This window comes from Haloferula sp. A504 (assembly GCF_044385805.1).
Taxonomy (GTDB): Bacteria; Verrucomicrobiota; Verrucomicrobiia; order Verrucomicrobiales; family Akkermansiaceae; genus Haloferula.
In genome coordinates, this window is the sequence record NZ_JBISBU010000013.1 from 57672 (window position 1) to 115342 (window position 57671).

The 57671-nt window shown below is 61.2% G+C and carries 33 protein-coding genes (2 of these 33 cut by a window edge); 21 read left to right on the plus strand and 12 right to left on the minus strand.

What is annotated here, in order from left to right:
• The 10 genes from ACG2LG_RS08765 to ACG2LG_RS08810 all read right to left on the minus strand — a co-directional run.
• Positions 1–497, minus strand: partial view of a GH116 family glycosyl hydrolase gene (locus tag ACG2LG_RS08765; protein WP_396258196.1) — the start only. Its footprint begins 2140 nt before the window's first position; the window shows 497 of its 2637 coding nt (coding positions 1–497); it begins with the start codon at positions 495–497; its stop codon lies off the left edge, out of view.
• A gap of 160 nt (positions 498–657) precedes the next feature.
• A complete protein-coding gene (locus tag ACG2LG_RS08770; protein ID WP_396258198.1) occupies positions 658–4431 on the minus strand; it encodes a sulfatase-like hydrolase/transferase in 3774 nt (1257 codons plus the stop codon).
• A gap of 331 nt (positions 4432–4762) precedes the next feature.
• Entirely contained in the window at positions 4763–5473 is a 711-nt protein-coding gene (locus ACG2LG_RS08775) for a PEP-CTERM sorting domain-containing protein (RefSeq protein ID WP_396258200.1), read from the minus strand.
• A 65-nt stretch (positions 5474–5538) separates the two neighbouring features.
• Positions 5539–6576, minus strand: coding sequence for a hypothetical protein (locus tag ACG2LG_RS08780; protein WP_396258202.1), 1038 nt, complete (start codon positions 6574–6576; stop codon positions 5539–5541).
• A gap of 89 nt (positions 6577–6665) precedes the next feature.
• Complete coding sequence (locus ACG2LG_RS08785) at positions 6666–8252, minus strand: FecR domain-containing protein (protein WP_396258204.1); 1587 nt, start codon at positions 8250–8252, stop codon at positions 6666–6668.
• On the minus strand, positions 8249–8800 hold the full coding sequence (locus tag ACG2LG_RS08790; protein WP_396258206.1) for a sigma-70 family RNA polymerase sigma factor: 552 nt from the start codon (positions 8798–8800) through the stop codon (positions 8249–8251). Before ACG2LG_RS08790 ends, ACG2LG_RS08785 begins: the two co-directional genes overlap by 4 nt.
• Positions 8801–9093: 293 nt before the next feature.
• Positions 9094–10248 (minus strand): ATP-binding protein, encoded by a 1155-nt coding sequence (locus tag ACG2LG_RS08795; protein WP_396258208.1) that lies wholly within the window; start codon positions 10246–10248, stop codon positions 9094–9096.
• A 194-nt stretch (positions 10249–10442) separates the two neighbouring features.
• Positions 10443–11900 (minus strand): sulfatase, encoded by a 1458-nt coding sequence (locus ACG2LG_RS08800; protein ID WP_396258210.1) that lies wholly within the window; start codon positions 11898–11900, stop codon positions 10443–10445.
• Positions 11901–11928: 28 nt separating this feature from the next.
• On the minus strand, positions 11929–14184 hold the full coding sequence (locus ACG2LG_RS08805; RefSeq protein ID WP_396258212.1) for a right-handed parallel beta-helix repeat-containing protein: 2256 nt from the start codon (positions 14182–14184) through the stop codon (positions 11929–11931).
• 104 nt (positions 14185–14288) lie between these two features.
• Positions 14289–15755 carry a sulfatase gene (locus tag ACG2LG_RS08810; RefSeq protein ID WP_396258257.1) on the minus strand — a complete coding sequence of 489 codons (1467 nt, stop codon included), beginning with the start codon at positions 15753–15755 and terminating at the stop codon, positions 14289–14291.
• A 522-nt stretch (positions 15756–16277) separates the two neighbouring features.
• Here ACG2LG_RS08810 and ACG2LG_RS08815 point away from each other — a divergent pair.
• Together ACG2LG_RS08815 and ACG2LG_RS08820 are read left to right on the plus strand one after the other, a co-directional pair.
• Entirely contained in the window at positions 16278–18965 is a 2688-nt protein-coding gene (locus ACG2LG_RS08815) for a family 78 glycoside hydrolase catalytic domain (protein WP_396258214.1), read from the plus strand.
• Positions 18966–19490: 525 nt separating this feature from the next.
• On the plus strand, positions 19491–23018 hold the full coding sequence (locus ACG2LG_RS08820) for a hypothetical protein (RefSeq protein WP_396258216.1): 3528 nt from the start codon (positions 19491–19493) through the stop codon (positions 23016–23018).
• Positions 23019–23168: 150 nt separating this feature from the next.
• On the opposite strand, the gene ACG2LG_RS08825 is transcribed toward ACG2LG_RS08820, so the two are convergent.
• Entirely contained in the window at positions 23169–23954 is a 786-nt protein-coding gene (locus ACG2LG_RS08825; protein ID WP_396258218.1) for a sugar phosphate isomerase/epimerase family protein, read from the minus strand.
• 128 nt (positions 23955–24082) lie between these two features.
• Between ACG2LG_RS08825 and ACG2LG_RS08830 the strand changes: the two genes are divergently transcribed.
• On the plus strand, positions 24083–25393 hold the full coding sequence (locus ACG2LG_RS08830) for a Gfo/Idh/MocA family protein (protein ID WP_396258219.1): 1311 nt from the start codon (positions 24083–24085) through the stop codon (positions 25391–25393).
• Between the two features lie 85 nt (positions 25394–25478).
• Here the strand turns inward: ACG2LG_RS08830 and ACG2LG_RS08835 are convergent, their stop codons facing one another.
• Positions 25479–26699 (minus strand): sulfatase, encoded by a 1221-nt coding sequence (locus ACG2LG_RS08835; RefSeq protein ID WP_396258221.1) that lies wholly within the window; start codon positions 26697–26699, stop codon positions 25479–25481.
• A gap of 425 nt (positions 26700–27124) precedes the next feature.
• On the opposite strand from ACG2LG_RS08835, the gene ACG2LG_RS08840 reads away from it, so the two are divergent.
• From ACG2LG_RS08840 to ACG2LG_RS08925, 18 genes are all read left to right on the plus strand, one after another.
• On the plus strand, positions 27125–27706 hold the full coding sequence (locus ACG2LG_RS08840; protein ID WP_396258223.1) for a sigma-70 family RNA polymerase sigma factor: 582 nt from the start codon (positions 27125–27127) through the stop codon (positions 27704–27706).
• Positions 27703–29181: a hypothetical protein gene (locus tag ACG2LG_RS08845; protein ID WP_396258225.1), complete on the plus strand. Its 1479-nt coding sequence runs from the start codon at positions 27703–27705 to the stop codon at positions 29179–29181. The genes ACG2LG_RS08840 and ACG2LG_RS08845 overlap by 4 nt, the downstream gene beginning before the upstream one ends.
• Before the next feature lie 130 nt (positions 29182–29311).
• Positions 29312–30055, plus strand: coding sequence for a PEP-CTERM sorting domain-containing protein (locus ACG2LG_RS08850; RefSeq protein ID WP_396258227.1), 744 nt, complete (start codon positions 29312–29314; stop codon positions 30053–30055).
• A gap of 212 nt (positions 30056–30267) precedes the next feature.
• Positions 30268–33111, plus strand: a complete 2844-nt coding sequence (locus ACG2LG_RS08855; protein ID WP_396258229.1) for a sulfatase-like hydrolase/transferase — start codon at positions 30268–30270, stop codon at positions 33109–33111.
• 140 nt (positions 33112–33251) lie between these two features.
• Positions 33252–36128, plus strand: coding sequence for a sugar-binding domain-containing protein (locus ACG2LG_RS08860; protein ID WP_396258231.1), 2877 nt, complete (start codon positions 33252–33254; stop codon positions 36126–36128).
• Between the two features lie 94 nt (positions 36129–36222).
• The gene (locus ACG2LG_RS08865; protein ID WP_396258233.1) at positions 36223–37512 is read left to right on the plus strand and encodes a Gfo/Idh/MocA family protein; all 1290 of its coding nucleotides are present in this window, start codon (positions 36223–36225) and stop codon (positions 37510–37512) included.
• Positions 37509–38222, plus strand: a complete 714-nt coding sequence (locus ACG2LG_RS08870) for a sugar phosphate isomerase/epimerase family protein (RefSeq protein ID WP_396258235.1) — start codon at positions 37509–37511, stop codon at positions 38220–38222. Before ACG2LG_RS08865 ends, ACG2LG_RS08870 begins: the two co-directional genes overlap by 4 nt.
• 46 nt (positions 38223–38268) lie before the next feature.
• On the plus strand, positions 38269–39471 hold the full coding sequence (locus tag ACG2LG_RS08875) for an ISL3 family transposase (RefSeq protein ID WP_396258236.1): 1203 nt from the start codon (positions 38269–38271) through the stop codon (positions 39469–39471).
• A gap of 615 nt (positions 39472–40086) precedes the next feature.
• On the plus strand, positions 40087–41118 hold the full coding sequence (locus ACG2LG_RS08880; protein WP_396258238.1) for a hypothetical protein: 1032 nt from the start codon (positions 40087–40089) through the stop codon (positions 41116–41118).
• A gap of 441 nt (positions 41119–41559) precedes the next feature.
• The gene (locus ACG2LG_RS08885; RefSeq protein WP_396258240.1) at positions 41560–42327 is read left to right on the plus strand and encodes a PEP-CTERM sorting domain-containing protein; all 768 of its coding nucleotides are present in this window, start codon (positions 41560–41562) and stop codon (positions 42325–42327) included.
• Between the two features lie 231 nt (positions 42328–42558).
• Positions 42559–46548 carry a sulfatase-like hydrolase/transferase gene (locus tag ACG2LG_RS08890; RefSeq protein WP_396258242.1) on the plus strand — a complete coding sequence of 1330 codons (3990 nt, stop codon included), beginning with the start codon at positions 42559–42561 and terminating at the stop codon, positions 46546–46548.
• A 100-nt stretch (positions 46549–46648) separates the two neighbouring features.
• Positions 46649–46828 (plus strand): hypothetical protein, encoded by a 180-nt coding sequence (locus ACG2LG_RS08895; RefSeq protein WP_396258243.1) that lies wholly within the window; start codon positions 46649–46651, stop codon positions 46826–46828.
• Between the two features lie 145 nt (positions 46829–46973).
• On the plus strand, positions 46974–47738 hold the full coding sequence (locus ACG2LG_RS08900) for a DUF1080 domain-containing protein (protein ID WP_396258245.1): 765 nt from the start codon (positions 46974–46976) through the stop codon (positions 47736–47738).
• A gap of 24 nt (positions 47739–47762) precedes the next feature.
• The gene (locus ACG2LG_RS08905) at positions 47763–49172 is read left to right on the plus strand and encodes a Gfo/Idh/MocA family oxidoreductase (RefSeq protein WP_396258247.1); all 1410 of its coding nucleotides are present in this window, start codon (positions 47763–47765) and stop codon (positions 49170–49172) included.
• A gap of 273 nt (positions 49173–49445) precedes the next feature.
• Positions 49446–51827 carry a glycosyl hydrolase family 95 catalytic domain-containing protein gene (locus tag ACG2LG_RS08910; protein ID WP_396258248.1) on the plus strand — a complete coding sequence of 794 codons (2382 nt, stop codon included), beginning with the start codon at positions 49446–49448 and terminating at the stop codon, positions 51825–51827.
• A gap of 25 nt (positions 51828–51852) precedes the next feature.
• The gene (locus tag ACG2LG_RS08915; protein ID WP_396258250.1) at positions 51853–53313 is read left to right on the plus strand and encodes a sulfatase; all 1461 of its coding nucleotides are present in this window, start codon (positions 51853–51855) and stop codon (positions 53311–53313) included.
• An 88-nt stretch (positions 53314–53401) separates the two neighbouring features.
• Positions 53402–56329 (plus strand): family 78 glycoside hydrolase catalytic domain, encoded by a 2928-nt coding sequence (locus ACG2LG_RS08920; RefSeq protein WP_396258252.1) that lies wholly within the window; start codon positions 53402–53404, stop codon positions 56327–56329.
• Between the two features lie 47 nt (positions 56330–56376).
• Positions 56377–57671: the 5' portion of a sulfatase gene (locus tag ACG2LG_RS08925; RefSeq protein ID WP_396258254.1), read on the plus strand. Its footprint extends 145 nt past the window's final position; 1295 of the gene's 1440 nt are visible here — the first part of the coding sequence; its start codon is at positions 56377–56379; its stop codon lies off the right edge, out of view.

Below are 57671 nucleotides of genomic sequence, written 5' to 3' on the forward strand. Positions count from 1 at the left end.
TCGCGAAACTCCACAAAGCCGATCGGGTAGGCGCCACGGAAGCGCACCTTCGGGAAGCCCGTCCCATCGAGAGTCCGCACCGTCTCCTTTCCTCCGGCCTTGATCCGCATGCTGAACCCGAGGTCCACCGCCGAGGTGACCGGCATCGGCTTGGCGTAATGGGGACCCTGGGTCCGGTTTTTCGGGGCAACATCGCGATTGAAGATATCCCAGTGCCAGAGGCGCCCATCCCCGGAAAGATAGACCTGACCGCAGCAGATCCCGCCCACCGGCATCCCGATGTGCTTCAATTCCTCGCCGCTGAACCACTCAGGCTCGCCCCGCTCGGTCAACGAGCGAATCCACTCCGCGCTCAGCTTCTTGTCCTCGGGGACGAGCTTGATGAAATCGCCCCCCGTAAACGGGCCCGCCATCGCAGGCTGGAAGCGTCCGAGAAGGCTCCCGGTGGCGGAGAGGGTCCCGAGGCGAAGGATGCTGCGGCGAGTGATTTGGTTCATGAATGGAGCTTGGTCTCCGCTGTTCGCGGAGTCATTTTCGGGATGATTCGATTCTCGTGGAGTGAGGGTGGCTTGGGCCTGCTTGATTACCAATCGCACACAGACCTTTCGCCACGGGTAACTGACAAACCTGCGCTTGGCACGCTCTGACGAGAATGACTCAGGGGCTGGGATTCTCGACGCCCTGTAGGCGACCGAAGAGCTTTCCGTCGGAGGCCTCGTTCGAGCTGATGGTCGCCGTGACCTTGTTGAGCGGCGCAGCGGACACTGTGTCTACCACGAAGGTCACGCCGTTGTCGGAGGCGGGATCGTCGGTATCCGGCACCTGGTCCATTGTCGCCAACCATGGGTCCGAGATTCCGAGGTCGCTGCTGTGCTCGACCCTGAGTTGCGCGCCACCGCGATCGGAAACGGGCAGGCAGTTGAAGGTGATCGCCAAACCGCTGCCACTCGCGGTAGCGGTGGGCAGCAGACCGGTGGCGTCAGTATCCGGAGTCGCTGCGCCGAGCAGGAAGGCGATGCCGTCGGCCACGCCATCACCGTTGGCGTCCCCTGCGAAGGTCTGGCCTTCGGTCGCCCATGCTTCGAAGGCCGAGGCGGTAGCGGTCGACGTGGCGGTGATATGGATCGCATTGAGCGCCATGGCTTGAGCGTCGCTCAGGGTGATGGTCAGGTTGCCGCTTCCATCCGTGTTGAGGTTCTCGAATACGGAGGGAACCAGGATGGGCCTGGAATAGAACGGGCTGACCAATACAGCATCGCTGTTGGTGTAGGGCGGCGGATCGTTGTTGATGTAGGGCCGGAAGGACGCGTAGGTGCGCAGTTCGGAGAGCCCGCCCGCCGCGATGGTGAGATCCGTCAAGCCGGTGCCCACCGACGGCATGGCGATGACCTGCACGTCGTAGTCGTAGGCGTCGTTCAGACCGGACACCACGACTTGAATCGTGCCGGGGTTGCCCCAGACGCCGTCATTGGCTGAGAGATCGGAAAACGGGGTCTTCAGGTAGTTCCCGTAATCCGCCTCACCAAACCCGAGATCCGCATCCGTCATTTCACCCCCCGAAGCTCCGGTGGTCTGAATCGACACCCCCGGAAGCACGCTGCCGTTCCGGCTGTCGTAGACTGTGGCGGTGGTGCCATCGCCGTTAATGATCGTCCAATTCGTTTCCATGCCACTTCCAGCGGTGCTGCCTCCGTCGCTGAAATCGATACCGATCTCATGAATGGTCGCCCTGAGCTGCCCCGGGTCGATCATCGCGGGGATCGACCAGAAGGTTCCACCGGCATCGGTGAAGATGAAGCGGAAGACATACTCCTCGAAGGGATCGAGGCCCGTGATCCCGTGTTCGATGGGATCGCCGGAGGTCTTGGCACCCAGATTGGCGCTCCCGCCTCCCGCGGCGGCGGCCCAGACTCCGGCCGCTTGATGGCCCTGGTCCTCATAGGCCCAGACCACTTCGACCAAAGTGTAGTCGCCGGGTTCATCGTAGCTCACCATCGCAGAGTCGATTCCGGTCCGAACGTGGCCGGGCAGCCCGGTGAGCGGCTCATCCACGTAGGGCTGGGTGGTGGTGCTGTTGTTGTAGGCCGCAATGTCGGGGCGTGGACTGTTGCCATCAAAGAAACGGGCGCCGGAGCCGATCCTGTCCTTGTCTCCCAGTTCCGCACGGGCCACCTCGACCTGTTCCAGAAGCCGCTTCACGACCTCGGGGTGCCGGGGAGCCACGTTGGTGGTCTCCTCGGGGTCATCGTCGAGATCGTAGAGCTCCAGCTCATCCACCCGATCCTGCCACCTGTTCCAGAAGGACATCCAGTTGCTGTCAGGATTGTCCCTCCGCGGTAGGACCAGCTTCCAGCGGGTGTCGCGGATGGCCGCCAACTGGGTGTAGCAGTAATAGTAGTAGTATTCGTGCGGACTGACCGTGTCGGTGCCCTCGATCAGCGGGCGGATATTCCGACCGTCAATTTCAAGACCGGCAGGAATCTCCACGCCCGCATAGTCCATGAAGGTGGGGAACAAATCCATCAGCGTGACGATCTCATCGGAGACGACTCCGGAGGTGATCGTGCCGGGCCAGCGGACGATGTAAGGCACGCGGGGCCCTCCCTCCAGCGAGCGCATCTTGGAACCCCGGAGCGGGAAGGCGCTCCCGTAGTAGCCTTCGAGGTCATTGCCTGCAGTCGGTGGACTCTGTGTCCATGGCCCGTTGTCCGAGCTGAAGATGACAAAGGTGTTGTCGGCGATTCCCAGCTCATCGAGCTTGTCGAGCACCTCGCCCATGCTCCAGTCGAGCTCTTCGATCACTGCGGTATAGACGTCCAGGCCGCGGGCCGCGGCGCTGTCGCGGAAGCTTTGGCGGGCACCGAGCGACACATGCGGCATGTTGTGAGCCAGGGTGAGGAAGAAGGGCTGTCCCGCATTGTGCGCATCGGTGATGAAATCATTCGCCTCCTCGGTGTAGTTGAGAATCATCTGGTCCGCCTCGGCCTGATCCAGATCGTTATCGACGACGGTGGTTCCCGAGCTGTCGGCTCGAAGGAGTGAGGTGTTGACGTTGCCGGTATCCACAGCTCTCAGGCCGTTGTGTGAGGGCGTGCCATAAAAGTAGTCAAATCCCTGGTCGATCGGCCCCCTTCCCGCCCTGAAACTGGTCGCGGCGGTGCCCTCTCCCGAATTGTGCCATTTGCCGATCAGCGCCGAGGTATACCCCGCGGTCTTGAGGAGTTCGGGGATGAAGATTTCATTCGGATGCGGTTCAGTATGGTAATTCTTTCGGTTCGATGGCTCGGCAATCCGGATCGGATACGAACCGGTATACAAGCCCGCGCGGCAGGGTCCGCAGACCGGCGAGGGAACGTAGCCGCTGGTGAAGCGGATGCCCTCGGCCGCGAGTTGGTCGATCTCCGGCGTCAGGATGTGCGGCGAGCCATAGCAGCCCAGGTCGTTGTAGCCCTGGTCATCGGTCAGGAAGAGGATGAAATTCGGACCGATGTCCGCAACCTCGATCGAGACGGTGGCCGGATCACTCGTCGACTGGCCGTCGCTGACGGTGAAGGTGAAGCTGTCGGGACCGATGTAGCCGCCCGACGGGGTGTAGGTCAGGTCGGGAGCCGTGCCGCTCAGGCTGCCGTGGGATGGCTGCGATGCCACGTTGTAGGTCAGATTGCTGCCAATCCCCGTCAGCGTGATATCTACGGGGGTATCCGGCCGGGTGTTGACGGTTTGCGCGAGGGCAACAGGCGCAGACGGCGAGAGCGGATCGAAGGTCAAGGCTCCAAGGGTGGTGCTACGTACCCCGCCAGACGTGCCCCACACCTGCACCTCATCGCCGCCGCTCAGGCCGCTGATCTGAAAGGAGTGCCAATCCGGTTGGTTGTTGCTGCTCAATGAACTGACCGAGGCGAGGACGGACGTGCCATCCGATGCCCGGAGTTCGTAGCCGGCGACGGTAAAATCACCGTTCAGGTTGTCGTGCATCAGGGTCATGATCAAATCGGATGGCACGGTGGCACCGAAGGTGACCGTGGCAATCCTCGTTGGTCCCGCACCTTGCCCCGCCGTCGTCCCGCTGAGGATCGTCGTGGGAGTTCCATCCACCGGATTGTCGATGAAGGCATAGGCGTACTGGACCTCGGATGGGGCATTCCGTGTCACGGTGATGTAGCCCGGCAGCAAGGCCAGGGCGCCGTTGGCAGCGTCCGGCGGGGTGGTGTTTTCTCCGGCTGCGCCGAAGAGGTGATAGCCCACCGTGCCGAAAACATCATCACCACCGGGATCGAAGAGCTTGTCGACAGTCGAGGTCCGCCATCCGGTCATGTCGGCTTGCGTGCCGAGGTAGGTGGCGGTGGTTTGGGCGAAGCCGAGTGATGGCAGGAGTGCGAATGCGCAGAGCCCCAACAGGGTTCCGACCGCTTTTTGACTTGGGTTGTTCATTCGAGTTAGAGGGTGATGGCGAAGTGTGTTGATGATGGTTCCCGATGTTGTTCTGGGATGAAGAAAGGCCCCAAAGACGCCCGCCTCGGCTTGCGGGCTGTCGACGGGCATGGAATCGGGCTCAGTAACGTCAGCATTACGGCGCCGGCATTACTGTGGAGCCCTTGGGTCAGGTCCACAGGCAATGGAGAAACAAGAGTCATCGAAAAGGGGGGACGTTTCGCCAGACGCAAGGGAGGGACCAGACGAAGCAATGGCAAGGCCTGTTAAATGGGAGGGTCGCCCAGACAAGCTGAGCAACCCTCGCCAAGAGAAGTGCTGTTTGTGCGGATTAGCTGCGACGACGACGGAGGAGAGCCAGCACCCCAAACGCACCAAGTAGAGCCGCGGAAGGCTCGGGCACGGCGGTCAGTTGGAGGGCGGAGACGACTGCGAGGTCGGGTGTGTTGTTTGAAGGGCCGCCGTTGCCGTCGAGTGTGATCACCAGATTTCCTGATCCATCCGTGGACAGGCCGGTAAATGAGACATACGCGCCACTCCCGGAGTCGTGGGTGTTCGTCAAGGATTGGCCGTCGACTGTGTAAGTCGTGTCGGTGAAGGTGGTGGTATTGACAAAGCCATGACCGATAATCAAGTCATAGGTAAACGCATCATTCAGCCCGGTGAAGGTCAGCGCAAATACGTCAGTATTGTTCCTTCCGATCCAGTCAGTTAGGTTCGAGTCATTAAAGGCACTGTTCTGACCCGGCAGGTCGGTTAGATCCGCAGAGTCGGTATTTGACCAAGCAGCGTTCTCCCAAGTGAACCCGACAACGTCTATTGTGGTTCCCGAGGTGTCGATTAGAGTCCCTGCGGTAATGCTGCCATCGGTGCCAGGAGCGCCACCGAAGGCAGTAGTGGCCGTGCCATTAAAGTTGTTGGTCGGAGCCGTCGGCCCGAAGTCGATACCGATCTCGGTACCGACCGCCAGCGTGGCGGCCTGCGCGGGGACGGCGAGCGCACCGAGCGCCAGCAGCGTTTGTGTCAGTCTGTTCATTTTCATTTTGGTTGTTGGGTTCGTTGTGATGGATTGGGTGAGTCGTTTTGATTCCGTGGATGAGCCGTGGGTCACTCGGTGCCGTTGAGGCGCCCGAAGACCTTGCCTGCCGCAGACTCGGTGGCGTCAGTGATGGTCGCCACGATGTCGACCAGGGCGTCGCCTTCGCCATTCGTGCCTCCATCGGTCGCCACGAAACTGACGCTGCCGGAGACGGTGTTTTCTAGAATCGGGTTCGGATCCCCGGCTGCGCCGGGTACCGGCACACTGAGCCATGGGGCGGCCAGGTCGCCGTCATACTCCAAGTTGAGCACCGAGGCCCCGCGGGCGGCCGAGGCCAGACAGGAGAAGGCCATGACCAAGTCTCCGCCAGTCTCATCGGCCGTCGGAAGCAGGCCGGTCGCGTCGGTCGCCGGGGTGTCCGCACCGAGGAGGAAGGCCATCCCGTCCAACACCCCGTCGTCATTCGCGTCGTCATCAAACGTCACGCCGCTTGCGCCGCCCCTCGTCGCCCACTCCTCGAAAGCGGTCTGGCCGCCGCCGACCGTGGCGGTCAGTTGGAGAGCGGCGACGGCCGTGAGGTTGGAAAGGTCGGGAGCTGTCGTACTGGTGCCATTGCCGGTGGTTGTGATCACCAGAGTTCCAAACTCATCCGGGGACAGGCCGTTCAGCGTCACATACGCCGCACTTCCGGTGCCGTGGTCGTTCGTCGCGGACTGGCTGCCGACGGTGAAAGTCGTGTCGGTTTCGTTTTCTGTTAAGACAAAGCCATGACCGATCAGCAGGTCATACGTCAACCCGGTATTCAGCCCGGAGAATGTCAGAATCAGTTGGGTATTATTATTTTCCCCGATCCAGTCCGTCAGATTCGAGTCGTCAAAGGCACCGTTCTGGCCAGGCAAGTCGCTTGAGTCCGCAGCGTCGTTATTCGACCACTTGCCGTTTGCCCAAGAGAACTCGACGCCGTCGACCACGACATTCGAGGTGTCAATGATATTCCCTGCGGTGATGGTACCTGCCGTGTTGAAGGCAGCGCCGCCTCCTTCCGTGCTGGCCACCTGATTGAAGTTGTTGGTCGGAGCAGTTGGTCCGAAGTCGATGCCGATCACGGTTCCTTCGGCCAAGGGGGCGGCGTGGGCGGCAGAAGGTGCGAGGCCGCACACGACGGATGCCAGGAGGATGGAGTGGGTCTTGGTCTTCATGGGTTGGATTTGTCTGTCTGGGACAGGGAATTGTGCTGGTAGAGCTGGTGCACTTCGGCTGCGCTCAAGGAGCTTTCGAAAACGAAGAGTTCGTCGATCGCGAGAGCCATCTGGCTCGACCGCGTTCGGACCCAATTGTTGGGCAGGAGAGTCAGGTTGATCGCCCCGGGAGCCGACTTCGTCGTCTGGATCGTGAAGGCGCCCTGCTCATCCGGGGAGATGCTGGAGAGATTCACCTTCGAGATCATCGTCTCCGGGCGACCGTCGAGGTAGCAGGTGAGATCCGGCGTTCCGTCGGGAAGCTGCCTGCCGGTGTAGACGACCGCGAAGTGATGCCAGCGGTCATCGTCAATCGGGGTGGTCCCGATAAGGTAGTACGAACCGAACGAAACGCCGGGCACCGTGCCTTCGTCAACCCGTCGAAGAAAGGTCAGGAAGGCCGGGTTGGGATTGAATGGGGTGAGGGTATGGCTGCCCCAGCCGACGAGCACATGGGAGGCTTCGCGTTCGCCGGAACCCAGCTTGATCCAGTGGGCGATGGTCCTCGGCGCATCGCCGAGCACTCCGGACCAGCCGGAAGGAGCCTGCGCCACCTTGCCGGTGGTGGCGAGCGCCTGCCCGAAGCGCCCCCCGGTGCGCCGGAAGGCTTTTGTATTTCCCAATCCTTTGAGGGCGCTCACCTCGTTGCCGGCCGCCGGGTGCTCCCCCTGTGAGTCCGAGAACGCCTCTCCATCATCGAAGCTCCAGTGCAGGTGGGGCGAAGTCTTGGGCAAGTTCGTCAGGAACTGGTTCGGATCCAAGGGGATCTCACGCAGACGTCCTCCCAGCCCAACCGCACGGGCCGCTCCGGCATTCAAGGTTTCGGTGGCAGAGGCGGGTCCGCGGGGGCTTGCCTCAACCCTGCCCCCGAAGACGTGCACCTCGTGCGGGAAGCCCTCTTGCGATCTCACGCCGAAGGTGGTCCCGAGGTCGGTGACAACCATGTCAGCGGTTTTGACCGTGAAGCCGACCGCCTTCTCGGGGACATTGAACCAGGCGGTTCCAGCCTGCAGATAGAGGTTCCCGTCGGCGTGCAGGGTGAGGTCGGCGGGCCCCCGGACGATCGACTGAACCCCGTTCTCGAAGGTGAGTTCGACGGTGCCCTGCTCGAGGCGAGCGCGGGAGCCCGGGACAAGAGTCTCAGGCGGAGGTTGCTTGTCCTCCGCGACAGAGTGTGAAATCTCAAGCACCGAGCCCGGGCTTGAGCGGAGGGCTACCCCGGGGTTTGAGCTGGGAACGAGAATCAGCCGAAGAAGCACTGCGGCGAGGACGAGAAGCGCGGCGGTTGCCAGCAGGCTCAGGTGGAGTTGACGCTTCTGGCGCCTACCCAGATCGCGCTCCGAAAGCAGCGGCGATTCGACCTGAAGCGATGCAGCGCTCCGGGAAAGGCGTTTGAAGGCGCTGTCGAGCACGACATAGTCCCAGTAGATCTCAAGCAGTTGCGGATCGCGCTCGATCTCGGCGAGCAGGGTGACCCTCGCATCCGGGTCGAGCTTGCCGTCGATCAGGTGCTGGATCCGGGCCTCGACTTCGTTCTGGCTCATTGGGTTGCCTCCTTCACCACCAGTTCGGATTTGATGCACCGGCGCAGGGCGGCGCGGATGCGCACCAGTGAGACAGACAGGGACTCGGGGGTGCGATCGAAGATGCGGGCGCACTCCTTGAGCGACTTCTCGTGCTGGTGATGGCTCAGGACCAGCAGGCGGTCGGCATCGCGGAGCTTCGCGAGACAGTTTTTCAGAGCCGGAACAGCCGTATTGGCCGGTCGCTTGGGCTGAACCTCGATGTGCTCGATCAGCTTCCGGGCCAGACCGTCGTCGACCACCAGCCAATCACCCCGTTTGCGTTCCGACATCCAGGCGCGGGCTTCCCAGTAGGCCACCGCCAGCGCCCATGACTTGAAGCTGGTGCCGGGCTCGAACTGGGAGCGCTTCTCCCAGAGGACGAGGTTGGTACGCTGCAGGATGTCGTCCACCTCGGGCACTCCGGGCAACAGCGAGACCAGGAAGGCATGCAGAATGCCTTGATGATCCGTGAGTTCGGTGACGAACACGGTCTCGCTGGAGCCGAATGGTGGAACGGAATCGGGCATCAAATGGACGGGAGCGGGAACTCCTGACACTACTAGACAGCGGGAGGAGCCCCGGGGACTAATCGGTTTTTCGACTTTTCTTCCTCCGGCGGCCCTCAGTGCGGTCGTGGCGATCCAAAATCGGTGCCTTGCAGCGCGCTGCGCTGCTTGCGAAGACAATCCCCCTGTCCTCGGCGGGCGACACAGGCGATTCCGTCCCTTACTACGGTCCTCAGGGCGGATTCGTGAAACCCGGCAACGCGCCCGGCGCGACCGCCACGTGGGATGGACCGCCCGCTCGCCGCCAATAACGCTCAATCCTTCTGACCGTCCCCTTGTGCCAAAGGAAGCGCCGCAAGGCCGATCACCTCGATGCGGTCATCCAGTCGTGCGCGCAGCTCGCCGGGGCAGACGATGCGCAGTTCCGACAGGTCGAGGTCCCGGATGGCGATACGCATGGATTTCGTGATCGACGGATTCTCCGAATACTTGAACTCGTAGCCGATGCGCCGGCCGCCCTCGAAGACCAGCAGGTCGAGTTCGGCACCGCCCTGGGTGGCCCAGAAGTAGGCATCCCGGGGCCGCGCGATGCGAAGCACCTGTTCCAACGCGAAGCCTTCCCATGAGGCGCCCACCTTGGGATGGGCGGAAATCTCGGCCTCGTTGCCGAGGCTCAGCAGATGGTGCAGCAGGCCCGAGTCGCGCAGATAGATCTTGGGGGACTTCACCTGTCGTTTGCGCAGGTTTTCGAACCACGGTTGCAACTGGCGGACCATGTAGGTTTGCGTCAGGTCGTCGAGGTAGCTCTTGACGGTCTTGTCACTCAGGCCGAGGGCGCGCCCGAGTTCCGAGGCATTCCACAACTGACCGTGAGAGTGCGCCAGCATCGTCCAGAAGCGCCTCATGGCCTGGGCTCCCACCCGGATGCCGAACTGCGGCAGGTCGCGTTCGAGAAAGGTGCGCACGAAGCCCTCGCGCCACGCCGAGCTGTCCTCGTCGGATGCCGCCAGGAACGAGCGGGGAAACCCGCCACGCACCCACAGCGAAGCGACGGCCCCGATGCCCGTCTCCCGGATGTCAAATCCGTGCAAATCCACAAATTCCACCCGCCCGGCCAGGGTCTCGGAGGATTGCCGGATGAGTTGCGGCGAGGCACTCCCCAAGATCAGAAACCGCGCGGGTGCCGCAGGACGATCCGCAAGCACACGCAGCACGGGGAACAGCTCGGGCATCGCCTGCACCTCATCGAGCACGACCAACCCGCTGAGGGCTCCGAGCGCCAGCTCCGGGTTCTGCAGGCGCAACCGGTCGCGGGGCGATTCAAGGTCGAAATAGTGGCTTTCGGTTTCACCCGCAATCGCCCGGGCCAGCGTCGTTTTGCCACACTGCCTCGGCCCCAGCAGCGCGCAAACCGGGGTCCGCCTCAGAGCCTCCCTCATCAGGTCGGCATAGCTTGGCCTCGAAATCATCCGTGCAATCTCGGATCTTGAGTCCGATATTGCAAGGATGATGTCCGCGCCAAGTTTGCAGGGAATCGAGCATTTACCGGTGCCGACTGGAGCTCACAGCGGGTCAGCCGGCGGCCACGCTCACCGGCATTCGACCAGCACCGCCGCCCTGACCGATCCCGTCGTAAATCGCCCTCGAAAAGCGATGCGGCCGATCAGTCGTCTCGTTTGTTCTTCTTGGGTTTCTTCTCCCGGCCCCGCCTGTCGGCCAGGGCGCTTTTCAGGGGCTTGGCCGGGTCCGCAGGCAATGCCGCCCGGAGCACTCCGATCACCGATGCATACTCCGGATTGTCGATCTGGTTGGTCCATTCGTGAGGATCCTTGGTCGTGTCATAAAACTCCTCTTCCTCGGTTCCGTAGCGGATGTAGCGCCCCCGCTCGGTTCGGATGCTGAGGTAGGGTTCCGTCGGCCGACTCTTGTCACACAACCCGGTGATGGCCGTGCTTTGCCAGTCCGCATCCGGGTCCTTGAGCAGCGGGACCAGCGACCTGCCATCGAGGTAGGGCGGCGGTTCGAGGTCGCACAGTTCGGCCAAAGTCGGATAGATGTCCATCAGCGAAACGAAGCGATGACTGATCCCCCCGGGCTTGGTCACCCCGGGTGCGCGGATCGTCAGCAGGCAGTGTGTGGCCTCCTCCCAGAGCGTGGCCTTCTGCCAGTGATCCTTCTCCGCGAGATGGAAGCCGTGGTCCGACAGGAAAACCACGATGGTGTTGTCCTTGTGCGGGCTCGTTTCGAGGGCATCGAGGACGCGTCCGAGTTGCGCGTCCGCGTAGGTGGTGGTCGCGAGATAGGCCTGCACTGCCTCCTTGTGGAGCCCCGATTCGACGACCTTGGTCGCGAATCCGCTCTTCCCATTGGTCAGCGCCCGGCCCAGCGGTGGAACGTCCGCGAGGTCATCCTCCTTCAGTACGGGCGTCACGATCTCCGACAGGGGATACATGTCGAAGTACTTCTGCGGGACATACCAGGGCATGTGCGGATTGAAGAGCCCGCAGGCGATGAAGAACGGCTTGTCGTGCTCCTGCTCGATGGCCTTGATGGCGTGGTTCGCATTGAGGGTGTCGTTCATCTTCTCCTCGGCGAGATGGATCGGTGCCCAGTCCTGCTCCCCTCCCCCGACAGGCGTGATGGGGGCGCCGGGAGGGGCCGGGTCGCGCTTGTGGCCGATCTTCTCGTCCCAGTGCTCCTTCTGGTCCCAGCCGTGGGAGATTTTCCCGTAGCCAAAGGTCGCGTAGCCGGCCTTCTTGAAGAGGCCGGGCAACGAGAGCACCTCGTCGTTGTTCAGCGGTCCGCTGTCGCCGACCTTGAGTGCGTTGTGATAATGGCCCGAGCGCCACGGCGCCACGCCGGAAAGGAAGGCGGTGCGCGAGGGCGAGCACACGGGGGCCGCCGTGTAGGCAAAGCTGAAGTTCACACCGCCATCCGCGAGCTTCCGCAGATTGGGCGCGATGACCTTGCCGGTGTAGCGATCCGGATTCTCCAGCAGCCACGAATTCAGGTCGTCGGAGATCAGGAGCAGGACATTCGGCCCGGCTTTGGCGGAGTCGGCAGGTGGCAGTTCTTCAGCCTGCACCAGCAGCGCAGCGCCGAGGGCGATAATGGTCTTCATGATGAGTCGTCCTTCCAATGCGTGAGTATCAGTGGGCTTCGCCCGCGGCCTCCCGGGGGGCGAGGGTGCTCCCCACCATGCTGAGATCCAGGGGCTGGATCCCTAGCTCCGGAGCGGGAGACCCTTCCTTGAAGCGGAAAATCTTCCGATCAAACGCTTCCCGGTCGAACAGGGGATCCGCGAACAACAGCCCCACCTTCGCATCGCCGCGCCGCGCGACCGGGACCAGATCCTCGCCGGGACTCGGGCCGCCCTTTTCACCCCGGGCGTACAGAAGCGAGTTTGAAATGCGTTCGAAGTCGTCGAAGACGTATCCATCCGGGCCGTCATCCTTCCTGCCCTTCTTCTTTTTCAACCGCCCGAGGCCGGGCTCGCTCAGGTAGTAGACGAAATGGTCGAGCTGCGTTTCACACCACCGCTTGTTGGTGAGACGTGCGCAATCGATCGCAAAGTTGTTCCGGTACTCACCCGGCCCCTTCATCACGAACATCATGCTGGTTCGCAATCCGACGTTGTTCGTGATGGTGGTCGGCGGGGAGTGGTCATCGAGCCGGATGTAGCCGCGGTCCCCACTGATGTCGTGAAGGAAGTTCCGATCCGCGATGTTTCCTCCACCCATTCCGGAGAAGTAGATCCCGTTGCCATCGTGAAGCTGCTGCATCACGCGGTAGATCTCATTCTCCACGATCCGGTTTTCGCGGGCGTGGAAGAGCGGCTCGAGCTGCTCGATCGTGAGCTTGCTGTCCGGAGTGACCTTCCCGCCAAGAAACGCCTCGATCTCGTCCATCCGGAGGCTGGTCACCCACTCGCGCCGGTTCCGCAGGATCCTGGAAAGCGTGATGAACCCCGGTCGGCAGCCGCTGATGACGATCCCGTTGTATCCCAGATCGTGAATGGTGTTGCGGCTGATGAGGTTGTGCCCGCTCTGGGCCACGAAGATGGCGGGCGAGTGGGTGTAGATGGTGCCGATGTGGTGGAGATAGTTGTTCGTGATGGTGTTGTCCCGGTTCTCATCCTTCGTGCCCGGGGCGTAGCCGCTGAGGAGAATGCCGGTGCCCCCGAGATGGGCGAAGATGCTGTCCGCGACGGTGATGCGCTGGCAGAACAGATCCAGACGCACCCCGGTCCCGCTGCTGGCTTCAAAGGTGCAACCCCGGACCACACAGTCCTCAGCGTGGCGAAAACGCATCAGGGCGTTTCCCTTGTCATACATCTCCCAGTCATGCTGGATGCCCTGGTCGTCTTTCTGCCAGGTGTCCCGCAGCCCGTGGCGGAAGGTCAAGCCCTCGAAGTTGAGGAATCCCACCCGCTCGCCGTCTTCGACGCCTTCCACCCGGATGAACTCCTGCAGGAACGGGGCGCGCAGATCGGCCTCCTCGAGGGGGCCTTCCGGCCAGAGGTAGACGCGTCCCTCCTTGCTGTTGAACACCCACTCGCCCGGCTCGTCGAGGTAGTCGATGGCATTCTCCACGAAATACTTGTTCTCCGGGGAGATGCCATAGGTGGAGTCGATCCCGTAGATGGCTTCCCGACGGGTCGCGTCGATTTCCGCAAGCGGCAGCAGGTTGACCAGCCAGACATGCCTTGGGCTCAGCAACAACTCGATGTCGGTGAGGTTTTCCCAGTCCCGGAGATCCCGGTCATTGTAGCGGAAGGTCCGGGTGAAGACCGCCATGTCCCCCTTGAAGTCCTGCCGCCGGAACTTCTTCGGCTGGGTGTTGAAAGGGTCGAGAACCTGCTCGCTGGACGCCTTTAGCTCGCCGGAGCGCGACCGCTTCAGCATCCTCGTTCCATCGTACAGCGATGTGATGGACCATTTGCCCCGCAACCCAGACGGGATCTCGCAGTACCAAAGACGGTCCTTTGCGGCGGGAGCGACGCCGTCCGGCGGATCCGTGACCTTCTTCCAGCCGGTCAGTTTCCGGCTGCCGGTGAAGACAGGTTTCTCATTCGGATAGGCCCGGTAGGTGATGGGGAACTGCTGGGTTCCCGAATCCTCGGGCGTGAAAAGGATGGTCTTCTCCAATGGGTATTCCCCTCCCCTCACCATCACGGACACGGGGCTCGACAATCCGTCGGCCACCAACCGCCGGACCGCAAGCCGGGCGGCGTCCAGCGTGGCGAACGGGCCGTCGGTCCTGCTCTCATTGGGCGACGCAAGCCTGCCGGACCAGGAATCGTTGCCGGTGGGTGCGACATGGAACAGCTCCTGCTCCGTCGCCGCACGGAGCCCTTGGAGACACGGGAAGACGAGGACCAGAAGGGTGAGGCAGGCGGTTTTCATGGCGTGTCGATCCCGCAGGAGCCGTGCGGGCACCGGGAGTTTTCGTTGGATACAAGCATCATGTCTGTCGACCGGGTGGGATGTTGGCTTTTCTTGGGAACTGCTCATTCCCCATCGGAGTCACGTTTCCCCGATTTCCTTTTCGTTTGAGGTGGCTCCCAACCCGGTTTGAGTTTTTGGAAGGTGTCGTAATGCCGCCGATACTCCTCCATCTCGGACCAGGAGTCGCCCCGCTGGGGCTGAGTGACCCGGCCTTCCGGGTAGTCCTTTCCCTCCGCGCTGGCCTGCACCGACGCCACCACCTTCTCGACCTCGGCCTTCATTTGTGCCACTCGATCGGGATGATCGGCGGACGCATCGGTCGTCTCTCCCGGGTCCTCCTCCAGGTTGAACAGCGACCACTTGGCATCTCGGCCTTTCCCATCACTCAGGAGTTTGAATGCGCCATCGATCAGGGCGGTTCCCTTGGTCAGAAAGGGGAGCGGTCGCCTGCGTTCCGGGACGGCTCCCTCGAGGAGCGGGACGATGCTTTCCCCGTCGTGCACCGCCAGCATGGAATCCTCCGGCAGGTCCAGCAGATCGACCAGGGTCGGCATGATATCCATCGTCGAAGCCGGGAAGTCGGTCACCGCCGGCTTGACTCGGCCCGGCCACTCGATGATGCCCGGCACCCGGATACCGCCCTCGTTCAGGCTGCCCTTGAAGCCCTTGAGCCCACCCACCGAGTCGGGATCCGTCGAAAGCCCCCCGTTGTCGCTGGTGTACCAGATGAGCGTGTTCTTCTCGATCCCGAGATCGCGCAGCCCCTTGCGCAGCATGCCGACGCTGCGGTCCAGGGCGACGATCTCCCCGAGCTGGTCGCCGTGCTTTCCCTCCGGGAAGCCCTGCCGATCCTCCGGCCTGCCGTTGAACGGGAAGTGCGGCGAGCCATACCAGATGACGGTGAAGGTCGGGCGCGCCCGGTTCTCCCCGATGAACTTGAGCGCCTCTCGGACCATCAGCTCCGACGACTCGCCTTCCAGGCATTCGAATTGACCGTTGCGGCTCATCAACGGATCCACGTCGAAGTAGTTGGTGGCCGACAGCCACAGGTCGAATCCATAGTGACCGGGGTGGTTGGGATCGTCGGGCAGGATGGGCATGCCCGACCCTTTCACACCGTTCAGGTGCCACTTGCCGAAATGTGCGGTCGCGTAGCCCGCCTTCCTGAGTGCCTCGGGCAGCGTCTTCTCCTGGAGACACAGCCGCTTATGCAGACCCGGAACGCCGGTGCGCGCAGGCAGGCGCCCGGTGAGGACGGACGCCCGGGTCGGCGAGCAGACCGGGGCCGCCGCATAGAAGCGGTTGAAGCGGATCCCGGACGCGGCCATCGCGTCGAGGTGCGGCGTCTTCAGATGGGGATGGCCGTTGTAGCCCACCTGGCCCCATCCCTGATCATCGGCCATCACCAGAATCACATGAGGCCTTTCCGGCTCGGCCAGAACTCCGGAGGCCAGGCAGCCGATCAAGACCAGCGGCAGAATGCCCCTCCAAGCAGATCCGATTCGGGAGGCCTCCCAGGTGCCATGCACCCCGCCTCTTTTTTGCATACTCCGGTCGTTCACTCTCGTGCCAGTGGGGAGGAGAGTCAATCAAGCCTCCAGGCCATCCACCAGTCCCCAAAGCGGGGACGATGAAGGGCCGCCTCTTCACTCGGCCGTCGTTCCCCCGCTGGTTCCAAGCGGAGAAATAGTGAGAATGGCGCTGGCTCGCGTCGTGTCCCCGTTTTGGGGACTTGCCCCGACCAAACTCTCATTTTTAGGCTTTCCTCAATTCCCGTGGGTCGGATCGAATCGCGCTTGAAGGTATTCTCTCGGGTTGCATTCGGACGAATTCTTCACCCAATGCCGGTTGTTGCCGGTCTTTGGCATCATCCAGACACGTCCGGTCAGAAGCTTCTCCGTTTTCTCCACATGAAGGACCAGCCGGGAGTCCTCGGCGGTGCCGACGACCGGAAGCCCGAAAGCGCTGGAAGATCAGGGAGCCTTGAAATCGACGAAGGTGCCGAGCCGCAGACAAAGACGTCCGGTTCGGCCCGGCACCAGGAAAGAACCATGAGAACCCAAAGATGGATCCATGCGATCGTGGGATCGCTAGTCTTTGCCGCGGGCGGGGCGCCCGCCGTTGCCAGCGACTCCTTCTCGGTCGACGACCTCCGCTGCGAAGACCTGGTGAACCCTGTGGGCATCGATGCGGCCAAGCCGAGGCTGAGTTGGCGGATGGAGGCGGAGCACCACGGAGCGGCACAGACGGCTTACCGCGTGCTCTGCGCGACGTCCCCTGAATTGCTTCAGGAGGGGGCGGCGGACCTGTGGGACTCGGGCAGGATCGAGACCGACCGGAGCCGGCATATCGGATACGGAGGGAAGAAGCTCCCGCGTGGCGTGCGCTGTCACTGGACCGTGCGGACATGGAACGAGAAGGGAGACGCCTCCGACTGGTGCCGTCCCGGTTCCTGGACCACCTTTGACATGACGTCTTCCGGCGACTGGAAGGCGGAGTGGATCACGCAGAGCCACAAGGGTTCCGCGACTCCCTGGCTGCGCCGGTCGTTCCAGCTCGAGGACGCCCCCGAAAAGGCATTCATTTACGTCAATGCGCTGGGTTACTTCCAGCTGTTCATCAATGGCGAGAGGGTCGGGAGCGATGAGTTCGCTCCGCATGTGGGGCAGTATGACAAGCGCACATTCTGCATCACCTACGATGTGGCGAAGTACCTGCGGCAAGGGAAGAACACGCTCGGCTTCTGGCTGGGAAGCGCGTGGAACCGCCGCGGGGCAGGCGTGAAGACGACCCCTTCCGTGCGGGCGCAGCTCGAGATGGTGGATGCCGGGGGCAAGGCAACGACCGTGATCACTGATCGGAAGTGGCGGGCCAAGCCCAGTTCAATGTCCCATACGGGCGGGTGGAAGTGGAACGACTTTGGGGGCGAGGTGCATGATGGCCGGCTGGACGAGCCCACCTGGGCGAACCCCGACCATGACGACAGCGCCTGGTCCCCTGCGGCGCCGGGCAATGTCTCCACATCCGCCATCTCTGCTGAAATGCTTCAGCGCAGTCGCGTCATCGAAACGATCCTTCCGGTGAAGGTGGAGAGGGTCGGGGCCGCCACGTCCGCCCCCTCGTGGCTGGTCGACATGGGCAAGGCGATGACGGGGACCTTCGAGATCACCTTCCCAAAAGCTCCAAAGGGGCACGAAGTTTCGATGGAGTTTGGCGACTCGATCGGCAAGGGCGGGCGGCTCAACAGCTTCAGGCAGGCAAGCATCTACATCTGCCGCGGCAGCGGCACCGAGCGGTTCCGGAACCGCTTCAACTACGCCAGTTGCCGCTACATCCGCATCACCAACGCCCCCGAAGGCGAGATCACCCCCGATGACATCAAGGGCTTCCTCATCAGCACGGATCTGCCCAGGGCCGGCACGTTCAGGTGTTCGGATCCAACGCTCAACGGAATTCAGGAAATGACCGAGCACACCCTTCGCTGCCTCATGCTCGGAGGCTACCAGGTCGACTGCCACTCCCGGGAGCGCCAGGGTTATGGGGGCGACGCGCACTCGTCGCTGGATACCACGCTCTGCCTGCTGCGTTCCGACGCCTTCTACCGCAAGTGGACGCGGGACTGGGTTGACCAGCAGGAACCCGATGGCGGGCTGACCTACACGTCGCCCGCCTCCAGCCACGGCGGAGGTCCGTTCTGGTGCGGCTTCCTCACGGCCGCCACCCTCAAGCACTACCATCACTACGGCGACCTCTCCATGGTCGAGCGCAACTACCCGGCCATCAAGAAGTGGCTGGAACTCGCGCAGAGCAAGACGGTGGATGACCTGCAGCAGAAGTTCTGCGGTGGATGGTATCTCGGCGACTGGGCCTCGCCGCAGGGAATCGACGACAAGAAGAATGCCGAAATCTTCATCCAGCCCTACATGTGCCACGCGCTCGAGCAGGCAGCCACGCTCGCGGATGTCCTGGGCAAGAACGGGGACGCGGCAACCTTCCGCCGCTGGGCCCGGGCCCGCGGCGAAGCGACGCATCAGAAGTTCTACGATCCGCAGGGCGGGAAATACGGCAGCGGCGACCAGGTGACCTACATCCTGCCACTCGCGGCGGGGATCGTTCCCGAGGCGTTGAAGGACGGGGTCTTCGCCGGATTCGAAAACACGCTCAGGGAAAAGAACAAGGGGCATCTGTCCACCGGCCTCTCGGGCACCTACATGATGGTCCAGTACCTGCAGGGCATCGGCCGCGACGACTTGATCCATCTCTTCGCCTCAAAGACGACCTACCCGTCATGGGGCTACATGATTGAAAACGGGGCCACGGCGACGTGGGAGCACTGGAACGGCAAGGCCTCCCGCATCCACAACTGCTACAACAACATCGCCTCGTGGTTCATCCAGGGACTGGCCGGCATCCGCCCGGATCCGGCTGAACCCGGATTCAAGAACGCGGTGATCCGGCCGGCCATCCTTGATGATTTGAGCCAGGTGGAAGCCAGCCACGACTCGGTTTACGGGACGATCCGCAGCCATTGGAAACGCGAGGGGAACACGATCACGATGAACGTTCGCATCCCCGCCAACTCCACGGCGACCATTCATGTCCCCGCCACCGACACCGGGAGTGTGGCGGTCAACGGCCGGCCGGTCGATGCCGCCCCGCATGTCGAACTCGTCCAGGTGCAGGACGGACGGGTGCTGCTGCAGGTCGAGTCGGGCAGCTATGAGATCGTCAGCAGATAGCGCCTGCCCGCCGCCGGGATGGAATTCGCCCGTCCGCCAGGATTGAACGAAGATGAAGCGACAATCGACGCCGCCGTGATCAGGGTCAGCTTGATTGACAAGGAATTGCTTTCCGGGCCGGCCGAGACCGGCCCGCCACTGGGCGGCTCAGGGATCGGGCGGGAGGGGGTTCGACGTACTCCTCGCCGACGATGCGGAAACTCTCGCGGAAACCTGTCTCCGGCTGGAGCTGGACAAGACGCCCCCTTCCTTCCCGCGCCTTCTTCAGAACTCCCGGCCACCCATTCTCTTCCAGTTTCTTGCTCGGAGGAAGACCCGTGGTGCAGAGGCGAAACCGATTCTCAAGACCGGCTCTGCCCAATCCTACCGCGCGCCCAAGGACCGCCTGCGGCTTTGGTTCGAATGGCCGAGTTACCGATTGAAATCACGGCTGTCCAAGTGGACCCATTCATGTTCCTTGAATTCGCCCGTTTCGCGGTTCGTGTTGCTCGCGACTCTTGATCAGCCCATGACCTGCTCCAACGCATGAACTTCCCTGGAATCACTTCCGCCGCTCGCCTGGGACTGGTGCTTGCCCTGCTCCAGTCGGAAGCGCTGGCAGGCGAATTGATTGCCCTGACCTCCGACCGCGATATTCGTGAGAACGGCACCTTGTGGGATGTCACGAGGACGGTTCTCCAGCCGGGCGGATCCGGCGATCCCGCGCTGGATCGCTGCAGCGTGCTTGTCTTCCAGTTGCCGGATCTCGGCGGGGTCGCAGAGCCCTTTCAGAACGCGAGCCTGCGCGTCCAGCTGGCGGATACCACCGCCAGCTCATCGACCACCCTGCCCGATGTCGATCTCTACGGACTGGGTCGGCGATCCAGCCCCGAAGTGCTGGTCAGCGACTACTACGGGGAAACGGCGGTCCCCGACCCGACGAATGCCACACGCCTCCAAGCCAGCTTCCTGACCAAGGACTCGCCGAACGGATTGATCGAAACCAACCCCATCGGCATCGGCGCCCTGCGGTCCTACCTCAATGAACAATACGCCAGCGGTGCGGGAATCGGGGACTACGTCTTCCTGAGGCTGAGTACCACTTCGCCCAGCTCGGCGGTCAGGCGCTACACCCTCCTCTCATCGGACGGAGGTTCGAACGAACCGAACGTCACCAAGCCCCGCATCGTTTACAATGACTCCAGCATTTCCTTGCTGCGCCCGTTCATCTGGGTCGATGACGACGACAAGGCGGGGATCAACCAGAAGATCGCCGAGCAGCCCTGGGCGGCGAGTGTTTACTCGGGGATGGTGAGCCGCGTTGCGGCGGACCTGGGCCGCCATCAGTCGGACCGTGACGCCTATCTCCGTGAGATGCCCATCCTCTGGAATGAAAGCCCGCCGGCCTTCAAGACCATCCCTGCCTACTCGGAGAGCTCGGTTCGGTTTGCCATCGTCAACAAGTTCAACGACGCGCTGGATTCGGCGGTTCTGTTCTATCTGAGCGGGGATGAGAAGTACGCCCGTTGTGCGGCCGACATCCTGCACAACTCGATCCAGGCCCTGCTGGCGGTGTCGCCCTCGACGAACACGACGAACGGCGGCTGGATTTTCCAGAATGACCTGCTGAAAGAAGCCCGGGCCATCGGTTGCCAGCTTCCGATCGTCTATGATTTCCTGTTCAACTGGCTTCTGGTCAACCAGGTCCATGACGTCGCTTCCGCGCAGATGGTGGACTTCGACTTCGACGATGCTCAGGAGGTGTTCCGCACCTACGACCAACTGTGCCGGGATCACGGGAATGGAGACAACAACTGGTCGGCCCTGATGTCGGTCTGCCAGATGAACAACCTGCTGGCGCTGGACTCGAAAACGGAACGCGATGCCGCCCTCCAGGTGCTGATCCACGATGGAACGTCGCGGCAGGCCTCGATTGTGGATGATTACAACACGGCCTACTCCGACCCCGGCGATGTCTGGCCCGAGTCGCTGCAGTATGCCAATGCGGTATCCACGCTTCGCTCCTTCGAGATGGCGGTCTGCGAGCGCTTCGATCCGTCAACGAACCTGTTCGCCAACTATCCGAACCTGCCGACGAGCGTCTCGCGCCTGCTCTATTTCCGATACCCGAACAAGGTCGACCAGATCAGCTTCGGCGACGGCCCCCGGGATGTGGAGAGCGAACCCTACTTCTATTACGAACTCATCTACGCCCATGCCCATGAGATCGGCGACACGCAGCTGATCGAGAAATACGGTCCGCTGATCAAGGCGGGGATTGATGCCGGGCGACACAATCGATCCGCCCTGGCGGACTTCATTCCGCTCGGTGCCCAGAACACCCACCTGCAGCTGCTCTGGTTCGCTCCCACCGTCTCCGGGGTTGCCGGTGAGCCCGAGCTGCCGAGGACGGACGAGCTGCCCTTTGCCGGGATCTTGCTGCAGCGGAATGTGCCGGAAACCAGTGCCTTGAACTACGGGCTGATGGGCTTTGTGGGCGGCGCCTCCTTCACGCACAGCCATGCCAGCGGCATGAGCATGGAACTCTACGGGGCGGGGCACGTGATGGGGGCCAAGTCCGGGCGGAGCGACTATGGCACCACCCTCCACGAAAACTACTACCGCCTCTTCGCCTCCAACAACACCGTCATCGTCAATGGCGCCTCGCGGGGTGACGGGGGCTGGCAGGACATCGGCATCAACAAGGTGCAGCGCGTCGCGATGGAGCCCGAGCCCTTCGAGGAGGCGGTCTCCGATGTCTTTTCCTTCACCTGCAGCTCGTTTCAGGACGACAAGGGCACCCAGGCCGAAGCCGGCCAGCAGCGCACGCTCGCGATCGTGCGCAGCTCGCCGACCACCGGTTTCTATGTGGATGTCTTTCGCTCGGACTCGAGCCTGGACAACGAATACCACGACTACATCTACCGGAACATCGGCGACCTGAACCCGGCCATCCAAGCCGATGGATCCATCCTCAGCCTGACGAGCTCCCCGAATCGATTCCAGAGCGACATCGGCGATTCCTACCAGCAACCGGGCTGGCGTTACTTCAGCGATACCAGCGTCTCCACCGCGACCTCGGATCCTCTCTTCGTTCGCTTCAAGGCGACGATCGGCGGGCGCGTGAGCCGAATGGACATGCGCATGCCGACCATCGCCAGCCGCGAGATCGCGAGAGTGGCTTCGCCACCGATCGTCGACGCCCCGTCCCCCTACCATTCCAGAAACGCGCCCGCGGTCGTCGTTCGTCAGACGGGTGAGGCGTGGAAGAATCCCTTCGTCAGCGTCTTCGAACCATCGTTCGAATCCGACGGCTCGACCGTGCAATCGGTGGAAGCTTTCTCGCAGGGCGGCGTTGTCCGGTGTGTGAAGGTCGAGAGCGTGGTCGATGGTGAGAGTGTGACGCATTATGTGGTCAGCAATCCCCAAGCCACGCAGACGTTCAGCAACAGTGGGATCGGGATCAGCTTCACCGGACGGTTCGGCATCGTGGAGGATCGTGAGGACGGAACCGTTCGAATGTATCTTGGTGCGGGCAGCGCCATCCAGTATCAGGGAAACAGCCTCACCTCCAACGGAGGGGGCAACACGCAGGCGGAGGCCGTGCTCGTTCCCTATTTCGATCCCTCCGTCCGCAGCAATTCGGCCATCACCGTGACGGAGGCGCCGAAGCAGGGCTATGCGCTTTGGGCGTCCACCCACGCGCCGAACAGCCTGCCGACTGACGATTTCGACCAGGACGGGGTGATGAACGCCGTCGAGTACGTGCTGGGAGGCAGCCATCTCGCGAACGACTTGGAGAAGCTGCCCACCGTGACGCGGGAGGGCGACCGCGTGGACTTCCGCTTCCGGCGTTCCCAGGCCTCCATTGACGGTCAGACCACCTTGCAGGTCGAGGTCGGCAATTCGCCGGATGACCTCGCCGAGATCCATCCCGTGCCCGATGGAGCGGTATCTGCAAGTCCGGGTCTGAGTGTGGTCAAGGACGTCGTCAGCGGCTATGACGAAATCACCTTCAGCATGGAGGTGGATGCCGCCGAGAAGAAGTTCATCCGCCTCCGAACCACCCCCTGATCAAGCCCCTGGCTTGCCACTCGTGTCATCGTCGGAGATTCCGGGTCTCACTCGGAAGAACCCCGTCTCGCCGGGTATCTCGCAGGTCCAGTTGCCTGCCGGCACCGTCTCCGGATCGTCGATCCCGATTCCCCGCGATTATCGCGAGGGCTAACGGCTTATCAGTTTTTCCCACGCCTCCATCGACCGCGAAAGATTCTCCTTCGCATCGATCTTGATATTGAAGCACTGGAGGCCCACCGCTCCCCGGTAATCCATCCCGCGCAGCATTCCCAACAACCCGGCTTGATCGAACGTGCCCTCGTCCAGCGGGCGGATCAGCGTACCCCAATCCTTGCCATCCGCATCCGCGCCACAGATGCTCACACTCCAAAGCCAGGGTTTCGCCTCCCGGAGTGTCGCGGCGAGATCATCGCCGCTCTGGACTTTCAGAAAGTGGCAGAGGTTGAACGCCACCCCCACATTCTCCATTCCCGCCGCCTTGGCAATGCGCGCCGCGTGATCCACCCGCTCGATGTGGAAATTGACGTGCGGATAAAGCACCACCTTCAACCCCGCATCCTTCGCCAATCCGGCGATTTCCCGGACAAAAGCGACCGCCTGCTCGTCATTCGGATTCCTCCCCCTCTGGACGTAGAGTTCCACCAACGCGCCGGTTCCCTTCAGATGGTCGATCGCCTCGGCCACTTCCCTGCCATACTCGAATCCATCCGCACTCACCTTGCCGCCAACGTAGACACTGAAAACCTTGAGCCCCTCGCCCTCGCATGCCGCCAGCAAACCCGCCACATCCCGCGGATAAACCGAACCGATCCCGGCGTAGCCCAGCTTCTTCACCGCACGCACCCCTTTTTCCAACGACCCGAACTTCACCCCGTTTTGAAACGGATAAAAGGCAGGCGCGAACGGCGCCTCCTCCGCTCCACGCATTGGCATCACGAGACAAACGAAAATCAGCAGAGCACGCATCTTGCTGCCGCTACGCGGCCCGCAACCTGGATCTGTCATCCACCGCCGGGCCCCGGCTTGTAAGACATTTCCAAACCCGCTCGTTTCCACCGCCCATGAGCGTCACCGCCGCCCGACCCGACCCGACCCGCCGCAAGCTCCTCGGCTGCCTGGCAGCGGCCACCGCGCCCCTCATCATCCCGTCGCGCCTGCTGGGCAAGGATGCTCCATCGAACAAAATCACCCTCGGGTTCATCGGTGTGGGTTCACATGGCATCTCCCGCAATCTCGGAACTTTCCTCAACCAACCCGACGCCCGCGTCATCGCCGTATGCGACGCGCGGAAATCCTCCGCCGCCAAGGCCAAACAGACCGTCGATCAACACTCGAGATCCACCAACTGCCTCGTCTATCAGGACTTCCGCGAAGTCATCGCCCGCACTGACATCGACGCCATCGTCATCTCCACCCCCGACCACTGGCACGTCCCGATGTCGCTGGCCGCGCTGCGTGCGGGCAAGGACGTGTTCTGCGAAAAGCCCAGCCTCACCATCACCGAGGGCCGCGAACTGGTCGATGAGGTCGCCAAGCGCAACGCCGTCTTCCAATGGGGGCTCGAAGACCGCTCGCTCATCAAATACCACCGCCTCGCAGGCTGGGTCCGCAGCGGCATGATCGGCACACTGAAAACCGTCGAGGTCACCCTGCCCCACAATCGCCCCTACCCAAAAGAATCCCCCGCCCAGGTGCCCCGGGATCTCGATTGGAACCTCTGGCTCGGCCCGGCCCCGTTCCACCCATACACCAAGAATCGCACCCACCCGCAGCACTGGCGGATGATCCGGGACTACAGCGGCGGCGTCATCACCGACTGGGGTTCCCACCTGGTCGACACCGCGCAAATCGGTGCCGCCATGGAACACAGCGGCCCGATCGAAATCACCGGCACCTGCGACATCCCCGACCCCGCCACCTCCGAAAGCAGCGTGCCGTACAACTCGAAAGTCCGCTATCGCTATGCCAACGGCGTCGAGATCTCCGTCGCCGAAGGCGAAGTGGACATCCGGTTCGTCGGCAGCGACGGATGGGTGCGCTGCAAGGGATGGAACGGGGAATGGTCGGCCAGCAATCGCGACATCCTCCGCAACGACACCTTCCCGGAGTCCGCCCGTTTCTGGCCACTTCCCCCGATCGAACACCGCGACTTTCTCGACGCCATGAAATCGCGCGGCAAACCCGCCTATCATGTCGAAGCCGGCCACCGGCTCTGCACCACCCTGCATCTCGGCCACCTCGCCGCACGCTCAGGCAGGAAGATCCGTTGGAATCCGGAATCCGAAACCTTTGCCGATGGCGACACCGAAAGCGTCAAAAGCCCGATCTACCGCCGTGAGGCGCGCGACTGGGAGGCAGGGCATCACGATTGAAGAGATCCCTCCAAGCCCGCCGTGCGTCGCCCCGTCCGCTTGCCACGAACTGACACCCACCGCATATTCCCCCGCTCTAGATTCCCTAGTCGGGAGCCACGCCTGCCGGTCCCGCCTTGCCACGCTGCGGAACATTCGTCTCCGGGAGATGCCGTGAGAGGCTGGCAATCACGGCAGCGTGCTCCGGTTCGGGATTCCCCGCCGCGAGGTTCTTCCACTCGTTGGGATCGTTCCGGTGGTCGTAGAGTTCCTCGCCGCCGCCCGCATAGCGGATGTATCGCCAGCGTTCGTCGCGGATCGCATGGTTGCCTTGGCCGAGGGTGGAAATGGCAACGTGGGGCCAGGCGGCGTTCGGGTTCTCGAGAAGCGGCCGCAGGCTGACGCCCTCAAGCTGCGGATTTGGCGGCAGGCCGCACAGATCGACGAGGGTGGGATAGATGCTCAGCAGTTCGACCGGCTTGCCGGAGGTGCCGGTCAAGCCATCCGGCACACTGATGATCAGCGGAACGCGGGTGGTGCGTTCCCAGAGCGAGAATTTCGACCACCGCTGCTTCTCCCCGAGGTGGTATCCGTGGTCGGAGAACAGGACGATGATCGTGTCGTCCGCATGGGGTCCGGCGTCGAGTGCCTCCAGAAGCCGTCCGATCTGTTCATCGGTCCACCGGATGCAGCCGAGGTAGGCACGGACCGCCAGGTCCCACCGGTCCTGCTGCAGCATCCAGTCGTGGGTGGGAATCTTCGGATTGCGGCGGGTGAGCAGGTCCGCCGCATTCGGGATGTCATCCCAATCGTTCGGGTCCACCGGCGGACGCTGAATGTCGGGCAGGGCGTCGTAGATCCGTTTTGGCGGGAAGAACGGGACGTGCGGCCGGTAGAAACCGGTCGCGAGAAAAAAGGGCGCCCCATGATCCTTGCCGAGCTCCTTGACTGCCCAACTCGCGACGATGTGATCGACAAACTTGCTCTCATCGTAATCCTGCGGACCGAAATCCCAGATACGGTGCCACTGGCGATCCCGATGAATCGGCTGGTCGGCCCCGTTCCTCCACTGGCCGGGCCGCGGTCCATCCACCTGCGACTGCCCCAGCGTTCCATTGTGGAAGATCTTCCCGACCGTCAGGGTCTTGTAGCCATTCGCGGCAAAGTAGGCCGGCAGGCTGGTGTGCGATTTGAGGAAGGCGGGCTCGTTCTCGACCGGGTAGTGATTGTCGTAGAAGCCTGTGGACGAGGGACGGCGCCCCCACAGCAGGCTGATCCGCGACGGATTGCACATCGTTCCCTGGCAGTGGGCGGTGCTGAAAAGCATCCCCCGCGCGGCAAGGCGGTCGATGTTCGGCGTGAACGTCTGCGGATGCCCGCCAAGGAGCCGACCCAGTCATTCAGATCGTCGACCCCGATAAGGAGGACATTGGGCGGTTGGGTTTCGGACCGGAGAATACCGGGAATGAGACTTGCCGCCATCACGGCGAGCCTGATGGATCTCAAGATCATGAGCGTGTCTTGTTCATGCTGCGGACCCGCGTCATCATGACGCCAGGACATGCCTCTTCTTGTTCGAATTGCTGATCGGTTCAAGCCACTCTGCCGTCGCTGGTGCCTGTCCCCACGGTGGTCGGAAGCCCGCCCCGGCGCTTTGCGGCAACCCGCTGCTTATCCACCACAGAGGACGCTCGCTTGGCCTTTTCTCCATTGAATCTGGGGAAGAAGTGGTTGAGTTTTCGGTAACGTTTGGTGATCCGAGACCTTTCCAAGCAGGTGGGAAGTAAAGATCCAGACCCCGGAACGACCCGGGACGATGGCCAGCAGTTGCAGGAGTTCGTCCAGCAACTGACGGCTTCCCAAACCAGGATTCACGCCTTCATCGCTTCGCTGATGCCGGGCAGCCCCGACGTCAGTGACGTCCTCCAGGAAACCAACCTCACGCTCTGGGGCAGCCGGGGCCGCTACCGTCCCGGTTCGAATTTCCTGGCCTGGGCATTCTCCATCGCCCGCTACCAGGTGCTCACCCAGCAGAAGCGCGACAAGCGCAACAAGCGGCTGGTGCTCTCCTCCCACCTGCTGGACCTGCTCGCCGAGGAAGTGCCGACCGACGAGAGTCACGATGCCTTTCTGAGGGCCCTCGAAGGCTGCAAATCGAAGCTCACGCAAGACCAGCGGGACCTGATCGACGCCCGCTACCGGCCCGGTCATTCGCTGGAGTCCCTCGCCCAGCGGACGGGGCGCAAGGCATCCGCCCTGCGCGTGGCGCTGATGCGCATCCGGATCAGCCTCCGGGAGTGCATCGAACGAACCCTGAACGAACGCCCCGCATGAACCCGGAGTCCCTGGAGGATCTGCAGTTCCGCATCCTCGCCTTGCTGGATGGAACCCTGGACGAAAGCGGGGTGACGCGCCTCGACGCCGAGCTGCGGGAGTGTCGGGACGCGCGTGAGCTCTACCGGAATCTCGCTCTTCTGCACATCGCCCTGCAGGAAGAGGCGGCTGGCAGGTCCGGCATCGAGCACGTGCCGGTCATTCCCATCGAGCGGCTGCTCGCCCGGCAGCGGCGCCGGATGGTCAAGGGCTCGCTGCTGGCGGCGGCGGCCGTGCTGCTGATTTCCGGGCTGGTTCTGTGGGTGACAATGGTCCCGCGCGCACCGGCACCCGTGGCGGATTTCCAAGTCGGGCCCGACTCCAGCTTTACCCTGAGTCACACGGGCGAGGATGTGGAGGCGAAAGGCAGGGTCCTCCAGGTCGGCTCGCAGCTTGATCTCGATCACGGCACCTTGGAGGCGACCTTCGAATCCGGAATTCGCTGCGTGATCGAGGCACCGGCGCACCTGGAGGTCCTCGCGGAGAATCATGTCCGGCTGCGCGAGGGAAGCCTGTGGTCCGAGGTGCCGCCCGCGGGCGTGGGCTTCACCGTCCAGACCGCCCGGTTCTCGGTCGTGGATCTCGGGACGGAATTCGGCGTCGTGGCTCCGGCCAAGGGTTCCCACGAGATTCACGCCATCAAGGGCTCGGTGGCGGTGACGATGGCAGGCAGCGGCGATGACGGCACGCGGACGGTTCTCAGGGCGGGCGAAGCCCACAAGGTCGCGGCCGGGGGCGGTCTGGACAAGATCCCGGTCCGGCGCGGAGATTTCGTAACCCGTCTTCCACAGCGGATTTTCGTGGTCAATCCCAGCTTCGAAATGGACCGAAACCCCGATCCGGGAGGCGACTTCCGTAAAGGGGATCGGGGCGACTTGGGGGGGCAACTGACGGGCTGGATCGCCCAGAGTGGCAAGCCAACACAGGTCCATGTCGGTTGGGGCGGGCTTGATGAGTCCGAGCTGCACCCGTATCCCCCGGCAAAGGGCCGGAATTCCCAGACCTTGTCGCTGATGTCCGGTGCAAGCGTCCTGAACGTGACCGGCACTCCGTGGTCCAGCCTGGAAGTCGGCGACAAGTTGACCCTCACGATCGCGCTGGGTTTGCGTGAACTCCGATGGAATGATCAGACGTTCTTTGGTTTGACCGACGGGGACTTCTCGCCCCGGGGCGTCCCGACCATGGAGGATACGGTCGCGAACTCGGGCCGGATCGCGGTCAATCCGGCCACGGGGGACCTCTCCGGTAACGGCAGCTTCCGCGATGTGTCCTTCGTGCACACGGTCCGGGAAGCGGATCTTCAGCGACCCGGAAAGATCGGCATCCTCCTCGTCGGGCTCGGCTCATCGCGCGACGGAGAGAAGCAGCATGGCTTCTTCGACAACGTCCGCCTCCACCGCGAAGCGAGTCCCGGTGCCTCGCAGGAGCGGCGCTGAACGCCCTGAATCTACGGGTTTTCCGGTGCCGTCGCCGGATTCCTGCGAAAAAATCTGTAACGTTCCCGCTGTCCGGAGCCTTCCCCAATGGTTGCCGTCAAAACGGTTCCCCCAGTCGATCACAGCCAAAATGAAAATGAACAAACCGACACAGACGCTGCTGGCGCTCGCTGCGCTGGCCGTCCCCGCGCAGGCCGCAGTGACTGCCTCCTACCTCGGCACGCAGGCCAACATGACCGATTGGCGGACCTCGAGTGTCGCCAAGACCTACGACCCCGACGGCGATAACATCCTCGGCACGGACGGGTATTACCTCTTCGGCGCGGCCGGAGAGAACACCACTGGGGTAAATGCTGCCAATGGTGGCTTGTTCTCTCTGCCGAGCTACCTCGGCGTCACGAGTGGGTTGACCCAGGCCCAATTCGGCTATGCGTTAATCGACAATCCGGTGGATGGGACTCCTGCGGATATCGTCAGCGGGACGACTTCAGGAGCTGTCACCGCTGTAGATTCTCTGATTGCCACGATCACCTTTACTTCAGGCGTGCCATCCGACTTGGTCATCACCCTGATGAACGACAATTTAACCGGTGCTCCGACCTTTGGTTTCGACCTCCGGGCGTCTGACGGCACGACCGTCCTGGCCACGGTCAATTCATTCACCCAGACCGATGTCCCGGATTGGCACTCCTTCGATCTCAGCGGTATCACTGCCGGAGATTCGGTGCAAGTGTGGGGCTTGACCAACCCTGGCAATACGATCCGTACCACCCTTCTTGGGGGCATCACCTTCGACGTGGTTCCCGAACCGTCATCCGTTGGCTTGGTGGGGCTGAGCATGCTTGGTCTTCTGGTTCGCAGAAGGCGCAGCTAATCCGGGACGTCATTTCCAAATCGAGGTCCCATCGACAGCCTGCAAGCAAAGGCGGCCGTCTGTGGGGCCTTTCCGCCCACCCCCCTCCAACCCCGGCCCGCAGGGTTCTTTCCGCCGGCTCCTGAAAAGGCGATTTCCTGGCAACAGCAACTCAGTTTTGAGGAACTTGTGGAAGCCTTTGATCCATCGACTGATAGGAATTTGCCTTTTGCATGAAATTGCCCCGACTCATCCTCCTCTCAGCCGCTTGCCTCTGTCCCGCGTTGTCGGCCATCGACCCGCCGCCACCGGACAAGCCCAACATCATCATCATTTTCATGGATGACGTCGGCTACAATGACCTGGGCATACAGACCTATCCGAGCACGACGGATTACTACCCGGACGCCGGGCCCGCCTCCGCTCAGACCGTGGGCACCAACATGCCCGAACCGAACCTGGCGCGCCTGCTGACGCCCCGGATCGATTCACTCGCCACCGAGGGAATCCGCTTCACCTCCTTCCATGCCAATCCGAGTTGTTCCGCCGCGCGTGGCTGCCTGATGACCGGCCGCTACCGGACCCGGATCAACATTCCAAGTGATGGTACAAGAGCCGCCTTCTGGCCCACCAGCAACACCGGGTTGAATACCACCGAGGTGACACTTCCGGAACTTCTGCGCGAGCAGGGCTACACGACCGGCTTGGTCGGCAAGTGGCATCTCGGCTACAATCCGACCCAGACACTCGCGTTCCAGATGATGCCCACCCGCCATGGCTTTGAGGAATTCTACGGCTTGCCCTACAGCAACGACATGCCCTCGCTCCAATTGATTGAGGGAGAAACCATCCTTGATAACGATGTCTCCGCCTCGACGGAACAGGCCCAACTCACCTGGAAATACACCGAGCGGGCGCTTGACTTCATCGGCCGAAAAGCCGCGGGGAACAAACCCTTCTTCCTGATGCTCGCCCATTCGATGACACACCGCCCCACGGTGCCTTCCGACCGTGAGTTCACGAATGCCGATGGGACGACATGGCCGAAATTCCAGGACACGAGCGGCTTTGGCTACTACTACGATGTGATCAAGGAGGTCGATCATAGCACGGGGCGCATACTCGACCTCTTGGACAGCCTCGACATCGCGCAGAACACACTGGTGATTTTCACCTCGGACAACGGCCCCTGGAATCTGAATGGGCTTGGGCTGGACCTGGAAGAGAATGCCATGGGGAGCGCCTACCCGCTGCGGGACTTCAAGCAATCCAGCCTGGAGGGCGGGGTGCGCGTGCCCTTCCTGATGCGCTGGCCCGCGCAGATCGGGGCCGGGGTGGTGACCGGTCAACTCGCCGGCCTGACTGACATGCTGCCTACCCTGGTCGGGCTGGCGGGCGGCACGCCCCCCCAGGATCGCACGATCGATGGAGTGGACCTGTGGCCCATCCTCTCCGGGCAGGCGACGAGCCTCTCCCGAAACTACGCCATCGATGAAAATGTCGGCGCGATACCCGCCACGATCCTGAGCGGCGACTGGAAACTGAGAAACGGTGCCCTCTATAACCTGGCCACCGACATCCAGGAAACAACCGATCTGTCCGGAAATCCCGCTTATGCGTCCCAATTGTCCGACCTGCAGTCGCAGCTCACCGCCGTGCAAAACTCGATTTCGTCCGAAAACGAGCCCGCGGGCACCTACACCAGCTACGAAGTTCTGCTGAGCACGGATACGGTGAACTTCGGCGAAGGGCAAACCGGGGACTTCACGGTCCGGTTGTCCCACGACCCCGGCACCACCGTCACCGTGCGGACCACTCGCTTCTCGGGAGACACGACACTGACCGTGGCTGGGGGGGCGACGCTCAACTTCAACACCTCGAATTGGTCTGAATGGCAGACGGTGACCTTGACCGATGCCGCCGACGGAATCGGGAGCGCCGCGACCATGCGGGTGACCATCGACGGCCAGGAGCCCGTCCGCGAGGTTTTCGCCATTTCCTCCGATGACTTCGCCGAAACCACCGCCAGCTATCTTGGAACGCAAGCCGACATGACCGGGTGGCGGACCTCGAGTGTCGACAAGACCTACGACCCCGACGGCGATGACATTCTCGGTACGGAAGGGTATTACCTTTTCGGCGCGGCCGGAGAGAACACCACCGGGGTAAATGGTGCCAATGGTCCTTTGTTCTCTCTGCCGGGTTACCTCGGCGTCACGAGCGGGTTGACCCAGGCCCAATTCGGCTATGCTTCGATCGACAATCCGGTGGATGGGAGCCCTGCGGCGATCGTCAGCGGGACGAGTTCAGGAAATATCACCGCTGTAGATTCTCTGATTGCCACGGTCACCTTTGGTTCCGGCGTGCCATCCGACTTGGTCATGACCCTGATGAACGACAATATTACCGGCGATCCGGCCAGCGGTTTCGACCTCCGGGCATCGGACGGCACGACCGTCCTGGCCACGGTCAGTTCGTTGACCAGGAACGATAGCCCGGATTGGCACTCCTTTGATCTCAGCGGCATCACTGCCGGAGATGAGGTGCAGGTGTGGGGCTTGACGGGCGTTGGCCGGACCACCCTTCTTGGAGGCATCACTTTCGACTTGGCTCCTGCTGTCGGCTTCGATGCGTGGGCGACCGGTGGCGAGACCTTCGAAGGCGACGCCAATGGAGACGGGGTGCCGGACGGCGTGGCCTTCCTCCTCGGTGCGGACACCCCGGCGACCGACGCGACGGGCCTGCTTCCGACGCTCGGTGAGGCGGGCGGAGACCTGGTCATGACCTTCTCCTGCCTGGCCGCGGCCGCCCGCGGGGCGTCGCTGCTCAATCTCGAGTATGACGGCGACCTGGTCGCCCCGTGGCTCAGTGTGCCGGTACCCGGCGCGGTTGGGGATCCCAACCCGATTGTGGAGCCCACCGCCTCCGGCAGCGTCAGTTTCGTGGCGACCGATGGAGGCACGAATGGCGAAGGCGATGCCCTGATCGACATCGTGGCGACCATCACCGACGCCACCGAGTCCGCGACAGTCAGGCTCTTCGGGCGCCTCAAGGGCACCGTTGCTTCCGCCCCCTGAATCGACCTCATGAAACCGAGCCAACCCCCGGGTTGTGGGCGCTTCGTGATGGAAAAGTTGAGTGACGCGAGAGCCAAGCGATCTCACTCCACCACGGCCTTGTGCCTGACTTCACGAACAGGAAAGACCAAGTTCTGTTCATGAACCAGATCACCCGGACATCCGCCATGAAACTGCCGTTGCTTCTCATCCTCCCCCTCATCACGGTGCTCTGTCATGGTGCGCAGACCATGGATCTCTCCGGTCGATGGTCCTTCCAATTGGATGCCGACAAGGTGGGTGTCGATCAGAAATGGTATGGCAAGGCACTCGAGGATTCGGTGAACCTGCCCGGCACGACGGACGAAAACCGGAAGGGCCTCCGCAACACCGAGCGCGTCGACGACCGCCTGGCCCGGCCGTGGAAATGGATCGGAGCCGCATGGTATCAGCGTGAAGTGGACGTCCCCGGGGACTGGGAAGGCAAGCGGGTGACCCTCTTTCTCGAGCGCACCAAGAATTGTCAGGTCTGGGTCAACGGAGTCTACTGCGGCTGGGACGACAGCCTGAGCGCACCGCATGTCCACCAGCTCACCGAGGCCATCCGGCCCGGCGCGAAGAACACCATCACCCTGCTGGTCGACAACTCCATCATGCCGCCGGTCGGTCCCTCGCACGCGGTGGACGAGCGCACCCAGACCAACTGGAACGGGGTGGTGGGGCGGATGGAGCTGCGGGCCACCGACCGGGTGTGGATCGAGTCGGTAAAGGTGCTGCCGGACATCGAAACCAACCGGGCCAATCTCAGGGTGATGATCGGCAACCAGACCGGGGCCGATGCGGAGGTGGAAATCCGGGTGCGCGGCCGCAGTGTCAACGTCGACCAGCCCGAGACCTTTGATGAACTGAGCGGCCCGGTGAAGGTCGACAAAGACGGTCGCGAATGGACCTCCACCTACACACCGGAGAAGACGATGCCACTGTGGGACGAGTTCAATCCGGCGCTGATGGAACTCGAACTTGAGATCAAGCGCGGCGCGAGCGTGGAGAGCAAGACCGTGCGCTTCGGCATGCGCGAGTTCACCCGCGACCGCAACCTGCTGCTGATGAACGGCAAGAAGGTGTTCCTGCGCGGCCGCATCGACTGCTGCCTTTACCCGCTCACCGGCTACGCCCCGATGGACATGCAGTCCTGGCTCAGGATTTACGGCATTCTCAAGGACTGGGGCATCAACCACGTGCGCTATCACACCTGGTGTCCGCCGATGGCCTCCTTCGAGGCGGCCGACGAACTGGGTTTTTATCTCCAGCCCGAACTGCCCAACAAGCGCAGCGCCTTCAAGGCTCCGGACAATGCGGATGCCGCCGAGTACAACATCGACTACCTGGCCGTCAACGACTCGGATGCCAAGGTCTCGCTCTACGATTACGGCAAGCGGGAAGGCGAGTTGATCCTGCAATATTTCGGCAACAGCCCCTCCTTCACCATGTTCACCCTCGGCAACGAACTGGGCCGCAACGAGGGCATGTTCGAACTGGTGCGCCACTTCCGCTCCATCGCCCCGGACAAGCTTTACGCCCAGGGTTCCAACAACATGCACTGGAATCCGAGTTTTGCCGAGGGCGACGACTTCTGGGTCGCCAAGGCCATCACCGACGATCGCGGCAACCCGCTGCCGCTGCGCGGTGCCTACTACCACTACACGAATTACAAGGGACACATCGACCATCAGCCGCCCTCCACCATGGTCTGCTACTCGGACACCATCAGCGGGGTGCCCGCTCCGATGATTTCCCATGAGAACGGGGTCTACGAGGTGTTCCCCGACTTCAGCGAGATTCCCAAGTTCACCGGAGTCACCCGCGGCTGGAACTACGAGTTGTTCAAGGAACGGCTCGAGGCGACCGGCATGGGCGATCAGGCCAGGGACTTCCAGCGGGCCTCGGGTGCTCTGGCTGCGATCTGCAAGCGCGAGGACATCGAGTCCGCGCTGCGCACCCCCGATCTCGGCGGCTACCAGTTGCTCGACATACAGGACTTCGCCGGTCAGGGCACCGCGCTGGTCGGCATGCTCGACCTCTTCATGGACTCGAAGGGCATCATCACCCCGGAAGAGCGCCGCCGTTACTGCAACCCGACCGTGCCGCTGTTGCGGGTGAAACAGTATACCTGGACCCGGGATGAGCCCATCCGCGGACGGGTGCAGGTCTCGCATTACGGGCCTGAGGACATGGAGGACGCGGTGGTCACTTGGTCGCTGGTGGATCAGGCCGGCAAGGAGATCGACGGAGGTGCCTTCGATCCGGTGACACTGCCCCAGGGTGAACTCACCGAGATCGACCTGTTCTGTGCCAAGGTTCCCGCCGAGGGCCCCGCGCAAAAGCTGACGCTCTGGCTCCAGATCAAGGGCACCGAGTCGAGGAACAATTACCCCCTGTGGGTCTATCCACCCACGGTCGACACCCGTGTTCCCGAGGGGGTCCTGGTGGCCAAAAGCTACGCGGATGCCGGGACCCAGGCCCACCTTGCCAAGGGCGGTGCGGTGCTGCTGCTGCCCGATCCGGAGACCCTTCCCCACAGCGTGCCCTCCGCCTTCAAGGCCGGTTTCTGGTCGCCGATGTTCATGATGGGCGCGCGCAAGCGCGGTCTGGAGGATCCGCCGGTGACCATCGGCATGCTGTGTGACCCGGAGCATCCGGCCTTGCGCCATTTCCCCACCGGGTTCCACACCAACTGGCAGTGGTGGTACATCATCAGCAAGTCGCGCTTCATCATCCTCGACGAAACCGCCGGGGATTACCGTCCTTTGGTGCAAGCCATCGACAGCATCGGCCGGCTGCACAAGCTGGGCCTGATGTTCGAGACCAAGGTGGGCAAGGGCCGCCTGTTCGTCTGTGCCGCCGATCTGCAGGGCCATCTGGATCAGCCCGAGGTGCGCCAGATGCTTCACAGCCTGCTGCAATACGTCGGCAGTGAAGAGTTCAAACCCGGCCACGAGATTCCCGCAGACCTGCTCGATAAGCTGCTGGTGCCCTGAGTGCAGTGATTGTTACCTGTCATCCGTAAATGATTGGAAGCAACCGGACATCCTGGCATTTTGGCTGGCTGTTTGGTCTTTACCTCGCCTCAACATGGAAAAGAAACTCACACGTCGCAAACTACTCAAAAACGCGTGTGGCGCAGGCACGCTACTGGCATTTCCATCGATTGTCCCTTCATCTGTCCTTGGGGATACGGCGCCGTCCAAAAAGATCGCCTTGGGTTTTATTGGAATGGGGAGTCAAGGTACTGGACGAAACCTGGGCACCTTCCTCAACCAGAAAGACGCTGTGGCCTTGGCGGTCTGCGATGCAAGGAAGTCTGCTGCGGTGAACGCCAAGAAGAAAGTCGATGAGCACTACAAGAACCGCGACTGTTCGGTCTATCAGGATTTTCGTGAACTCATTGCCCGAAAGGATATCGACGCCGTGGTGATTTCCACGCCGGATCATTGGCATATACCGATGTCGATGGCCGCCCTGAAAGCCGGCAAGGATGTATTTTGCGAGAAGCCGAGTCTGACGATCACTGAAGGGCGGGAATTGGCCCAGGAAGTTGCCAGGCGTGAAGCCGTGTTCCAATGGGGCATCGAGGATCGTTCGCTGATCAAATATCACCGGCTTGCGGGCTGGGTGCGTGACGGGGCGATTGGCAAGCTCGAGGCCATCCACGTCTCACTTCCCACACTGAAACCCCATTTGAAAGACTCGCCTGCTCCGGTTCCCGATGACCTTGACTGGAATCTGTGGCTGGGGCCTGCTCCATTCCGTCCCTATACCCCCACGCTGACTCAGCCGAATGTCTGGCGCACGATTACGGACTACTCGGGCGGTTCACTGACCGATTGGGGCTCACATCTGATCGACACGGCCCAAGTGGGTGCAGGCATGGATGCGAGCGGTCCGGTGGAAGTTTCCGGCAGTGGCGTCATACCCAATCCGAAAAAATTCCTCTCGAACACACCGGGGGACTACAATTTGAACTACCGCTATTCGAACCATGTTGAGATGTTCGTAAAAGACGGAGGAATTGATATCAAGTTTGTCGGCACCGATGGTTGGGTGCGGTGCGAAGGCTGGAACGGAACCTGGTCGGCCAGCTCCAAGAATATTCTACGCATCAAAGAGTTCAAGAATCTCTGGCCACTGCCACCCATTGAACACCGTGATTTCCTGGACAGCATGAAAACGCGCAAACCGGGGGCTTATCATGTTGAAGCCGGGCATCGCCTTGCGACGGCGCTTCATCTCGGTCATCTTGCCATAGGTCTCGACACATCCGTTCAATGGGATCCGGACCATGAGGCATTCGTAGGCAACCAAGCCGAATTCACAAAGAGTCTCATCTACAAGCGTTCATCAAGAAACTGGGAAAACGTATGAAAAGCCATTGCCTGAAAATATGCCTGTCTTTGCTGGCATGCCTGGTCGCACACGCGGATGAAAGCCACCAACCGGAGTTCCATGCATTTAGAAACGGCGTGCCTGCCCTCGGCTACAAGAAGGAAGCCCTCCTCCTCAAGGAACTGGGTTATGACGGGATAAGCCAAGTTGGCGAGGAAGGCCCGGAGCTTGCGAAGCGTGTTGAGGCGTATCGAAGGAATGGCTTGAAAGTATTGAGCGTTTACCTCACCGCCGAAGAGACTCCGATTGATCCCGATAGTTACCGGGCACTCGGAGACGGAGGGATGATCGAGTTGACCGTAAGAGAACAGATCACACCCGAACTCATCGAATCCATCCGACAGACAGCGGAATCCGCGGAAAAGATGAACGTCCGTGTCGCACTGTATCCCCATCGTGGATTCACCGTTGCAACCATGCCGCAGGCAATCGATCTGGCCGATAAGGTAGACCACCCCAACCTTGGAGTGATGTTCAACCTGTGCCATTTTCTCATCAATGAAGATGAGAAGGATTTGGAAGGCATTCTGGAAAGAGCATCCCCACGACTGTTTTCAGTCAGCACCAACGGCGCGGACACTGATGGCGAAGACTGGACAACACTAATCCGGCCACTGGACGAAGGAACCTTTCCCCAGAAAAGACTTTTGGACGCCCTTCGAAAAATGGCTCTCCACCAGATTTGCTGACGCACTGAAGAGGTGACGCACCCGGGAATGGCTGTGGGCTGGGAGTGTGAAATCGCTCAACCTCAAAGCCTTGTATGAATTCACCGGATGCGTCGTGGACAAGATTCTCGTCGAAATGATTGGCGTGCAAGTCAAGATGCGTCGGGACCGCCGCTGCAAACCTCGCTGCCCCGGGTGCGAAGTGGTCCTCGACGAGGTCCGCGAGGGCGAGATCTGCGTCTTTGATCTTCCTGTGGCGGACAAGACCGCCGTCTGGGTCACGCTGCCTGCGGTCCAGGGACGCTGTCCGAGATGCGGGGAGCTGAGCACACCGCGGCCGCCTGAGGTCCACCCGACCCGCAATGCGACGTGGCGCTTGATGCGGTTGGTGGCGGCGTGGGCCTCGGTCTGTCCGGCCAGCGACGTCGCGTCGATGTTCGAGATCGGCGCATCCACGGTGCGTCGCTACGAGACCGACGTCCTGGAGGCCGACCTGCCCGAGCCCGACCTCGACGGGCTCGAAGTGCTGCTGGTCGATGAGAAGTCCGTCCGCAAGGGCCACGGTTACGTGACGGTCGTGCTCAACGGCCGGACCGGCGAGCTGCTCCATATGGCCGAGGGCAAGAAGAAGGAAAGCCTGGAGAGCTTCCTCGCCACCCTTACCCGGGAGCAGAAGGACTCGATCCGCGCGGTGTGCATCGACCGCAACGGGGCCTATCGCTCCGTGCTTGCCGAGCAGTTGCCCAAGGCGGAGATCGTCCATGATCGCTTCCACATCATGGCGAATCTGAACTCGGCCATCGACGAGGTGCGCCGCAGCGAGTGGCGCAGCGCGAAGGCCGAAGGCAAGAAGGTCATCAAGGGCTCGCGCTACCTGCTCATGATGAACCGCGAGAACCTCGACGAATCCGGCCGCGACCGGTTGCTCGAAATCACGCGGCTCAACGAGAAGCTCTCGATGGCCTACATCCTCAAGGAAGACTTCCGTGCAATCTACACCCATTCGCCGAGCGTCCGCTCCGCCCGCGCGCGAATGCGGCGGTGGCATGATGCGGTGCTGGCATCCGGCATCGAGCCAATGATCCGCTTCGCCAGAGGGGTCATGCGCGACCTCAAGGAGGTCACCGCCTACTTCAAGCACCGCGTCACCTCCGGCCGCATCGAAGCCTTCAACAACCAGATTGCACGCCTGATCCACCGAGCCTGCGGCATGACCAATCTCAAGCATCTCTTCCTCAAAATGCGCGCTCAATCACTCAAGCAAATCTGACGGAGCGCCCGAAAAATCGGATACGGCGGCCCCGTCACCCTGCAGTGCCATAATGTCAAGGGTGACAAGCGCGCCAACCTGAAGCGATCCATAACAGCATGGAAAGCATTGCTGGAAAACCACCAGTCCCCGTAAAGTTGGATCTGGCAGGGAACGGCCGCTGAATCCATAGTAGAAGCGTGCCTCCAGCCGCCGGTTCCAGGTCCTCAGCGGCAGGATGCCTCTGCTGCCTTCGCTCAAGTCAGTGCCTTTAACGATCGCCGCTTCTTCTGTCGTGTCCTTTTTCTGTCCGGGGTAAGCGTCCTAAATCCCACCCCGTACTGAGCGCGATGAGATCCGGTTTCAATCCGGCTTCGACCGCGTCCGCCTCCACCGGGAAGCAAGTCCCGGTGCGTTGCCGCAGCGGCGCTGAACCCTCGGAATCTCCGGGTTTTCCCGCCGAGCATCCCATGCTCCCGCACCCCGCCGGGTTCCCGGGAGAAATCGTGTAACGTTTCCGCTGATCGGAACCTATTCCCAATACTATACGACCCTTATCCCTCCGCGATCGGTTGGAGTCGGAGCCATTTTGGTTTCTCGAACAGTCAGATCCCCTAAACCATCATATCCCAACCCATGAAATTATCGGAAATTCCACTCGTTTTACTCTCCATCCTCGCGCTCCCTGCCGGCCCTGCCAGTGCCCAGATCGTGCTCTACTCGTACGATTTCACCACCGGTAGCGGTCCATTGAATGGCGTCGCCGTGGATACCTCCGGTGCCACAGGTGCGCAGCACACCCAGTACGGAACAGTTTCTGGTGAGACTTGGACCGCGGACGCCCTGTTCCGGGCGGATGGCACCTATGACGCGAACCCTGCCTCGGGTAACATCCGCGACAGTGCTACGCTCTCTTTCACGCCTAAAGATGGCTACATCTACACCCTTTCCGTAACGACCAACTTTGATAATGATGCAGTCACCGGGAACGGTCTCGGCTGGCACGCGGCGGGGTTCTTCGCAACCAACAATTGGACCGGCGATCCCCTTGGTAATGGCGATGGCCTGAGTGTTTGGGGACTCACACAAGGCAGTGGTGGCCAACAGCTTTTCTTCGATCCCAATGGAGGTACTACAGATGCCGGTAAGGTGACCGGTACTTTCGACACCACCGCTCCCACGACCCTGACATTCGTTCTGGATACCACCGGCGGCGCAGGCAACTGGTCGGCGCAATATTATGTGAGTGGCTCCCTTGAGAGGACGGTGAGCGATCTCGATGCCGTTGAGATTGAGAGTGTCGGCATTGGCGCGCTTTACGCTGCCGCGGGGACCGCCGCGTTCCAGTCGTTCTCGCTCAGCGTCGATGCCGTCGAGACCCCGTCGCCGAGAATCACATCATTTTCGAGCCTGGGCGGAGGAATCTGGGAGGTGACGCTTGCCGACGGAGGTGCCGCAGCCAGTTTCGAGTTCCGATCGTCCACCACTCTGGACTTCTCTCCCGGCACCCTGGTCACCCCGCTCAGTCAGGCGAACCCGGGCACCGATCCCGGAGATGTCGATGCCAGCGGTGATTTCGTCACCACCGACACGAATGGCGACGCCACGGTGAGGATGACGCTGACCGGCAGCCCGAAGGACTTCGTCCGTGCCGTGAGTCTGCCCTGACCGGAACATTCATCCGCGTCCTCCACGGGATCCACTCGGCGCAGAATTCTCCACCCACCCATGAGCCGCCGCCGCCCGCAACGCCATCGAATGGGAGAAATTCACTCATCGACCAACTCTCTGACGACGAGGTTGGCTCCCCTTGGGCCCACCTCGACCAATTTTGCTCGAGTCTCGCGTTGCGATTCTCACCGACCGCCAGGGGCGACGCGGTTGCGCCCCCCCCCGATCAAGAATCTCCGTCCGCACCCCAGCACCCTCGTTTTTCCCGCCCCGCCGGATTTCCGCGAAAAAATCGTGTAACGTTTCCGCTGATCGAGACCTTCCCCTGCGAATCCCTTATTCCTCCGGGATCGGCTGAACCGAAAACCATTTTGGTTCTCCGAACAGTCAGATTCTGAGGAAAAACCGAAAGCTTCAACGTCCTCAACAAATCCTCTCATGAGAAAGCATTGTTTGTCCCCCATCCTTGCCGCTTCAGGCCTGGCCCTGCTGGTCGGTTCAGCGCAAGCTGCAACTGTTTTGTACCAGCACACCTTTGATGGTGGAACCGGTTCGTTGGGCCTGGTTGCGCCCGACACCGCCAACACCGGCATTATCCTCGGTGCGGACCACGGCACGTCCACGGCCAACTGGGTCATCACGGGCATTAACACTCCATCCTTTACCCAAGCTGGCCTAATTGAGGACGATACTCAGGGTCAACTGGCATTCAACCCGGTTGATGGATACGTCTACACGCTTACCTTCAATGCAACCGTGTCTGTATCCGGGGGCGGCGATTGGAGCGGCCTCGGCTTTGCTGATGACTCTGAAGGAGATCGTTTGTTTCAGACTGGTGTGGCCTGGCTTATTAAGCGCGGCAATGCGTCCACCAGTTCGGCGTTCACTGACGGCACTGCTTCGAATGAGGGTAGCACGACTTCCGCTGCAAGCACCGAGACCTATAGGATTGAACTTGATACCCGTGACGGCAGCGGACTGTGGGATGCTTACTTCTATCAAGGGGCTAGCTCAACAGCCTTTGCCACTGCGACTAACCTCGGAGCTACACTTGAGAATTCGATCGATACGATTGCTATTGGATCTGAGGGTTCCACAGATACAATCAACTCGTTCTCACTTGTGGTCGCAATTCCTGAGCCCTCCAGCGCGATGCTGGTCGGCCTGGCTGGACTCTCGGTTTTGACCCTGCGCCGCCGCAGGTAAGCCGTTCCCTTGAGGAACATCTTCCAGCCCTGCTCTTTGTTTCGTCAGGGAGCGGGGTTTTTGTGGTGCTCCCCGTGGAAATGCGGTCGGCGGGGACGGTGGCCAAACCCATTGTGCGACTGCCCATCCATCCGAATCCTCTATCGCCCAAATCCAGAAAAACCTACTCGAAAACCCATCAGGCAAGACCGAGCCATTGATGGCCCCATGCCGCCTGATTGCAGCCTTATCATGAAAAATCCACCCGGCTCCACGATCCTGTGCAGGGGCACCCTGACTTCAGCGGCATTGTGGGTCCTTTCGCTCCCGCTCAACGCGGGAGTCGTGCATCACTACCGACTCGACGAAACATTCCAGCACCTGCCGATTGCCGACAGCGTTGGCGGGATCGACGGCAGCACTCCCAGTGCGCTGTTGCGCGGGCGGGCGGGTGTGATCGCCGGGGCACACGACTTCGAGGAAACCGAAGGCGATCATATCGATCTTGGCCCGAACTCGGCACTGCTGCCAGCGGACACCTTCACCATCACCGCCTGGATCCGGTTTTCCCCGGATGGTTTCGACACCGACGAGCGGATTCTCGACTGCAGCAACGGTGATGCGTTTACGGCGATGTCCACCGGGTTCAACTTCAAGGCGCAGAACGGCGGGCTTCGTTCCTTTGTCGGCGACGGCACCCACAAGAAATCGACCGCCAATCCGCTGAACGCCCTGCTCAGCAAGGAGCAATGGTATCTCGTGGCCTTGCGCTACCGTGCCTCCACCGCACCCGGCACAGCGGAGGACGGGCTTCTGCAGGTGACGGCCATCCCATGGGGTGCGGATGCGCTCGCGGCCAGCGCGGTGGCCGGTCGGACCGACGCCTTCACCCACAATGTCGGCGACATCCGTTCGTCCACCCCTCTCCTTGCAGGGATTCCCTCGGCTGCTTCCGCCTCCGCCGCGCTTTCATTCGACGGCCTGATGGATGACATCCGCATCCACGACACCGTGCTGAGCGACCAGGAGCTGGCAGACCTCCACAACCAGAACCTTTCCGTGGACTCCTGCCTGCGCTGGACCTTCAGCATCGACGGTGACGCGGAAGGCTGGACTGCCAACGGTGTCTCCGGCAGCGGCGTCACCGGTGGCGACTTCGTCATCACCTCCGCGGGCAGCGACCCGCAGATCGAGTCGCCGGACAATCTGGCCCTCGACCTGACCGGGATCTCGAAGGTGTTTGTGCACGCCCGGAACGGCTCCGCCAATGCCACGGGCGCCGTGTTCTTCCAGACCGACGACAGCCCGGACTATGTCGGCAACCGGGTGGAATTCCCGATCGTCCCGAACGATGCCGGTTACACGACCTACGAGGTGGACATGAGTGCGGATCCCGACTGGAACGGCACGCTCAAACGCCTGCGCATCGATTTGCCCCAGGGAGAGTCCACCGGGGCCGAGATCCGCTTCGGCCGCATCGCGGTGGGCGCAAGCGGCAACCGCCCCAACGTGATCGTGATGATGGCCGACGACCTCGGCTGGCGCGACGTCTCCGTCAATGGCAGCACCTTCTACCAGACCCCGAACGTCGAGCGCCTCGCGGATGCTGGAGTCAATTATTCGAACGCGCACTCAGCGCATCCGCTCTGCTCGCCCACGCGCGGCGCCCTCCTGACCGGGCTCTATCCGGGGCGCTTGCGCTACAATGGCGCGGCGGGACATGTCGCGAATGAGATTCTGGACCCCGCCGTCCAAACCGGTGCCGCTTCGGACCTGCCCTCGGCTGGCGCAGGCACCCGCAGCCGGCTGCCAAACGCCTATGTCACTTATGCCGAGCTCCTGAGAAAGGAAGGCTACTCGACCGCCTTCATCGGCAAGTGGCACCTGGGTCGGGATGAATACATCCCGGACAACCAGGGCTTTGACTTTGTGATCGGCGGACGCCAGCACCCTGGTCCCCCGGGAGGCTATTTTTCGCCCTTCGACAATGATTCGAACATTCCCGCCACATTGCCGGACGGCTCACCCGTCGGCAGCGGGAAGCACGTCAATGATGTCCTCGCCGCCTGGGCCGCCGACTACATCGAGGACCACCGCAACCGGCCCTTCCTCATGAACATGTGGTGGTATGACGTCCACACCCCCTTTCAGGCCAAGGCCGACGTCCGGGCCAAGTACGTCGGCCAGTCCAGCGACGACGGGCGCCAGAGAAGTGCGACCATGGCTGCCATGGTCGAGGTGATGGACGATGGCATCGGCGTCATCCTCGACAAGCTGGAAGCCCTGGGACTGACCGACGACACCATCATCTTCTTCACCAGCGACAACGGCGGCATGATGTATCAATGGATATCGCCCGACGGCACCCTGGCCACTGACAACTTCCCCGCCCGCGGGGCCAAGGCCACCGTTTGGGACGGCGGCACACGCGTGCCGCTCATCGTCAACTGGCCGGGAGTCGTCAGCGGCGGCACCGAGAGCACGGACAATGTCAACAACATGTCCATCTACTCCACCATTCTCGATATGCTCGATATCGAGCCCTACGACGGTTATCCGGTGGACTCCATCACACTGGTCCCCTCGCTTCTCGGGCAGCCGCCGGCCAACAACAACACGGTCTACAACATGTTCAGCCAGATCGCCGATCCCACGGGCACCTTCCCGGCGGTTTGGGTGCGGCAGGGCGACATGAAGCTGCTCCGTTTCTTCAACGGCAATGGCGGCCAGGGCAACCACCGTTACGAACTCTACAACATCGCGCTGGACCCCGGAGAGGAAGACAACCTGGCGGCGGACAATCCGGCACTGGTGGCCCAGCTCGACGCCCTCATCGAACAACACCTCATCGATATGGACGCCCTCATCCCCAATGCCAATCCCAACTACATCCCGCCGGCCTTCGATGGGTGGACGCCCAACTACGGCGTCCGGGTGTTTGACGAAGGCGGGCCGATCCGCATGCTCTCCAACAGCTACCTGCCCGCACTCGACAGCCCGGCCAACCTTTCGAGCAAGGCGATTCCGGCCAAGGTGGAGGTGAGAATGACTTCCCGCAGTTGGGGCGACGGAAGGATCTGGTGGAAGTTCCCCGGGGACAGCGACTGGCTTCTCGGGCAATCGACTCCTTTCGCAGTCACCCATGACAACACAGAGCGAACGATCACCATCCCGATCGCGCCGGGCGCTCAGGTGCAGCAGATCCGCTTCCAGCCCAGTTCCGGGTATTTCGAAACCGACGTCGACTTCATCCGCATCCTCGACAGCCCCGACAATGTGATCGAAGCGATGCCCGCCGACCAGGGTGGCGGCGACGGCAACGTGCAGGGGGATTTCATCACCAGCCCGCCCACCGCCTCGACGACCACGCATACCTTCATTGATCTGACAACGCCGATCTCGGGTGAGGAATCGGCGTATGTGACTGCCACCATCGACACGAATTACGACACGATCATCGATCAGAACGGGTTCGATCTTTTCCAGATCCTCAGCAGCAGTGGCAATCAAATCGCCGGTTTGGGCGAATCCGGCGGCGGCAACACGACCTGGAACGCATCAGGTTTCCTGACCGGTCCCACACTCGACACCTCGCAAAACCCGGATCTTACTGTTGTTTTCCGCATCGATCAGCTGGCCGAACAGGTCTTCTTGTACATCAATCCCGATCTCGCTGCCCTGGAATCAGCAAACACACCCATCAAGTCCTACACCGATGCCGCGGGCTTCGGTGGCATCGCCAACAATATTGACGTCGTACGTTACGCCGGCGGTGGCAACTCGCCCAACGCGCTGGGCTACTCCAACGTCAGGCTTTACACCGGCAACGAGACACCGTTCGCCGTTTCTTTCCCCACCTGGATCAGTGGCTTCCCAGGCGTCGGTACACAGACAGGACTCGGCGACGATCCGGACGACGATGGCGTCGACAGCGGCGTCGAGAACTACTTCGGAACGGATCCGAGCGTCTTTTCCTCCGGGCTGGTCACCGGCGCTGTCAGCGGGGGAACCTTCACCTTCACCCATCCGCAGAATCCCAATCCGGCTCCGGAACTGACCGCGGCGTATCGCTGGTCGGCGGATCTCACCAGCTTCCACAACGACGGTGACAGCGCGGGCGGAACCACCGTGAGTTTCACCGTCCAGACGGACACCCCGGAACCCGGAATCTCGACCGTGACCGCCACGGTCACGGGTGCCCCGGTCGACCGTCTTTTCGTGAGGGTGGAAGTCTCCGAGTAAAACGTCATCCGCGCCATCGATGCCCGCCTTTCTGCAGAACCAGTCGTCCACCTCCGGGTTTTGGGTTTTCCGGGGGTGGGCGGCGACCCTGCACCTGGCCATGCGCCACCTTCCCCTCACCATGCCTCGCGTGATCACTACCCCTTCCCTGCTCATCGGCGTCGCCGAGGCCGACTGGGCTGCCGCCGTCAGGTATGCCCTGAAGAGAACTTGCCAACACCACGGGCCCAACCCCTACGGCTACCTCGAAGGCATGCACGCCCTTGTTGTGAACTCATGACCTCCCCTTCACGTGAACAAATCCCGCGATTAGAATCACGGACCCGCACTTGGACTGCTCCTTTCAGCCTCATTCTCCTGAATGAGCCATGCCATCGACATTGCGATCGCAGACCGTGGATCACCATCAATTGAAAGCCCTACCCATGAAGAACCTGGTCCTCCTCCTCAGTCTTGTGTTTGCCGTTCCCCTGGCCTCGCCGGCCGCCTCCATTACCGATCCAGACCAGCTCGACTGGATTAAAGGCAAATTCAAGAGGGATACGACCGCGAGCATTGAAAAGCTCAAGCAGCTTCCGATCAATTCGGACCCCGAACCCGACCTCAGCGCCGGATTCACGAGCTTGTACAAGGGTGATGGAGACCTGTCGGGCTGGACAGTGCTCGGCGGGCACCACACCTTCAAGGCATCCGGGGAAGTCATCACCGGCACCTGCGTCAAGGGATCACGCAACGCCTTCCTCTCCACAACCCGGCAGGATTATCAGGACTTCATCTTCACGGTCGAGATGAAGTGGCAAGTCGAAGGAAATACCGGCCTGATGATCCGGGCGCAGACGAAACCAGGGAAGAAGGAAGGGGAAACGGTTGTCTTCGGCCCCCAGGTGGAAATGGAAAGCCCTTCCCAGGGACGAGGGTGGTCCGGAGGAATCTACGGGGAGAAAGCCGGAGGTTGGCATTATCCACTCGTCCTCGACGCACACAAACCGGCCCGGAAGGCCATCGTTCCCGACGGATGGAACCGCGTCACGGTGATGGCACAGGGGGATACCGTCAAAACCTGGATCAACGGGGTGCCCGCGGCCCACTGGAAGACTGATGATTACATAAAGGGCTTCTTCGGACTCCAGATTCATTCCGGTAAAGCAGGCACCGTCCTTTTCCGAAATATCCGGGTCAAGGAACTCTGAACTTCAATCACATCGCCATCCACTATGAGAACAAGATCCAAAGTAACACTGTCCCGCCGGAGCTTCATCAAGACCTCCACCGCGTTCGGCGCGCTGACAATTCTTCCAGCGCATCTGGCGTTGGGAAAAAAATCGGGGTCGGGCCACTTGCCACCGAGCGAAAAGATCAACCTCGCGGCGATCGGTATCGGTAACCAGGGAGGTAGCAATATCTCCGGCTTGTTGAGCACCGGAATGGTCAACATCGTTGCGCTATGCGATGTGGACTTGAATGGCAAGCACACCAGAAAGGCCCAGGAAGCCTGTCCGAATGCCAAAACATTCACCGATTTCCGCAAAATGTTCGATGAGATGGCGGATGAATTTGACGCTGTCCTCATTGCAACTCCGGATCACTCCCACTTCAGCGCGGCAATGCTTGCCATGTCCCAGGGAAAATCGATTTACGTTCAAAAGCCGCTCGCCCACACCTTTGGACAGTGCGAGCGTCTGATGGACATGGCAAAGCGCTCAGGAGTCGTGACTCAGATGGGCAACCAGGGGCACTCCGGAGGAAGCTACTTCCAGTTTCAGGAGTGGATGAAGGCTGGAATCATCAAGGATATCACCCGCATTGATGCCACCATGAATTCCGGGCGCCGTTGGCATGGCTGGGGGCAGGATTGCACCGGCTATCCGGAAGATCCGGTCCCCGAGGGCATGAATCTTGATGTCTGGTATGACTACGCGGCCGTCAACCCGATGAGCAAGGAACTGCATCCGAAGAATTGGCGTTCGTGGTTTGAATACGGATCAGGCGCCTTCGGCGATTGGGGGCCACACATTCTGGACAGCTGTCACGAATTCCTCGAGCTGGGCCTGCCAACTTCGGTCGAGGCCGTCATGCTGAAGGGCCACAACAAGTTCGTTTTCCCGCAGGCTTCCACCATCCGCTTTGACTTTCCCGGGCGCAAGGAGATGCCACCGTGCGTCGTCACATGGCACGACGGTGTCGGCAACCACCCTGAGCTGCCCGAGGAGCTCGGACCACTTGCAGGCGATGGATCACGTGGGCCGTTGAAAATGCCGAGTGAGGGGAAGATCCTTCACGGAAAGGAACTCACGTTCATGGCAGGTGCCAAATCAAGTCCGCTTTACATCGTCCCCAAGGAAAAACATCTCGATTTGCGCACCAGCCTGCCCAAGTTCACCACAAAGGCTTCGGGCCACTTCGAGAACTTCCTTCTCTCCATCAAGGGAGAAGAAAAGGCTCGTTCCGATTTCCGCGTTTCTGGCCCGCTTTGCCAGGTTTTCAACCTCGGAATGATTTCCCAGCGTCTTGGCGGCACATTTACCTTCGATCCGGTGAAGAAGCAAATTACCGACAACGCCAAGGCCAACGCCCTGCTCGATCCGCCTCCACGGAAAGGCTGGGAAGAGTTTTACAATCTCTAATGGGTGAACGTGCCAAGGGAATGTTCATTCATCCCCAATTCTCGTGACGCATACCGGCAAACCCATGACTGCAAGGTCGGGTGAATCCCTGCCTCGCTCTTCCGTTTGCGACGCTTACAGAACTTGGGCAAGCCTCAAAGCCTGAGTAGGGCGCGCAGACTGACGAATGCCCCTCCGCTGCCTTGCTTCATCCATGATTGGGCAGCCAGCCACATCCAATACGGCCCTGAACACGGACCATACCAGAATCGATGTCCCATCATTTCGCAGACAATGATCAGATCATTCATTCAGACACTACTATCCATCCCCATTATTACAATTCTCCTGACTTCAGCGATTCCGTCTGGAGCCAAGGACTATATTCTGATGGATGAAGCGCCCGCGGCGCTTGACCTTCAAGGATGGGAAAATGCCTCTTTTCCTTTGGGCAACGGCTACATGGGAGTAAGTTTTTTCGGCGGTGTTGAGAAGGAGCTCTGGCAGGTGACTGATCCTACGATTTATGCGAACTCCTGGGAGAAGAGGCGGAAGCGGCATCGTATCGGGCTCTCCAGCGCAGTGGAGTTGTATTTCGAAACCGAACATGAGCATGAATCCGTTTCTGATTATTCAAGACAGTTGGATATCATGCGAGGCCTCGGCACAACCACTTATGTGGCCGATGGAGTCACCTTCACGCGGGAGCAATTGACGAGCTACCCGGCCAATGTGTTCTCCGCCCGAATCAGCGCGGACAAGAATGGAATGGTGTCCTTTCGCCTCAGGGCAAGGCATTCCTATCCCGAGCCCCGCAGAACGGTTCAAGCGGATATCGAGGGTGACGTGATCGTGCTCACTGGCATGACGGAAGTCCTGAAGACGAAGTATCAGGCGCGCATCGCGGTAGAAGTCGATGAGGGCGATATCAAGGTGTCGCAGTCGGGCAATGAAGGCATTGTCGAGGTCACAGGAGCCAACGCGGCAACGGTCTGTCTGACGATTGGAACCAACTATCAGAACAAGCCAGAGGTTTACCTGACCTCCACCCATTTTTACGGCTATTCAGACAGCGCAGCAACGCCACCGGAATTCGAGGACAAGGGAAAGAAACTTGAGGGCAACCCACTGCCGGTCGAAGCAATCAAGGAACGCTTGACCCAGGCGCGGGCGAAGGGATGGGAATCCATCAAACAAGAACATTTGGCCGATTTTCAGCCCATTATGGAGCGCTGCTCCATCGATCTGGGGGGCGTGCTCCCTGAAATCCCGATCGCGGAAGTACGCGGCAATTACAAGAGTGACAAGATTGAGAACCCGGCCCATGCCCGCTACTTGGAGGAGTTGTTTTTTCAATACGGTCGCTACCTCATGGCAGCATCGTCGCGCCCAGGAACCTTGCCGGCAGGTCTACAGGGAACCTGGAGCTGGAAGGAAAGCGCCCCATGGACGGGAGGGTATTGGCTGAATATCAACTTCCAGATGAATTACTGGCCGACTTTCAGCACGAATCTGACCGAGATGATCGGGCCCTATCTGGACCAGCTTCAAGCGATGTATCCACGGCATCAGTACTTGGCAAAACTGTATGCTAAGGATGAATTGGGCAAGGAGGTCGATGATGTGTGGACAGTGGGACACTCCAACCACGCCTACGATGCCGCGGAGATAACCTCCAAAGGAGGCATCGGCGGCGGGCCATTTACGCTCCTTCCTCTCTGGGACTGGTATCTATTCACCGGAGACACCGAGATCCTTGAAGAGATCTGGCCCCTGCTTTACAAATCCAGCCGCTTCCTCGTTCAAGTCATGCAGGAGCAGGAGGACGGCAAGATTCTGGCAGTGCCTTCCTACTCCCCGGAGAACAAAAGTCCCGAGGGAGTCAAGGTGGCGAAAGGAACCGCCTATGATCAGCAGATGGTCTACGAGGGGCACTTGATGACCCTGACCGCAGCCCGGATCCTCGGAAAAGATGAACCCCTCCTGGATACCATGCGCGACCATTTGCCGCGTCTTGACCCGGTCATGATCGGGAGTGACCCGCTGGGCGCCTACCTCATGGAGTTTCGCGAAGAGAAGGCTTACCATGGTGGAAGTCACCGTCACATCAGCCAATTGGTTGGCCTGGTTCCGGGCACGATCATTTCACAAAAGCCGGAATGGATTCAAGCTGCCCAGACCACCCTGAACTTGCGTGGTGACAAGAGCAGGGGCTGGGCACTGGCGCATCGCTTGAACTCCTGGGCGCGCACCCACGACGGCGACCGGAGCCTGGTTCTGCTCGACAATCTCCTTTCGGACCGGGTCTATGACAACCTCTGGGGCAAGCATGCCCCCTTTCAAATTGACGCCAATTTCGGGGGGACTTCAGGGATCGCGGAAATGCTCCTACAGAGCCATGTGCTGCAGGACCTGCCTGATGAGGGGCCGCTGGGATTCGAGGACTTCAACTTTCTCATTCACATCCTGCCGGCCATTCCGAAGGAATGGTCCGAGGGTTCATTCACTGGCATGAAAGCACGTGGTGGTTTCGAAGTAGGTGCGAACTGGGAGAGTGGAAAGGCGAAGAGAGTCACCGTCAAATCTCTCAAAGGCAATGCCGCCCGACTCCAAATCGGCGACCAAGTTCAAGAGATCAAGATCGCCAAAGGCGAAGTAGGGATCTTTGATTTCTAATACTTACCTCAATCAACCTACACAAATGAGCACACCAAAGGTCCCTCTATTGCTCCTGTCACTCATTGCCTTCACCCATCTTTTGGGGCTGGCCAGCCTCAGAGCGGACACCAAGACAGCGGGCAAGCCGAACATCGTGCTGATCATGACCGATGACCAGGGGTGGGGACAGACGGGATACTACAACCATCCGGTGCTGAAGACCCCGAATCTCGACGCGATGGCAGCAGGTGGTCTGCGCTTTGACCGCTTCTACGCAGCCTCGCCGAGTTGCTCGCCGACACGGGCGAGCGTGATGACGGGCCGGAACGCGAATCGGACAGGCGCACAGGCGCACGGTTTCGCTCTGCGATTGCAGGAGAAGACAGTGGCACAGGCACTTCAGGGTGATGGCTACACCACAGGACATTTCGGCAAATGGCACTTGAATGGCACGATAGGTCCGGGAGTCCCGTTGTTCCCTGACGATAAACACAATCCGGGCGCATTCGGCTTTGAGGAATGGCTGTCTGTGACCAACTATTTTGACCGGGATCCAATCATGAGCCGCAAGGGCGAGTTTGTTGAGCTCAAGGGGGACAGTTCGGGCATCATCGTCGATGCGGCTCTGGAGTTCATGAAGAATGCGGTGAAGGACGGCGAACCCTTCTTGGCGGTCATTTGGGATGGCTCACCTCATTCGCCATCTGTCGCAAGCGAGGAAGACAAGGCAGCCTTCGCAAGTCTGAGTGAGAGGAGCAAGAACCACTACGGCGAGTTGGTTGCCTTTGACCGCGCGGTCGGGGGGCTACGCGCAGGGTTGCGTGAGCTGGGAGTCGCGGAGAACACCCTGGTCTGGTTCAATAGCGACAATGGTGGGCTCGGCAACATCAAGCCTGATACAGTAGGGGGACTGAGAGGATACAAGGGTAGCACCTGGGAAGGAGGGATACGCGTTCCGGGAATTGTCGAATGGCCGGCAGTCATCAAGCCGCGCACTACGGATTACCCGGCGAGCACGATGGATATCTTCCCGACCATCGCGGATATCCTGGACCTGCCGGATACAGTCTTCGTGAAGCCGATCGACGGCATCAGCCTGTACCCGCTTTTCAAGGGAAAGCAGGAGAAGCGGGAGATCCCGATCTTTTTCAGGCATGGAAGTCAGTGCGCGTTGATTGACAACGACATGAAGCTGCATACCACCAAGCTGAATCGGGAGGAGTTCGAGCTTTTCAACCTGAGGGAGGACCCGTCGGAGGCGAACAACATCGCCAAAGCACATCCCGAACGGTTCGAGCAGATGAAGGCGCGCTATCTGGAATGGAGTGACACCGTTGATGCCAGCATCGAAGGCCGGGACTATCCGGAAGGCAGGGTGCTGCCCCTCGACACCTATGCCCAACGCCACAAATGGGTCGATGACGACCGCTACGAGCCATTCTTCGAGGAATGGAAGGATCGCCCGGAGTACGCGAAAGACATCAAGAAAGACCTTGGAAAATAGGCCAGCAAGTGGGCAGCACAACATGGGGCCATTGATCCAATGGCAGCTCCCAAGGAGTGCTGCCCGCCCGTTCGGAACCATGAATCCAATGAATCAGAAAGCGCCTCTCAGGATCGCCCGGGTCCTGGCGACGGGACTCCTTCTCCAAAGCGTGCAGGCAAAACCACATGACCTGAAAGTATGTGAGGGCTTTACCAATCCGATCGGTTTTCACGATGCCACGCCGACCTTCTCATGGAAACTGGCGGACGGTGTGATTCAACAACGTGCCTACCAATTGCAGGTGAAGGGCGATGTCTCTTGGGACAGCGGATGGGTCGAGTCGGATCAATCCGTTCTCGTGCCTTATGGGAGCGAGGAGCTGAAGTCGCGCCAGCAGGCGGTCTGGCAGGTTCGCTATCGTGATCAGGATGGTGAGGTGTCCGAGTGGAGTGAGCCGGCTATATTCGAGATGGGCCTGCTTTCGTCTGCGGACTGGCACGCCAAGTGGATTCGTCCGCCCGTTGAATCGTCGTCAAAAAAAGGTTTCGTCCTGCATCGTGCGGTCTATCGCTCGAAGCTGAACCCGCAACTGAAAAGGGACGTGACCAAGCTTCTGAGGAAGCGCGTCAAGAAAGGCATGCTCCGTGTGGAGGCAACGAACCAAGCACTCGGCGGTGATCCTGCCGAGGGGGAGATCAAGGAGCTGTTCCTGGCCTACTCCGCGGATGGCAAGGCTTTGACGCGGATTGTCAGTGAGAATCAGATCCAGACGATCTCCGCGAAATCACTTCCGGCGGAACGCGTGGCCTACCTGCAGCGCGCCTTCAATATCAGCCGGGAAGTGGCTCAAGCCCGGCTCTACGTGACCGCAAGGGGCCTCTATGAGATCCGGATCAATGGTGAGCGGGTTGGCGAGGATTATTTCGCGCCTGGCTGGACGCCGTATCACAAGCGGATCCCGACCCTTGCCTACGATGTGACCGACCGGCTCGCGGGCGGGTCGAACCTGGTGCAATCGCTTTTGGGAACCGGATGGTATGCGGGACGCATGGGCTGGGGAGGCTCCACTGACACACACTACGGGAAGTTCCCCGAACTCTTGCTCCAGTTGGAGATTGAGTATGCGGATGGCTCCAAGGAACGGGTGGTCAGTGATGAGAGCTGGCAGGGCACTTATGAGGGTCCCATCGTCACCTCGAGCATTTACGATGGCGAGGGGTATGACGCACGGATTCCCCTTGGCGACTGGCGCCCCGTGGTGACTCGGGATTTGGATGAGGTGCGGCTGGTGCCCAAAGCCCATACTCCGGTGCGCGTGGGTGCGCGATTGACTCCGCAGGCGATCACCGAGCCGGTTCCCGGGCGCTTTGTCTTTGATCTGGGCCAGAACATGGTGGGCTGGCCTCGTCTGCGGGTTCCGGTCGAGAAGGGTGGTGTTTTGACCGTGCGCTTTGCCGAGATGCTCAATCAAGACGGAACGCTCTACACCGAAAGCTACCGCACGGCCCATTCCCAGGATTATTACTTTGCAAGTGAAACAGGCAATATCGATTGGGAGCCCACGTTCACATTTCACGGCTTTCGTTACGTGGAATTGAGCGGCCTGCCCGAGGGTGCGCAGCCAGGCAAGGATTGGGTCGAAGGTGTTGTCCTCTACTCCGGTCTCCGTCGGACCGGCACCTTCGAGTCGTCGCACGCGAAGCTGAATCGGCTGCAGCAGAACATCGTCTGGGGGCAGCGCGGCAACTTCCTTGAGATTCCCACGGACTGCCCGCAGCGGGATGAGCGGTTGGGCTGGACGGGGGATGCGCAAGCCTTCGCTGCAACGGCGATGTTCAACTACGACTGCCATGCGTTCTTCAAAAGCTGGCTTCGCTCCATGCGGGAGGAACAACGACCGGACGGACACATTCCGAATGTGATTCCGGCGGTTCATACCCTGGACAGTTCCGTCGGTTGGCAGGACGCGGCGACGATTGTTCCGTGGGCGGCCTATGTTCGAACCGGTGACCGCGAGATCTTGGCCGACAATTTCGAGATGATGGAGAATCTCGTCGGCTGGTATCGGAAGCGGACGAAAGGCGGACGTGTCGGCGATGTGACGACCTACGGCGATTGGCTGCAGCCGAATGCGATCAACACCGAGAACAACAAGGGCGACACCACGCCGGACTATCTGGGGAATGCCTTCTACGCGAACAACCTGCGCATCCTCGCGGATTCAGCCGGGATTCTGGGCAAGCCCTCGGGAAAGCGCTACGCGCAGGAAGCGGAGCGGGTCCGGGAAGCCTTTGTGGCACACTACTTTGACCAGGACGGCAGCCTCAGGAACACCAGGGAGACGCAAACGGCCTATGTGCTGGCCCTGGCTTTTGATTTGATTCCCGAAGAACTGAGACCCAAGGCAGTGGGTCATCTGGAACGTCTGGTGGCGGAAGCGGGAGGTCACCTGCGAACCGGATTTCTGGGCACGCCCCACCTGAATCGCGTGCTGGATGCGAACGGACGTCCGGAGCTTGCCTTGTCGATCCTGTTCAAGGAAAGCTATCCGTCCTGGTTCTTCTCGATCAATCAGGGCGCCACCACCATGTGGGAACGGTGGAACAGCTACTCGCACAAGGACGGTTTTGGCGACGCGAGGATGAACTCGTTCAATCACTACGCCTACGGGGCCGTGGGCCGGTGGATGTATGAGCGTTTGGCCGGGCTGGCCCCAGATCCCGGGCAGCCCGGCTACAAGCACTTCTTCGTGCGGCCGCTCATCGCGCCGCAGCTGGAGTTCGCCCGTGCCGAACTCGACACCCCTTACGGAAAAGCCGCCAGTGGATGGCGCAAGGAGGGCGACGCAGTGATTCTGACCGTCGTGGTGCCGCCCAATACCTCCGCTACCATTCAGCTTCCAGCCGAGGGCCCGGACTCCGTCTCCATTTCAGAAGATCCGGACCGTTTGATCTTCCAGAGAATGGAGAACGGACACGCCGTCTACCGGGCCTACGCCGGAACGCATACACTCAGGAGCAAGGTGTCTCGTTGACCTTTCAATGAGGAGAAATCAGAACGACAACTCATGACCTTTCACCAATGAATCCGCTTCGAAGCCTACTTTCCGCCGCCCTTCTCCCTGCCGTCCACTTCGGTGCCGTCCACGCCGACGAGGAACCTCCCAACCTCATCGTCATCTTCACCGACGACCACGGCTACGCCGATCTGTCCTGCGTCGGGACCGAGCCGGACGTGAAGACGCCGCACCTCGACCGTCTCGCGGCCGAGGGAGTTCGCTTCACCGATGGCTATGTCACGGCTCCGCAATGCTGCCCTTCGCGAGGGGGGCTGCTGACGGGGCGCGACCAGAACCGTTTCCGTTTCGGCGAAAACGGGATGGGGCCTCTGCCGGCGGAGGAAGTGACCATCGCCGATCGCCTCGCCGAGGCCGGATACGTCACCGGCATGGTGGGCAAGTGGCATCTCGACAACGGCGGCAAACCGAAAGAGCGCTTCCACCCCCGCGGCCGCGGCTTCCAGGAAACCTTCTACGGCTACACCAACAGCTACTCGGCCACCTACGATCTGAAGGGAAATCGGTTCGACAAGCTGCGACGGATCCGCACCACCGGGGACCGCCTCGACCGCCAGTCCGATGCCGCGGTGCAGTTCATCGAACACCACCACGAAAAGCCTTTCTTTCTCTACCTGGCCTACTACGCCCCGCATGTCCCTCTGGCTTCTTCGAAGAAATACCTCGACCGCTTCCCCGGCGAGATGCCCGAGCGGCGGCGTTACGCTCTCGCGATGATTTCGGCCGTGGACGACGGCGTGGGGCGCATCATGGATCGCCTCGAGCATCACGGCATCGACGACAACACCCTGATCTTCTTCATCGGCGACAACGGCGCCCCGCTCAAGCTCCACATGGAGGACAAGAGCCTCAAGATCGAGGGAGGTGCCTGGGATGGCTCGAAGAACACTCCGCTCAACGGGGAGAAAGGCATGCTCGCCGAGGGGGGCATCCGCGTTCCCTTCCTCGCGCGCTGGAAGGGAACCATCCCGGGCGGACAAGTTTGCAAGACACCGGTCACCTCCCTTGACGTCGCCGCCACCGCCTGCGCCATGGCCGGGCTCGACCGTCCGGCCTCGCTTGACGGGCTTGACCTCCTCCCGATGCTGGCCGAGAAGAAGCCGTTGCCGGACCGTGCGCTCTACTGGCGTTTCTGGGAGCAATCCGCGGTGCGCGAAGGCGACTGGAAACTTCTCAAGCTCGGAAACCGGGGGATGTTTCTCTTCAACCTCGCCGAGGATCCGGGGGAGAGGAACAATCTCATCAAGGAGCACCCCGAGATCGCAAAGCGCCTCCTGGACGGGGCAACGACCTGGGCTGG

What these genes read in the sequence shown, in the direction of transcription:
- ACG2LG_RS08770 (WP_396258198.1), bottom strand. Translation starts at nt 4,431, where the DNA reads ATGAACAACCCAAGTCAAAAAGCGGTCGGAACCCTGTTGGGGCTCTGC.
- ACG2LG_RS08775 (WP_396258200.1), bottom strand. Translation starts at nt 5,473, where the DNA reads ATGAAAATGAACAGACTGACACAAACGCTGCTGGCGCTCGGTGCGCTC.
- ACG2LG_RS08785 (WP_396258204.1), bottom strand. Translation starts at nt 8,252, where the DNA reads ATGAGCCAGAACGAAGTCGAGGCCCGGATCCAGCACCTGATCGACGGC.
- ACG2LG_RS08790 (WP_396258206.1), bottom strand. Translation starts at nt 8,800, where the DNA reads ATGCCCGATTCCGTTCCACCATTCGGCTCCAGCGAGACCGTGTTCGTC.
- ACG2LG_RS08795 (WP_396258208.1), bottom strand. Translation starts at nt 10,248, where the DNA reads ATGATTTCGAGGCCAAGCTATGCCGACCTGATGAGGGAGGCTCTGAGG.
- ACG2LG_RS08800 (WP_396258210.1), bottom strand. Translation starts at nt 11,900, where the DNA reads ATGAAGACCATTATCGCCCTCGGCGCTGCGCTGCTGGTGCAGGCTGAA.
- ACG2LG_RS08805 (WP_396258212.1), bottom strand. Translation starts at nt 14,184, where the DNA reads ATGAAAACCGCCTGCCTCACCCTTCTGGTCCTCGTCTTCCCGTGTCTC.
- ACG2LG_RS08815 (WP_396258214.1), top strand. Translation starts at nt 16,278, where the DNA reads ATGAGAACCCAAAGATGGATCCATGCGATCGTGGGATCGCTAGTCTTT.
- ACG2LG_RS08820 (WP_396258216.1), top strand. Translation starts at nt 19,491, where the DNA reads ATGAACTTCCCTGGAATCACTTCCGCCGCTCGCCTGGGACTGGTGCTT.
- ACG2LG_RS08825 (WP_396258218.1), bottom strand. Translation starts at nt 23,954, where the DNA reads ATGCCAATGCGTGGAGCGGAGGAGGCGCCGTTCGCGCCTGCCTTTTAT.
- ACG2LG_RS08830 (WP_396258219.1), top strand. Translation starts at nt 24,083, where the DNA reads ATGAGCGTCACCGCCGCCCGACCCGACCCGACCCGCCGCAAGCTCCTC.
- ACG2LG_RS08835 (WP_396258221.1), bottom strand. Translation starts at nt 26,699, where the DNA reads ATGCTTTTCAGCACCGCCCACTGCCAGGGAACGATGTGCAATCCGTCG.
- ACG2LG_RS08845 (WP_396258225.1), top strand. Translation starts at nt 27,703, where the DNA reads ATGAACCCGGAGTCCCTGGAGGATCTGCAGTTCCGCATCCTCGCCTTG.
- ACG2LG_RS08850 (WP_396258227.1), top strand. Translation starts at nt 29,312, where the DNA reads ATGAAAATGAACAAACCGACACAGACGCTGCTGGCGCTCGCTGCGCTG.
- ACG2LG_RS08855 (WP_396258229.1), top strand. Translation starts at nt 30,268, where the DNA reads ATGAAATTGCCCCGACTCATCCTCCTCTCAGCCGCTTGCCTCTGTCCC.
- ACG2LG_RS08860 (WP_396258231.1), top strand. Translation starts at nt 33,252, where the DNA reads ATGAACCAGATCACCCGGACATCCGCCATGAAACTGCCGTTGCTTCTC.
- ACG2LG_RS08865 (WP_396258233.1), top strand. Translation starts at nt 36,223, where the DNA reads ATGGAAAAGAAACTCACACGTCGCAAACTACTCAAAAACGCGTGTGGC.
- ACG2LG_RS08870 (WP_396258235.1), top strand. Translation starts at nt 37,509, where the DNA reads ATGAAAAGCCATTGCCTGAAAATATGCCTGTCTTTGCTGGCATGCCTG.
- ACG2LG_RS08880 (WP_396258238.1), top strand. Translation starts at nt 40,087, where the DNA reads ATGAAATTATCGGAAATTCCACTCGTTTTACTCTCCATCCTCGCGCTC.
- ACG2LG_RS08885 (WP_396258240.1), top strand. Translation starts at nt 41,560, where the DNA reads ATGAGAAAGCATTGTTTGTCCCCCATCCTTGCCGCTTCAGGCCTGGCC.
- ACG2LG_RS08890 (WP_396258242.1), top strand. Translation starts at nt 42,559, where the DNA reads ATGAAAAATCCACCCGGCTCCACGATCCTGTGCAGGGGCACCCTGACT.
- ACG2LG_RS08895 (WP_396258243.1), top strand. Translation starts at nt 46,649, where the DNA reads ATGCGCCACCTTCCCCTCACCATGCCTCGCGTGATCACTACCCCTTCC.
- ACG2LG_RS08900 (WP_396258245.1), top strand. Translation starts at nt 46,974, where the DNA reads ATGAAGAACCTGGTCCTCCTCCTCAGTCTTGTGTTTGCCGTTCCCCTG.
- ACG2LG_RS08905 (WP_396258247.1), top strand. Translation starts at nt 47,763, where the DNA reads ATGAGAACAAGATCCAAAGTAACACTGTCCCGCCGGAGCTTCATCAAG.
- ACG2LG_RS08910 (WP_396258248.1), top strand. Translation starts at nt 49,446, where the DNA reads ATGATCAGATCATTCATTCAGACACTACTATCCATCCCCATTATTACA.
- ACG2LG_RS08915 (WP_396258250.1), top strand. Translation starts at nt 51,853, where the DNA reads ATGAGCACACCAAAGGTCCCTCTATTGCTCCTGTCACTCATTGCCTTC.
- ACG2LG_RS08920 (WP_396258252.1), top strand. Translation starts at nt 53,402, where the DNA reads ATGAATCAGAAAGCGCCTCTCAGGATCGCCCGGGTCCTGGCGACGGGA.